The 55,855-nt window shown below is 71.8% G+C and carries 54 protein-coding genes and 1 rRNA gene (1 of these 55 cut by a window edge); 33 read left to right on the forward strand and 22 right to left on the reverse strand.

Going from position 1 to position 55,855, the window contains the following annotated elements; all coding sequences use genetic code 11:
- The first annotated feature begins 149 nt into the window (after positions 1-149).
- The 8 genes from rrf to ACH4FX_RS00040 all read left to right on the forward strand — a co-directional run bounded on the left by rrf (position 150) and on the right by ACH4FX_RS00040 (position 6,352).
- Positions 150-266: ribosomal RNA gene (gene rrf / locus ACH4FX_RS00005) — 5S ribosomal RNA — on the forward strand.
- Between the two features lie 83 nt (positions 267-349).
- Positions 350-1,003 (forward strand): HAD family hydrolase, encoded by a 654-nt coding sequence (locus ACH4FX_RS00010; protein WP_398473917.1) that lies wholly within the window; start codon positions 350-352, stop codon positions 1,001-1,003.
- A gap of 77 nt (positions 1,004-1,080) precedes the next feature.
- Positions 1,081-2,262 carry an acetoin utilization protein AcuC gene (locus ACH4FX_RS00015; RefSeq protein ID WP_398473918.1) on the forward strand — a complete coding sequence of 394 codons (1,182 nt, stop codon included), beginning with the start codon at positions 1,081-1,083 and terminating at the stop codon, positions 2,260-2,262.
- Positions 2,263-2,398: 136 nt separating this feature from the next.
- Positions 2,399-3,217, forward strand: coding sequence for a phosphatase (locus tag ACH4FX_RS00020; protein WP_398473919.1), 819 nt, complete (start codon positions 2,399-2,401; stop codon positions 3,215-3,217).
- 128 nt (positions 3,218-3,345) lie between these two features.
- A complete protein-coding gene (locus ACH4FX_RS00025; protein ID WP_014144137.1) occupies positions 3,346-3,555 on the forward strand; it encodes a helix-turn-helix domain-containing protein in 210 nt (69 codons plus the stop codon).
- Positions 3,556-3,674: 119 nt separating this feature from the next.
- Positions 3,675-3,773, forward strand: a complete 99-nt coding sequence (locus ACH4FX_RS00030; RefSeq protein WP_003948845.1) for a 30S ribosomal protein bS22 — start codon at positions 3,675-3,677, stop codon at positions 3,771-3,773.
- A gap of 501 nt (positions 3,774-4,274) precedes the next feature.
- Positions 4,275-5,333 (forward strand): NAD-dependent epimerase/dehydratase family protein, encoded by a 1,059-nt coding sequence (locus ACH4FX_RS00035; protein WP_398473920.1) that lies wholly within the window; start codon positions 4,275-4,277, stop codon positions 5,331-5,333.
- Between the two features lie 14 nt (positions 5,334-5,347).
- On the forward strand, positions 5,348-6,352 hold the full coding sequence (locus ACH4FX_RS00040; RefSeq protein ID WP_398473921.1) for a lysophospholipid acyltransferase family protein: 1,005 nt from the start codon (positions 5,348-5,350) through the stop codon (positions 6,350-6,352).
- A gap of 158 nt (positions 6,353-6,510) precedes the next feature.
- Here ACH4FX_RS00040 and ACH4FX_RS00045 read toward each other — a convergent pair whose 3' ends face one another.
- From ACH4FX_RS00045 to ACH4FX_RS00065, 5 genes are all read right to left on the reverse strand, one after another.
- Entirely contained in the window at positions 6,511-7,743 is a 1,233-nt protein-coding gene (locus ACH4FX_RS00045) for a DUF5667 domain-containing protein (RefSeq protein ID WP_398473922.1), read from the reverse strand.
- 469 nt (positions 7,744-8,212) lie between these two features.
- Positions 8,213-8,995, reverse strand: coding sequence for an ECF subfamily RNA polymerase sigma factor, BldN family (locus tag ACH4FX_RS00050; RefSeq protein WP_398473923.1), 783 nt, complete (start codon positions 8,993-8,995; stop codon positions 8,213-8,215).
- 368 nt (positions 8,996-9,363) lie between these two features.
- Positions 9,364-10,068, reverse strand: a complete 705-nt coding sequence (locus tag ACH4FX_RS00055; RefSeq protein ID WP_398473924.1) for an SMI1/KNR4 family protein — start codon at positions 10,066-10,068, stop codon at positions 9,364-9,366.
- A gap of 17 nt (positions 10,069-10,085) precedes the next feature.
- The gene (locus tag ACH4FX_RS00060; protein WP_398474558.1) at positions 10,086-10,979 is read right to left on the reverse strand and encodes an HAD family hydrolase; all 894 of its coding nucleotides are present in this window, start codon (positions 10,977-10,979) and stop codon (positions 10,086-10,088) included.
- A gap of 329 nt (positions 10,980-11,308) precedes the next feature.
- A complete protein-coding gene (locus ACH4FX_RS00065) occupies positions 11,309-11,587 on the reverse strand; it encodes a glutaredoxin family protein (protein WP_398473925.1) in 279 nt (92 codons plus the stop codon).
- 333 nt (positions 11,588-11,920) lie between these two features.
- Between ACH4FX_RS00065 and ACH4FX_RS00070 the strand changes: the two genes are divergently transcribed.
- The 5 genes from ACH4FX_RS00070 to hemB all read left to right on the forward strand — a co-directional run bounded on the left by ACH4FX_RS00070 (position 11,921) and on the right by hemB (position 17,908).
- The gene (locus tag ACH4FX_RS00070) at positions 11,921-12,757 is read left to right on the forward strand and encodes a redox-sensing transcriptional repressor Rex (RefSeq protein ID WP_398473926.1); all 837 of its coding nucleotides are present in this window, start codon (positions 11,921-11,923) and stop codon (positions 12,755-12,757) included.
- A 100-nt stretch (positions 12,758-12,857) separates the two neighbouring features.
- Positions 12,858-14,300 (forward strand): glutamyl-tRNA reductase, encoded by a 1,443-nt coding sequence (locus ACH4FX_RS00075; RefSeq protein WP_398473927.1) that lies wholly within the window; start codon positions 12,858-12,860, stop codon positions 14,298-14,300.
- Positions 14,293-15,270, forward strand: coding sequence for a hydroxymethylbilane synthase (gene hemC, locus ACH4FX_RS00080; RefSeq protein WP_398473928.1), 978 nt, complete (start codon positions 14,293-14,295; stop codon positions 15,268-15,270). The genes ACH4FX_RS00075 and hemC overlap by 8 nt, the downstream gene beginning before the upstream one ends.
- Entirely contained in the window at positions 15,267-16,916 is a 1,650-nt protein-coding gene (locus tag ACH4FX_RS00085; protein ID WP_398473929.1) for a uroporphyrinogen-III synthase, read from the forward strand. Before hemC ends, ACH4FX_RS00085 begins: the two co-directional genes overlap by 4 nt.
- Entirely contained in the window at positions 16,913-17,908 is a 996-nt protein-coding gene (hemB, locus tag ACH4FX_RS00090; protein ID WP_398473930.1) for a porphobilinogen synthase, read from the forward strand. The genes ACH4FX_RS00085 and hemB overlap by 4 nt, the downstream gene beginning before the upstream one ends.
- 133 nt (positions 17,909-18,041) lie before the next feature.
- Here hemB and ACH4FX_RS00095 read toward each other — a convergent pair whose 3' ends face one another.
- A complete protein-coding gene (locus tag ACH4FX_RS00095) occupies positions 18,042-18,533 on the reverse strand; it encodes a hypothetical protein (protein WP_398473931.1) in 492 nt (163 codons plus the stop codon).
- A 597-nt stretch (positions 18,534-19,130) separates the two neighbouring features.
- On the opposite strand from ACH4FX_RS00095, the gene ACH4FX_RS00100 reads away from it, so the two are divergent.
- The gene (locus ACH4FX_RS00100; protein WP_398473932.1) at positions 19,131-19,937 is read left to right on the forward strand and encodes a serine protease; all 807 of its coding nucleotides are present in this window, start codon (positions 19,131-19,133) and stop codon (positions 19,935-19,937) included.
- A gap of 379 nt (positions 19,938-20,316) precedes the next feature.
- On the forward strand, positions 20,317-21,075 hold the full coding sequence (locus ACH4FX_RS00105; protein ID WP_398473933.1) for a S1 family peptidase: 759 nt from the start codon (positions 20,317-20,319) through the stop codon (positions 21,073-21,075).
- 180 nt (positions 21,076-21,255) lie between these two features.
- On the opposite strand, the gene ACH4FX_RS00110 is transcribed toward ACH4FX_RS00105, so the two are convergent.
- Positions 21,256-21,450, reverse strand: coding sequence for a DUF397 domain-containing protein (locus ACH4FX_RS00110; protein ID WP_398473934.1), 195 nt, complete (start codon positions 21,448-21,450; stop codon positions 21,256-21,258).
- A gap of 10 nt (positions 21,451-21,460) precedes the next feature.
- Positions 21,461-22,312, reverse strand: coding sequence for a helix-turn-helix domain-containing protein (locus ACH4FX_RS00115; protein ID WP_398473935.1), 852 nt, complete (start codon positions 22,310-22,312; stop codon positions 21,461-21,463).
- A 164-nt stretch (positions 22,313-22,476) separates the two neighbouring features.
- On the opposite strand from ACH4FX_RS00115, the gene ACH4FX_RS00120 reads away from it, so the two are divergent.
- Entirely contained in the window at positions 22,477-22,926 is a 450-nt protein-coding gene (locus ACH4FX_RS00120) for an ATP-binding protein (RefSeq protein WP_398473936.1), read from the forward strand.
- Between the two features lie 57 nt (positions 22,927-22,983).
- Here ACH4FX_RS00120 and ACH4FX_RS00125 read toward each other — a convergent pair whose 3' ends face one another.
- The 3 genes from ACH4FX_RS00125 to ACH4FX_RS00135 form a co-directional block, all read right to left on the reverse strand.
- Positions 22,984-23,712 (reverse strand): DUF4328 domain-containing protein, encoded by a 729-nt coding sequence (locus tag ACH4FX_RS00125; protein WP_398473937.1) that lies wholly within the window; start codon positions 23,710-23,712, stop codon positions 22,984-22,986.
- Positions 23,713-23,897: 185 nt separating this feature from the next.
- Entirely contained in the window at positions 23,898-24,827 is a 930-nt protein-coding gene (gene bla / locus ACH4FX_RS00130) for a class A beta-lactamase (RefSeq protein ID WP_398473938.1), read from the reverse strand.
- Between the two features lie 130 nt (positions 24,828-24,957).
- Positions 24,958-25,689 carry a DUF4232 domain-containing protein gene (locus tag ACH4FX_RS00135; RefSeq protein WP_398473939.1) on the reverse strand — a complete coding sequence of 244 codons (732 nt, stop codon included), beginning with the start codon at positions 25,687-25,689 and terminating at the stop codon, positions 24,958-24,960.
- Positions 25,690-26,071: 382 nt separating this feature from the next.
- Here ACH4FX_RS00135 and ACH4FX_RS00140 point away from each other — a divergent pair, with 382 nt between their 5' ends.
- Positions 26,072-27,541 carry a helix-turn-helix domain-containing protein gene (locus ACH4FX_RS00140; RefSeq protein WP_398473940.1) on the forward strand — a complete coding sequence of 490 codons (1,470 nt, stop codon included), beginning with the start codon at positions 26,072-26,074 and terminating at the stop codon, positions 27,539-27,541.
- 75 nt (positions 27,542-27,616) lie between these two features.
- Here ACH4FX_RS00140 and argS read toward each other — a convergent pair whose 3' ends face one another.
- Entirely contained in the window at positions 27,617-29,398 is a 1,782-nt protein-coding gene (argS, locus tag ACH4FX_RS00145) for an arginine--tRNA ligase (protein WP_398473941.1), read from the reverse strand.
- A gap of 155 nt (positions 29,399-29,553) precedes the next feature.
- Here argS and lysS point away from each other — a divergent pair, with 155 nt between their 5' ends.
- From lysS to ACH4FX_RS00165, 4 genes are all read left to right on the forward strand, one after another.
- Positions 29,554-31,302, forward strand: coding sequence for a lysine--tRNA ligase (gene lysS / locus ACH4FX_RS00150; protein ID WP_398473942.1), 1,749 nt, complete (start codon positions 29,554-29,556; stop codon positions 31,300-31,302).
- A 129-nt stretch (positions 31,303-31,431) separates the two neighbouring features.
- Positions 31,432-31,653 carry a hypothetical protein gene (locus ACH4FX_RS00155; RefSeq protein ID WP_398473943.1) on the forward strand — a complete coding sequence of 74 codons (222 nt, stop codon included), beginning with the start codon at positions 31,432-31,434 and terminating at the stop codon, positions 31,651-31,653.
- A 100-nt stretch (positions 31,654-31,753) separates the two neighbouring features.
- On the forward strand, positions 31,754-32,515 hold the full coding sequence (locus tag ACH4FX_RS00160) for an HAD family hydrolase (protein WP_398473944.1): 762 nt from the start codon (positions 31,754-31,756) through the stop codon (positions 32,513-32,515).
- Positions 32,512-34,857 (forward strand): glycoside hydrolase family 65 protein, encoded by a 2,346-nt coding sequence (locus ACH4FX_RS00165; protein WP_398473945.1) that lies wholly within the window; start codon positions 32,512-32,514, stop codon positions 34,855-34,857. The genes ACH4FX_RS00160 and ACH4FX_RS00165 overlap by 4 nt, the downstream gene beginning before the upstream one ends.
- Positions 34,858-35,009: 152 nt before the next feature.
- On the opposite strand, the gene ACH4FX_RS00170 is transcribed toward ACH4FX_RS00165, so the two are convergent.
- Complete coding sequence (locus ACH4FX_RS00170; protein WP_398473946.1) at positions 35,010-35,729, reverse strand: DUF3558 domain-containing protein; 720 nt, start codon at positions 35,727-35,729, stop codon at positions 35,010-35,012.
- A 199-nt stretch (positions 35,730-35,928) separates the two neighbouring features.
- Complete coding sequence (locus ACH4FX_RS00175; protein ID WP_398473947.1) at positions 35,929-36,822, reverse strand: hypothetical protein; 894 nt, start codon at positions 36,820-36,822, stop codon at positions 35,929-35,931.
- 161 nt (positions 36,823-36,983) lie between these two features.
- Here ACH4FX_RS00175 and ACH4FX_RS00180 point away from each other — a divergent pair, with 161 nt between their 5' ends.
- Positions 36,984-38,177, forward strand: coding sequence for an RtcB family protein (locus ACH4FX_RS00180; protein ID WP_398473948.1), 1,194 nt, complete (start codon positions 36,984-36,986; stop codon positions 38,175-38,177).
- A gap of 126 nt (positions 38,178-38,303) precedes the next feature.
- Here ACH4FX_RS00180 and ACH4FX_RS00185 read toward each other — a convergent pair whose 3' ends face one another.
- The 5 genes from ACH4FX_RS00185 to ACH4FX_RS00205 form a co-directional block, all read right to left on the reverse strand.
- The gene (locus ACH4FX_RS00185) at positions 38,304-38,720 is read right to left on the reverse strand and encodes an RNHCP domain-containing protein (RefSeq protein ID WP_398473949.1); all 417 of its coding nucleotides are present in this window, start codon (positions 38,718-38,720) and stop codon (positions 38,304-38,306) included.
- Between the two features lie 16 nt (positions 38,721-38,736).
- Positions 38,737-39,117, reverse strand: coding sequence for an RNHCP domain-containing protein (locus ACH4FX_RS00190; protein WP_398474559.1), 381 nt, complete (start codon positions 39,115-39,117; stop codon positions 38,737-38,739).
- Positions 39,118-39,502: 385 nt separating this feature from the next.
- The gene (locus tag ACH4FX_RS00195) at positions 39,503-40,285 is read right to left on the reverse strand and encodes an SDR family NAD(P)-dependent oxidoreductase (protein ID WP_398473950.1); all 783 of its coding nucleotides are present in this window, start codon (positions 40,283-40,285) and stop codon (positions 39,503-39,505) included.
- A 61-nt stretch (positions 40,286-40,346) separates the two neighbouring features.
- Positions 40,347-40,682, reverse strand: coding sequence for a YnfA family protein (locus tag ACH4FX_RS00200; protein WP_398473951.1), 336 nt, complete (start codon positions 40,680-40,682; stop codon positions 40,347-40,349).
- Between the two features lie 938 nt (positions 40,683-41,620).
- A complete protein-coding gene (locus ACH4FX_RS00205; RefSeq protein WP_398473952.1) occupies positions 41,621-43,150 on the reverse strand; it encodes an FAD-dependent monooxygenase in 1,530 nt (509 codons plus the stop codon).
- A 100-nt stretch (positions 43,151-43,250) separates the two neighbouring features.
- Between ACH4FX_RS00205 and ACH4FX_RS00210 the strand changes: the two genes are divergently transcribed.
- The 3 genes from ACH4FX_RS00210 (at position 43,251) to ACH4FX_RS00220 (ending at position 45,307) form a co-directional block, all read left to right on the forward strand.
- Positions 43,251-43,889, forward strand: a complete 639-nt coding sequence (locus ACH4FX_RS00210) for a TetR family transcriptional regulator (RefSeq protein ID WP_398473953.1) — start codon at positions 43,251-43,253, stop codon at positions 43,887-43,889.
- A 132-nt stretch (positions 43,890-44,021) separates the two neighbouring features.
- Positions 44,022-44,528, forward strand: a complete 507-nt coding sequence (locus tag ACH4FX_RS00215; protein ID WP_398473954.1) for a cupin domain-containing protein — start codon at positions 44,022-44,024, stop codon at positions 44,526-44,528.
- A complete protein-coding gene (locus ACH4FX_RS00220) occupies positions 44,525-45,307 on the forward strand; it encodes an SDR family NAD(P)-dependent oxidoreductase (RefSeq protein WP_398473955.1) in 783 nt (260 codons plus the stop codon). The genes ACH4FX_RS00215 and ACH4FX_RS00220 overlap by 4 nt, the downstream gene beginning before the upstream one ends.
- A gap of 73 nt (positions 45,308-45,380) precedes the next feature.
- Here the strand turns inward: ACH4FX_RS00220 and ACH4FX_RS00225 are convergent, their stop codons facing one another.
- The 3 genes from ACH4FX_RS00225 to ACH4FX_RS00235 all read right to left on the reverse strand — a co-directional run bounded on the left by ACH4FX_RS00225 (position 45,381) and on the right by ACH4FX_RS00235 (position 47,073).
- The gene (locus tag ACH4FX_RS00225; protein ID WP_398473956.1) at positions 45,381-45,608 is read right to left on the reverse strand and encodes a hypothetical protein; all 228 of its coding nucleotides are present in this window, start codon (positions 45,606-45,608) and stop codon (positions 45,381-45,383) included.
- 54 nt (positions 45,609-45,662) lie between these two features.
- Entirely contained in the window at positions 45,663-46,175 is a 513-nt protein-coding gene (locus tag ACH4FX_RS00230) for an STAS domain-containing protein (RefSeq protein ID WP_398473957.1), read from the reverse strand.
- Between the two features lie 346 nt (positions 46,176-46,521).
- Complete coding sequence (locus ACH4FX_RS00235) at positions 46,522-47,073, reverse strand: hypothetical protein (protein ID WP_398473958.1); 552 nt, start codon at positions 47,071-47,073, stop codon at positions 46,522-46,524.
- Positions 47,074-47,343: 270 nt separating this feature from the next.
- Here ACH4FX_RS00235 and hemL point away from each other — a divergent pair, with 270 nt between their 5' ends.
- The 8 genes from hemL to ACH4FX_RS00275 all read left to right on the forward strand — a co-directional run.
- Positions 47,344-48,651 (forward strand): glutamate-1-semialdehyde 2,1-aminomutase, encoded by a 1,308-nt coding sequence (gene hemL / locus ACH4FX_RS00240; RefSeq protein WP_398473959.1) that lies wholly within the window; start codon positions 47,344-47,346, stop codon positions 48,649-48,651.
- A gap of 38 nt (positions 48,652-48,689) precedes the next feature.
- Positions 48,690-49,370 (forward strand): histidine phosphatase family protein, encoded by a 681-nt coding sequence (locus ACH4FX_RS00245; RefSeq protein WP_398473960.1) that lies wholly within the window; start codon positions 48,690-48,692, stop codon positions 49,368-49,370.
- Positions 49,371-49,556: 186 nt separating this feature from the next.
- Positions 49,557-50,774 (forward strand): hypothetical protein, encoded by a 1,218-nt coding sequence (locus tag ACH4FX_RS00250; RefSeq protein ID WP_398473961.1) that lies wholly within the window; start codon positions 49,557-49,559, stop codon positions 50,772-50,774.
- Positions 50,775-50,913: 139 nt separating this feature from the next.
- A complete protein-coding gene (locus ACH4FX_RS00255) occupies positions 50,914-51,528 on the forward strand; it encodes a TlpA family protein disulfide reductase (RefSeq protein WP_398473962.1) in 615 nt (204 codons plus the stop codon).
- A gap of 4 nt (positions 51,529-51,532) precedes the next feature.
- Positions 51,533-52,297, forward strand: coding sequence for a cytochrome c biogenesis CcdA family protein (locus ACH4FX_RS00260; RefSeq protein WP_398473963.1), 765 nt, complete (start codon positions 51,533-51,535; stop codon positions 52,295-52,297).
- Positions 52,298-52,300: 3 nt separating this feature from the next.
- On the forward strand, positions 52,301-54,115 hold the full coding sequence (locus tag ACH4FX_RS00265) for a cytochrome c biogenesis protein ResB (protein WP_398473964.1): 1,815 nt from the start codon (positions 52,301-52,303) through the stop codon (positions 54,113-54,115).
- On the forward strand, positions 54,112-55,206 hold the full coding sequence (ccsB, locus tag ACH4FX_RS00270; protein ID WP_398473965.1) for a c-type cytochrome biogenesis protein CcsB: 1,095 nt from the start codon (positions 54,112-54,114) through the stop codon (positions 55,204-55,206). The genes ACH4FX_RS00265 and ccsB overlap by 4 nt, the downstream gene beginning before the upstream one ends.
- A 49-nt stretch (positions 55,207-55,255) precedes the next feature.
- Positions 55,256-55,855, forward strand: partial view of a phosphotransferase enzyme family protein gene (locus ACH4FX_RS00275; protein ID WP_398473966.1) — the 5' portion only. Its footprint extends 321 nt past the window's final position; only the first 600 of its 921 coding nucleotides appear in the window; the start codon lies at positions 55,256-55,258; its stop codon lies off the right edge, out of view.

The following is a 55,855-nucleotide window of genomic DNA, read 5'->3' on the forward strand; positions in this document are numbered from 1 at the left end:
GGTTGATAGGCCAGATATGGAAGACCGGTAACGGTTGGAGTTGACTGGTACTAATAGGCCGAGGGCTTGTCCTCAGTTGCTCGCGTCCACTGTGTTAGTTCTGAAGTAACGAACTCGCCTGTTCCGGCTGGAGTTCAACTTTATAGTGTTTCGGTGGTCATAGCGTTAGGGAAACGCCCGGTTACATTCCGAACCCGGAAGCTAAGCCTTTCAGCGCCGATGGTACTGCAGGGGGGACCCTGTGGGAGAGTAGGACGCCGCCGAACTATTTGTGAATGTGGGAAGCCCCGCACCGTATGGTGCGGGGCTTCCTGCATTTCGGGGCCCGGTCGGCGTTTACGCTCGAAGGATGCGTTATGACCTCATCATCTTCGACAACGACGGCGTACTCGTCGACAGCGAGCCGATCTCCAATACGATCCTCGCCGCCTATCTCACCGAACTCGGCCATCCCACCACCTACGAGGAATCGCTCCACGACTACATGGGCGCCGCGGTGCACCGCGTGCACGACCTGGTCAAGGAGCGGACGGGGCAGCTCCTCCCCGAAGCCTTCGAGGCCACACTGCACGCGCGGGTCTTCGAAGCCTTCGAGCGGGAGCTGGAGCCGGTCGCCGGCGTGTCCGAGGTGCTGGGGAAGCTGACGGCCGACGGGACCCCGTACTGCGTGGCCTCCTCCGGCAGCCATGAACGCATCCGGGTCGGACACCGCACGACCGGCCTCGACGAGTGGTTCGAGGAGGAGTGGATCTTCAGCTCGCAGGACGTGGGCCAGGGCAAGCCGGCCCCCGACCTCTTCCTCCACGCGGCGCGTGCGATGGGCGTGCCGCCGGAGCGGTGCGCCGTCATCGAGGACAGCCCGCTCGGCGTCCAGGCCGCGGTCGCCGCCGGGATGGACGTATACGGCTTCACCGCCATGACGCCGGCCGCGAAGCTCACCGCGGCGGGCCGGGTGACCGGGCTCTTCGCGCGCATGGAAGAGCTGCCGGCACTGCTCGCCTAGGCCCTGCCCGGACAGCCGGCCGCCCCCGGTCGTACGCCCCACGGTGCCCGTACGGCCCTACCGATACGGTGACGGGCATGAGCGGCCGTGCACAGCTGATGTGGGACGAGGCAGTTACGGGCTACGACTTCGGGCCCGGCCATCCGATGGATCCGGTCCGGCTCGCGCTGACCATGCGGTTGGTGGAGGCGTACGGGCTCGACCGGGGGCCCGATGCGGTGGAAGTGGTCGCCGCCAAGGCCGCCGGGACCTCCACGCTGCGGCTCGTGCACCGCGAGGACTACATCGACGCCGTACGGAAGGCGTCGGCCGATCCGAAGGCGGCCGACCCGGTCTACGGGATCGGCACCGAGGACGATCCGGCGTTCGCCGGGATGCACGAGGCGTCGGCCCTGATCGCGGGGCAATCAGTGGGCGCCGCGGAGGCGGTGTGGCGCGGCGACGCTCTGCACGCGGTGAACTTCGCGGGCGGCCTGCACCACGCGATGCCGGGCGGTGCCGCGGGCTTCTGCATCTACAACGACGCGGCGCTGGCCGTCGCGCGCCTGTTGGAGCTGGGTGCCGAGCGCGTCGCCTATGTGGATGTGGACGTGCACCACGGGGACGGCGTACAAGCCGCGTTCTGGGACGACCCGCGCGTCCTGACAATCTCCCTGCACGAGCACCCCAGGACGCTCTTCCCGCAGACCGGCTGGCCCGAGGAGACCGGCGGCGCGGGGGCCGAGGGCAGCGCGGTGAACGTCGCGCTGCCGGCCGGCACCGGCGACGAGGGCTGGCTGCGGGCCTTCCACGCGGTGGTGCCCGAGCTGCTGACCGCGTTCCGGCCCGACGTACTGGTGACGCAGCACGGCGCGGACACGCACTTCGAGGACCCGCTCGCGCACCTGGCGGTCAGCCTGGACGCGCAGCGGGCGGTGGCGGCGGCCTGCCACGACCTCGCGCACGAAACCGCCGGCGGGCGCTGGGTCGCGCTGGGCGGCGGCGGTTACGCGGTGGTGGACGTTGTACCGCGCAGCTGGACGCACCTGGTGGCGATCGCGGCGGGCCGCCCGATCGACCCCGCGGCGCCGGTGCCGGAGGAGTGGCGGCACGAGGTCTACCGGCGTACGCGCCAGGGCGGGCCGCTGCGGATGACGGACGGGCGCGGGACCGGGTGGCGCGACTTCCACGGCGAGGGGTACGACCCGGCCGACCGCCTGGACCAGGCGGTGCTGGCGACGCGCCGCGCGGTGTTCCCCGCGCATGGGTTGCTGCCATAGCGCCGGGTTCGTCCCGAAGGGGCGTCACTTCGGCCGGATGCGCCCGGATGTGTGACTACTGGGCGGTTTCGGGCCCGGGGCGGCTGCCGGGGCGTCAGCATGGGGTCTCGTGTGGGGCTCCGGTACGGATGCGGACGTGGCGGCGGAGGCCGCCGCGCTGAAGGCGTATCTGGTCAGGGTGCGGCTCGCGGGCACGATCGCGACATCCCGGGAGAAGAGCCTGACGCGCTACCGGCTCTTCGCGGCCGGCGACCCGCGCGCACTGATCGGACTGGAGCCCGCGAATGACTGGTCCGTGGGTGAAGTGCTTCGAGTGATGGCTGAGCAGTGTGGAGTTTCGGCCGATCCCGGGCACACTTCCGGCCCCGATTCGATCGATCCGGACCGGACGCTCGCCGGGCTCGATGCGTTCGCGGACCGGCTCGGCGCGGCGGCCGCCCGGCACGCTGCGGTACTGATCGGCACCGGGCACCCGCACCGGCTGCTGGGCTTCTACGGCGGCCTGGCAGACGCCCTGTCGGCGGCGGGGTGCACCGTCCTCACCCCGGCGTATGGCCGCTGTGTCGACATAGCGACCCGATTCGGGGTACGCACGTACAACCTTGACTACGTACGGGGAGTCGCGCTGATGCGCGAACCCGGCGTGCGGCGCGCCCCCGGTGAGCCGGGCGTACACACCCACTCCCCCCTCCCGGTTCGTACCGCCCTCGACGCCGCGGCAGACGCCGGAGGGCCGCTTCCCGAGCTGGTGATCGGTGACCACGGCTGGGTCTGCGGAGCAGGTCAGCTGGGCTTTGAGGCCATCGGACTGGCGGATACGGACGATCCGGCGCTGTTCGTCGGGCAGGCGGAGGGGCGGGTGTCCGCCGTAGTTCCGCTTGATGACGCTGTGCGGTCTGATTACTACCGACCGCTTACTCGCTATGTACTCAATCGAGCGTGTCTGTCACAGTAGGCGGCCGATCGCTGCTCCTCTTCCCCACTCGCATCACCCGCCCCTAACCTGGGGAGTGAGCGCACAGCGACGGGGAGTCACCGGAGGGGAAGCCGGTGCCCGTCATGTGCGGAAGGTTCAGGTGTGTCATGGCTGCAGACCAAAGGCCTCTCAATGAGGTCGTGTTCCTGACCGTGGCGGAAGTCGCCACGGTGATGCGAGTGTCGAAGATGACCGTGTACCGCTTGGTGCACAGCGGTCATCTGCCCGCGATCCGAGTGGGGAGGTCGTTCCGGGTCCCGGAGCAAGCGGTCCACGACTACCTCCGTGAGTCCTATGTGGGGGTGGAATCGGCCTGAGGGGCCCGAGAAGACCCTCGGATTACGCCGTAGGCTCGGTGCCAGGTAGGCTGGCCCGATGTAGGTAGTGTGGGCTCGGACGCCCCGCACCGAGTGATACGAAGTGAGCGAGGGTAGTCGTGGGCTCTGTTATCAAGAAGCGGCGCAAGCGGATGGCCAAGAAGAAGCACCGCAAGCTGCTCAAGCGCACCCGTGTTCAGCGTCGCAACAAGAAGTAAGCGACGCTGATCGCGATATCGCAGCCCCCCACCGCACCATGCGGTGGGGGGCTGCGGTGCGTTTCGGGGGCGGCTTTGCGGCGCACTCGGTGGGCGCGGCCGCAGTGACGGCGGGGCGAGCGGTGGAATTCGGGGGTACGCGCGGCGGGGCGGCCGGGTGAACGGCGCGCGGGGGTATCTGCTGGAACTCCGGCCGTACGGGCGCTGCCGGCCGCGTGCGGGGCGGCGCCCGAATTACCGGCCGTCGTACGGACAGGGAGGCGGCGTCGGCGGAAGCGGTGTGCGGTGGCTCACGCGCGGCTCCGGACAAAGCGCGGGGCGTATGAGGACAAGGGCCCGGCGGGGCAGGAAAACCGGCCGACGGGACGGGCAAAGCTCGGGCCAAGGCTTGAAATGTCGCTCCGGGCATCCCGTGGTCGTCACAGCACAACGACGACCCGATAGCGTGGCGTCACAGCTCGGCTCACGCGAGGGACAAAGGGTGGGAAGGAAGGGCTGATCTTGGGAAAGGTCGTGCTCGTCACTGGAGTCGCACGGCAACTGGGGGGCCGGTTCGTACGACGCATTCAGCGCGACCCCGACGTCGACCGGGTGATCGGAGTCGACGCGGTGGCGCCCGAGCACCATTTGGGCGGGGCCGATTTCCTCAAGGCCGACATCAGGCATCCGGCCATTGCCAAAGTGCTGGCCGAGACCGGTGTGGACACGGTGGTCCACATGGACATCAACGGCACGCCGCTCGGCGGGCGGGGCGGCCGGGGCAGCCGGACGACGGTCAAGGAGACCAACGTCATCGGCACCATGCAGCTGCTCGGCGCCTGCCAGAAGGCACCGCACGTCAAACGGCTGGTGGTGAAGTCCAGCACCAGCGTGTACGGGTCCGCGCCCCGCGACCCGGCCGTCTTCACCGAGACCACGCCGCCGAAGTCGCTGCCCAGCGGCGGCTTCGCGAAGGACGCGGTCGAGGTGGAGGGCTACGTACGCGGCTTCGCCCGGCGCCGCCCCGACGTCGCGGTGTGCGTGCTGCGCTTCGCCAACATCCTCGGGGCGTGCGCCGACTCGCCGCTCGCCGAGTACTTCTCGCTGCCGGTGCTCCCCACCGTCCTGGGATACGACCCGCGATTGCAGTTCGTCCACGAGGACGACGCGATCGAGGCGCTGTGCATGGCCTCCGGCAAGCCCCGGCGCGGCACCCTCAACAGCGGCACGTTCAACGTCGCGGGGGACGGCGCGCTGCTGCTCTCCCAGTGCTCCCGGCGGCTGGGCCGGCCCACGCTGCCGCTGTTCCTGCCGACCGTCACCTGGGCCGGCACCGCGCTGCGCTCCCTCGGCATCACCGACTTCTCGCCGGAGCAGATCCGGATGCTCACGCACGGCCGGGTCGTCCAGACGACCCAGATGCGCGAGACACTGGGGTTCCACCCGAAATACACGACGGCGGAGACCTTCGCGGAGTTCGCCCGCAGTCGTGGACGCGGGCTGCTGCCGCCCGAGGTCCTCGCCCGTACCGTCGACCGGCTCGCCGCCGTGCTGCCCGCACGCAGCGGCCCGACCCTGTGAGGAGTTCACCCACGATGGCGGACGCCAAGGTCATTCCCTTCGGCGAGGAGCCCCGGTCGCGCAGGAAGACCAAGCGGCCGGGCCGTGGAGGCCGCCGTACGGCCCTGTCGCCCGTACCGGAGCCGCGGCGGCAGGACGGGCGGGAACAGGCGGCGGAAGGGCCGCAGGGGGCTCCGGGGGTTTCCCTGGAGCAGCGGATCGCCGGCGGTCTGCGCTTCCTGCGCCGACGGCTCACCGGCGAGTACGAGGTCGACGACTTCGGGTACGACGAGGAGCTGACCGACCAGGTCCTGATGTCGCTGCTGCGCCCGCTGTACGAGAAGTACTTCCGGGTCGAGGTCAAGGGGATCGAGAACATCCCAGCCGACGGCGGCGCGCTGATCGTCGCCAACCACTCCGGGACGCTGCCGCTGGACGGGCTGATGCTCCAGGTCGCGGTGCACGACCACCATCCGGCCGACCGGCACCTGCGGCTGCTCGCGGCCGACCTGGTCTTCGTCCTGCCGGTGATCAACGAACTGGCGCGCAAGGCCGGGCACACGCTCGCCTGCGCGGAGGACGCGCAGCGGCTGCTGGAGCGCGGCGAGGTCGTCGGGGTGATGCCGGAGGGCTTCAAGGGCATCGGCAAGCCGTTCGCGGACCGCTACAAGCTCCAGCGGTTCGGGCGCGGCGGGTTCGTGTCCACCGCGCTGCGGGCCGGGGTGCCGATCGTGCCGTGCTCGATCGTGGGCGCCGAGGAGATCTACCCGAAGATCGGCGACGCCAAGACGCTGGCGCGGGTGCTGGGCTTCCCGTACTTCCCGCTGACGCCGACCTTCCCGTGGTTCGGGCCGCTGGGGCTGGTGCCGCTGCCGACGAAGTGGACGATCCAGTTCGGGGAGCCGATCCCGACGGACGGGTATCCGGCGGAGGCGGCGGACGACCCGATGCTGATGTTCAACCTGACGGACCAGGTGCGGGAGACGATCCAGCACACGCTCTACAAGCTGCTGGTGCAGCGGCGTTCGGTGTTCTTCTGAGGGGCCGGCGGGCTTCTGAGGGAGCGGTGGGCTTCTGAGGAAACGGTGTTCTTCTGGAGGGCCAGCAGGCCGGGAACGGCCCGCGCCCGGCCCGCGCGACGCCCCGGCGCCGTGTGGTGGCACCGGGGCGTCGCGCGGCGGGCCGCCGCGGGGTGGGGTCAGCCCAGCGGGTTCTTGCCGTCCAGGCCGATGTCGGGCAGCAGGCCGGGGAGCAGCGGCGGGATCGTGACGTCGGGCTCGTGCGGTGTCTCCTTGCCCTTGCCCGGCCCCTTGCCGTCCGGGGCGGGGGTGGCGGCGTCGGCGGGCGGGTCGAGCAGGCCGCCCGTGCTGCCGCCGAGCAGCCCGTCGTCCTGCTGGGCCGGGGAGGTGGCCGACGGGTGGTGCCGCGGTGCCTGGGAGCCGTCGGTCCGCTCGGACGAGGAGGCGCTTTCGCCGGACGGGGACGGGTGGTCCGTACGGCCCTGGGAGGCGCCCGGCGCGGGGGCCTCGGGGGCGCTCTCGTGGTGGCTCTCGCCGCCCGGGGGCTTGGGCAGCAGCGAGCGCAGCGGGCCGACCTCTTCGTCTATGGCGTCGAAGACCGAGCTGACCTCGTCGCGCACGTCCGTCAGCTGGGCCGGCAGGCGGTCGCGCAGCCGGCTCCAGCTGTCGCGGTGCGACTTGGTGAAGGAGTTGAGCGTCTGGATGGGGCCGAGGGAGCCGTCGCGCTCGTACGCCTCGTGGAGCAGGCGGTGGCCCTCGCCGGCGTCCTGCTTGACGCCGGACAGCGCCTTGCGGACCTCGCTGAGCGCTTCGTGGTCGAGGTCGCCGACCCGGCCGCGCTCCATGAGGCGGTGCGCCTCGAACATGCGGGTGGACGCCTGGTCGAGGAAGAGCCGGCCGCGCTCGGACACGTCGTCGGCCATGCCCAGCTTCAGGTCCTCCATGCCGCGCTTGAGGCCGTAGAGGGAGTCGCCGGGGAGCGCGTCGGAGCTGGCGGCGGCGACACCGCTGAAGGCGCCGGCGGCGACGCCCACCGTCAGGCCGCCCGCCGCGAGGCCCTTGGACAGCCGGGACCTCGGGCGCAGCCGCCCCAGGGACTTGGCGGCGCGGTGCGCGCCGCGGGTGCCGCGCTGCTGCGGCACCCGGCCGTCGTCGGACGTGGCGCCGCCTTCGGCGAAGGCCGCCTCCATCGCCGCGATGAGCTGGGCCCGGTGGACGGTCTTGACCTCGGGGTCCAACTCCGGCCCGGGGAGTTCACCGAGGGCGCCGGCTACCGCCAACAGCCGTGATTCTCCGCACGCTTCCGCCGGTGTGCCGGCCTCGTCCTCGGCCGCCGCGCCCGGGAGGACCTGCTCCTCCAGGGCTTGGGCGAAGGCGTTAGCCCGCCGGTGCACCGATACGTTCGCGATCACGGGCGGCACCTCCTCTCGTCATCCCGCTCGACTCCCCGGACTGGCTTGACTATCCAGACTGGCCGGAAGGTTGCACGCCTGGCTCACGTCCACTCGATCGAGTGAGAGGGCGCGGGCCGGGCGCGACCGCGGGGAGTCTGCAATCCGCACAACGAGCGCCGCGGCACTTGGGTTACGCACGCACGATGATCTGACCGAACGGTCACGAACGATCACCGACAGTCAAAAGTCGCGGTGGCCGGCGCCGGGCGTGTCCGGCGGGCGCGGCCGGCCTGGGGAAAGCTCCGCCCGTCAATGCGGATCCAGGAGATTCAGGCGATCGGGGCGGTGCTCCAGGCGTTAGTCCTGGCGGTGGGACGGAGCGGACGGGCCGGGGCGACGGGACAGGCGGACACGCAGGTGGGAGCGGGGAGGGGGAAGCGGGGCCGGTGTGCGGCACGGTGGACGGTCCGGGAGGACGGGGCGGCGGTCAGCGGGCGTCGTCCGGGAGCAGCCGCGCCAGGGTCCGTACGGCCCGGTACTGGAGCGTCTTGATCGCGCCCTCGTTCTTCCCCATGACGCGGGCGGTCTCGGCGACCGACAGGCCCTGGAGGAAGCGCAGCGTCACGCACTCCTGCTGCTGCGGGTTGAGCTTGCGGACCGCCTCCAGCAGCGCGGCGTTGGACAGGGATTCCAGGACCGAGTCCTCGGGGCTGCGCTCGACCTCGTTGGCGTCGAGCATCTCGCCGGTGGTCACCTCCAGGCGGAAGCGCGAGGACTTGAAGTGGTCGGCGACCAGGTTGCGGGCGATCGTGACCAGCCAGGCGCCGAAGTCGCGGCCCTGCCAGGTGAAGGTGCCGATGCGGCGCAGGGCCCGCAGGAACGTCTCGCTGGTCAGGTCCTCGGCCGTGGCCCGGCCGCCCACCCGGTAGTAGATGTAGCGGTAGACCGTGTCGGCGTACTGGTCGTAGAGCCGGCCGAACGCCTCCGCCTCGCCGGCCTGGGCGCGCTCGACGAGGTCCATCATGCGGCGGCTGTCGCTGTCGGCGGGGCGCCGGGCGGTGGGCGTGCCCGCGCCGCGGCGGGTTCTCCCGCCGGTCTTGCTGACCGTGGTGGTGCTGCCGTCGGCCAGGGCGTAGCACGGTCCGGCGGGGGCGGCGGTGGCGAATGCGGGGACGGCGATCGCGGTGGGGACAAAACTGCGCAGGTGGTCGACGAGTGTCGTACGCAGCGTAGCCAGGCCCGAGGCGTCAACCCCGACGTGTGGGTACACGGGACTCCCAGAGGCAGAGCTTCCATCACGTGCAGTGCGGGACCGTTCACCCGTCGTAGGGACGCGTGGGTACCGGTTTGCGTCTGAGGAGAATAACGCTTCGTACAGGCAGCGCTACACCCAGTTGCTCAAATCATCGATTACTTCTGGTCCGTTACGAGTTCATGCCCGTTCAAGTATCGATTCCTGAGCAGATATTGATCAGAAAGGAACGTGATCTGCCTGGTTGCAGGGCGTGTTGTGGCGAACCGTTCGCAACGGGACTGCGGGGGACGGGGCGGGGGTATGCACCACGGATTGGCCGGGCGGGCGGGACGGGCGCCCGGCGGACACGCCCTGTGAACGGCCGCCGCCCGGCGCGACGGCGCTCAGCCGCGCCCCGGCGCGTCCGTCAGCCACGCTGCGTACCAGGCCCCGAAATCCGGGCCGGGCGTGAGACTGGGCCAGACCTCCAGGTCGGCGAACCAGACCCGGCCGCGCTGCTCGCCGGTGACGACGAGGCGTACGAATTCCCCGCAGCCCGCCTCGGCCACGGCCAGTGTCCCGGCCACCAGCGCGTCCGGGTCGAACCGCTCGCCGGGCCGGGGGCGCCACGCCTCGGTGAGCCGGAAGGGCGTCGCGAGCGCCCCGGGCCTGCGGTCGTGCTCGCGGACGTCCTCCGCCGCCCAGTCGTCCGGCGGCCCCGGATAGGCGCTGGGGCCCGTCAGGGGGAACAGGCCGTGCTGTGGACCGGCGCCGCCGTTGGCGACGCGCAGGAGGAAATCGCGGTACGGCCCCGGCAGCTCGATGCCGTGCAGCGACTCGAACGCGTGGAGTTCGGCGGCGGGCAGCGGCGGCGCGAGCCGGTAGCGGTGCTGGTCGGCGCCGAAGCGGGTGCAGCCGGGGTCCCGGCGCGCCAGTTCGGCCACACGGGACCGGACCGCGGCCGGATCCCAGGGCGACCAGGACTCCCAGGACGCCGTGCCACCGGAATCCGCGAAGCCGCCGGTGTTCGCATCGCCGTCCGCATCCGACGTACCGCCGGTGTCCGTCGTGCCACCGGAATCCGCCGTCCCACCGGAACTCGCTGCCACCGGCCGGAAGAACCGGTTCAGCGGCGGCGGCGCTGGAGGGCCACCGCCGCGGCGGCGCCGCCCGCGAGGGCGCCCACGCCGGCCGCCGCCGGGATGCCGATCTTGACCGCCTTGCGGCCGGTCCGGTAGTCCCGCAGCCGCCAGCCCTGCTCGCGGGCGTGCTTGCGCAGCCGCCCGTCGGGGTTGACCGCGTACGGGTGGCCGACCAGGGACAACATCGGGATGTCGTTGGCGGAGTCGCTGTAGGCGGCGCAGCGCTCCAGGTCCAGGCCCTCGGCTGCGGCCAGGGCGCGGACGGCCTCGGCCTTGGCGGGGCCGTGCAGCGGCTCGCCGACCAGCTTGCCCGTGTAGACGCCGCCGACGGACTCGGCGACGGTGCCGAGCGCGCCGGTCAGGCCGAGCCGGCGGGCGATGATCGTGGCGGTTTCGACCGGGGCCGCGGTCACCAGCCACACCTTCTGGCCCGCGTCCAGGTGGGCCTGGGCGAGGGCGCGGGTGCCGGGCCAGATCCGCTCGGCCATGTACTCGTCGTAGATCTCCTCGCCGATGGTCATCAGCTCGGAGACGCGGTGGCCCTGCACGATGGACAGCGCGCTGTTGCGGGCGTCCGCCATGTGCTCGGGGTTCTCCGAGCCGATGAAGCGGAAGTAGATCTGCTGCCAGACGAAGCGGGCCAGGTCGCGTTTGTGGAAGAAGCGGCGCTTGTACAGGCCGCGCCCGAAGTGGAAGAGCGACGCGCCCTGCATGACGGTGTTGTCGAGGTCGAAGAAGGCGGCGGCGGAGGTGTCCCCGACGACCGGGAACTCCGGCTCCTCCGCGCCCTTCGCCTGGGCGGCCGCCTCCTGCGCCTCGGCCTCCAGCTCCAGCGACGACTTGCGCGCGGCCTCGGCCGCGGCCTCGCCGGCGAGCACGCTGCGCGCGGTGGCGGGGCGCCTACGGCGGGTGAACCACCCCGTGGGGAGGTGCGCGCCGTAGGAGTTCCTACGGGGACGGCGGGCGGGCGACGGGTGGGCCATGTAGCTAGCGTAGCCAGGTTGTTCGGTGCGGCCGGTTACGGGCGGATGTCCGGTGGCCGTGGTCCGGCGGACGGTTGCGTTACGGCCATCCCGGTGAGGGCGCCGGACCGCCGGGCCGCGCCGCCGCCGCGGGGGCGTACGCCGGGCGGTCCCGGTGCCGTACGCGGCGGGGCGGGCCGGGCGTAGGCGGTCTCGTACCGGCGCCGGGCCGGGGGCTCGTGCCGTCAGGCGCCCAGGGCCTTGCGCAGCCGCTGGGGGTCGACCCGCCAGAAATCGTGCTGCGCGCCGTCCACGAGGACGACCGGAATCTGTTCCCAGTACTTGCGGTACAGCTCCTCGTCCTGGGTGATGTCCTTCTTCTCCCAGGAGGCGCCGGTCTCGGCGCACACTTTTTCGATCACTTCCTGTGCGACATCACACAGATGGCAGCCGGGCTTGCCGATGAGCGTGACCGTGCTGTCCGCCGGATTCCTGCGGTTGTTGCGGCTGAAGAGGGAGGCCATACCCGTCATTGTGCCTCCGGCGCGCGGCGGGGAAAGTCGCCTCGGTCGACTACCATCGATGGGCGATTTGTAGGTTTCCGGGGCGATAACGATGAGGAGTGAGGGCGCGTGCTGCCGTCGGCACTCCGTTGTTACCGGTGCGAAACGTGTGAACGGTGCGCTGGGGGAGTTGGTTCCGCGAAGGGCCGTAAAAGCCGCGTGACCCCGGTCACTTTGGCCGGACAAAGCGGACACCATCTTTGTGCACGCGTTCACAAAGACATAGCCTGCTGTCGACGGGGCGGTCGGGACATCTACGGCCGTCCACAGCCCCGCTCTACCCGCAGGAGCACCGTGGCAACTGGCCGAACTCACCGACCGGCGACCCGAAGCCGAGGGATTCCCGAGGCCACCGTCGCCCGGCTACCGCTGTATCTGCGCGCGTTGACCGCGCTCTCCGAGCGCTCGGTCCCCACGGTCTCCTCCGAGGAACTCGCCGCCGCGGCGGGGGTCAACTCCGCGAAGCTGCGCAAGGACTTCTCCTACCTCGGCTCGTACGGCACCCGGGGCGTCGGGTACGACGTGGAGTACCTCGTCTACCAGATCTCCCGTGAGCTGGGCCTGACGCAGGACTGGCCGGTCGTGATCGTCGGTATCGGCAACCTCGGCGCCGCCCTGGCCAACTACGGCGGCTTCGCCTCCCGCGGGTTCCGCGTCGCCGCGCTCATAGACGCCGACCCGGCGATGGCGGGCAAGCCGGTGGCGGGCATCGCGGTGCAGCACACCGACGAGCTGGAAAAGATCATCAAGGACAACGGCGTCTCGATCGGCGTGATCGCGACTCCGGCGGGCGCCGCCCAGCAGGTCTGCGACCGGCTCGTCGCGGCCGGCGTCACGTCCATCCTGAACTTCGCGCCGACCGTGCTGACCGTTCCGGACGGCGTGGACGTGCGCAAGGTCGACCTGTCGATAGAACTGCAGATCCTGGCGTTCCACGAGCAGCGCAAGGCCGGCGAGGACGCGGGGCACGACGACGAGTCCGACGATGCCCGCGCCGTCGCCGCGCGTGAGGCTCGCCGGGCCGTGCGCGAGGTGCGCGAGGCCGCGGCGAAGGCGGCCCCGGCCGCGGACGCCCCCGCCTCCGGCCGCAAGGGACCCGACGGGGACGTGCCCGCCGTGATGCCGGCATGAGCGAGCGCAGCATGGGGGTCCCCCCGGTCGGAGACTGGGGGAGAACCATCGAAAGGTGCGCCACAGGCGAAGACTGTGCCTCGCGAAGCGAGGTGCAAGCATGAGCCTCCTCGTTGTCGGGCTCAGTCATCGCAGCGCCCCCGTGAGCGTGCTGGAGCACGCCGCCATCGCCCCCGAGGCGCGCGGCAAGCTGCTCCAGGACACGGTGTCGGCCGAGCCGGCCGCCGAGGCAGCGGTGCTCTCCACCTGCAACCGCATCGAGCTGTACGCCGACGTGGACAAGTTCCACGCGGGTGTCGCCGAGCTGTCCACGCTGCTGGCCCGGCACAGCGGCGCGGGCCTGGACGAGCTGACCCCCTATTTGTACGTGCACTACGAGGACCGGGCCGTCCACCACCTCTTCTCGGTGGCCTGCGGCCTGGACTCGATGGTGGTGGGCGAGGGCCAGATCCTCGGCCAGATCAAGGACGCGCTCGCGGTGGCGCAGGAGCAGCACACCGCGGGCCGGCTGCTGAACGACCTCTTCCAGCAGGCGCTGCGGGTCGGCAAGCGCGCCCACAGCGAGACCGGCATCGACAAGGCGGGCCAGTCGCTGGTCACCTTCGGGCTGGAGCAGCTGGCCGGCGCCACCGACGTGGCCGAGTGGGCCCGGGGCAAGCGCGCCCTGGTCATCGGCGCCGGTTCGATGTCCTCGCTGGCCGCGACCACGCTCGTACGGGCCGGGGTGAGCGAGCTGGCGGTGGCCAACCGGACGGTGGAGCGGGCCGAGCGGCTGACGCGGATCCTCACCGAGCCGGGCTCGGCGGGCGCGCTGAACGGGCTGACCGCCCGCGCCGTCGCGATGGCCGCCGTCCAGTCCGAGCTGGCCCTGGCCGACGTCGTGGTCTCCTGCACGGGCGCCACCGGCCTGGTGCTGACCGGCGACGCGATCGAGACCGCCGCCGAGACCCGCGCCGCCCGTATCGCGGCCGGTGACGGGTACGCCGGGACCGCGGGCGGCGCCGGCAGCGCCGTCGCGCCGGCCCCCGAGCTGGCGCTGCTCGACCTCGCCATGCCGCGGGACATCGACGCCGCCGCCCACCGGACCGAGGGCGTGCGCCTCGTCGACATCGAGTCGCTGGCCGACGCGTCCGCGGACGCGCCGATGGCGGCCGACGTGGACCGGGTGCGCGGCATCGTCTCCGACGAGGTGGCCGCGTTCGGCGCGGCGCAGCGGGCCGCGCACATCACGCCGACGGTGGTCGCGCTGCGCACCATGGCGGCGGACGTCGTGGCGAGCGAGATCGCCCGGCTGGACGGCCGCCTCCCCGACCTGGACGACAAGCAGCGCGCGGAGATCACCCAGACCGTGCGCCGGGTCGTCGACAAACTCCTGCACGCGCCCACCGTGCGGGTCAAGCAGCTGGCCAGCGAACCCGGCGGCGCCGGTTACGCGGACGCACTGCGCGAACTCTTCGACCTCGACCCGCAGACGGTGGCCGCCGTCAGCCGGGCCGACACGCGGGCCACCGCCCGCACACAGCACGGGAGCGGGCATGACTGACAGCAATCCACGGGCACTGCGGCTGGGCACGCGGCGCAGCAGGCTCGCCATGGCCCAGTCCGGGATGGTGGCCGAGGCGGTGCGCGAGGCGACCGGGCGTCCCGTAGAGCTGGTGGAGATCACCACCTACGGCGACACCTCCCGCGAGCACCTGGCGCAGATCGGCGGCACCGGTGTGTTCGTCTCCGCGCTGCGCGACGCGCTGCTCGACGGGACGATCGACTTCGCCGTGCACTCGCTGAAGGACCTGCCCACCGCGCAGCCCGCGGAGCTGGCGCTGGCGGCCGTGCCGCGGCGCGAGGACCCGCGCGACGTGCTGGTGGCCCGGGACGGTCTGACCTTCGAGGAGCTGCCGGACGGTGCCCGGGTGGGTACGGGGTCGCCGCGCCGCATGGCGCAGCTGAACGCCTGGGCGCGTTCGCTGGGCCGGCGGGTGGAGACCGTACCGATCCGCGGGAACATCGACACCCGTATCGGCTACGTCGAGAAGGGCGAGCTGGACGCGGTCGTGCTGGCCGCGGCCGGGCTCACCCGGATCGGCCGGATCGACGAGGCGACCGAGCACCTGTCGCCCGACCTGGTTTTGCCCGCCCCCGGCCAGGGGGCCCTGGCGGTGGAGTGCGCCGCGCACAACGCGCAGCTCGCCGCCCAGCTCGCCGAGCTCGACGACCCGTTCACCCGGGCCGCCGTGACGGCCGAGCGTTCCCTGCTCGCCGCCCTGGAGGCCGGCTGCTCCGCACCTGTGGGTGCGCTGGCCGACCTGCAGGCCGACGGGCAGGCTGTCACCGAATTGCGCCTGCGTGGCGTCGTCGGCACGACCGACGGCTCGACGCTGGTGCAGCTGTCCACCACCGGACACGTACCCGCCTCTCTCGGCGACGCGGCGGCCCCCGTGAACATGGGGCGCGAACTCGCCGCCGAGATGCTCGCGAAGGGTGCGGCCGGTCTTATGGGGGAGCGAGCACTTTGAACCCCACCGCCCCGAACCACCCTGCCGCCGGCCAGGTCACCTTCATCGGCGCCGGTCCCGGAGACCCGGGACTGCTGACGCTGCGTGCCGTCGAGGCACTGGCGCGCGCCGATGTGCTGATCGCCGATCCGCAGGTGCTCGACGTCGTCCGCGCGCATGCGCGGGCGAATGTGGACACGCCGCAGCAGCCGACGGCTGACGAGGCGTCAACCACCGCCGGTGTCCCCGCGCTTAGGGACACCACCAATCTTGTCATGTCGGCTGTGCGCACCGGCAAGCGGGTGGTGCGTGCGGTGTCCGGCGACCCCGGCCTGGACGCCCATGTGGCCGAGGAGATGCTGGCCTGCGCCGCCGAGGGGGTCGTCTTCGAGGTCGTGCCGGGCATCGCCGCCGCGGTCGGCGTGCCCGCGTACGCCGGTGTGCCGCTGCGCGACGCGGACGGTACGGACGTGCGCTTCATCGACGCCCGTACCGCCGACGAGCGCTGCTGGTCGGAGGTGGGCTCCAGCGACGCCACCACCGTGGTGTCCACCTCGCTGGACTCGGTGGTCGCCGCGGCCGGCGAGCTGGTCTCGGCGGGCCGCAAGCCGGACACGCCGATGACGGTCACCGTCGCCGGTACGACCACGCGCCAGCGCACCTGGAACGCGACGCTCGGTTCGGTCGCCCAGGTGCTGAAGGCCGCCAAGGTGCTGCCGTCGGCGGACGGCGGGCAGCCGGTCATAGCCGTGGTCGGTGAGCGTGGTGCCGCGGCCCGGCGCGACCAGCTGTCGTGGTTCGAGAACAAGCCGCTGTTCGGCTGGCGCGTCCTCGTCCCGCGGACCAAGGAGCAGGCCGCCTCGCTCTCCGACCAGCTCGTCGAGTACGGCGCGGTGCCGCACGAGGTGCCGACCATCGCCGTGGAGCCGCCGCGCACCCCGCAGCAGATGGAGCGCGCGGTCAAGGGCCTGGTCACCGGCCGCTACGAGTGGATCGCCTTCACCTCGGTCAACGCCGTCAAGGCGGTCCGGGAGAAGTTCGAGGAGTACGGGCTGGACGCCCGCGCGTTCGCCGGGATCAAGGTCGCCGCGGTGGGCGAGCAGACCGCCAAGGCGCTGATCGCCTTCGGCGTGAAGCCGGACCTCGTCCCGTCCGGCGAGCAGTCGGCGGCCGGGCTGCTGGAGGACTGGCCGCCGTACGACCCGGTCTTCGACCCGATCGACCGGGTGTTCCTGCCGCGCGCCGACATCGCGACCGAGACGCTGGTGGCGGGCCTGATCGAGCTGGGCTGGGAGGTCGACGACGTCACGGCCTACCGGACCGTACGGGCCTCGCCGCCGCCGCAGGAGACCCGCGAGGCGATCAAGGGCGGCGGTTTCGACGCCGTGCTGTTCACCTCGTCCTCCACGGTGCGCAACCTGGTCGGCATCGCCGGCAAGCCGCACAACGTGACCGTGATCGCCTGTATCGGCCCGGCCACCGCCAAGACCGCCGAGGAGCACGGGCTGCGCGTGGACGTCATGTCGCCCGAGCCGTCGGTACACAAGCTGGCCGAAGCGCTCGCGCAGTTCGGCGCGGCGCGGCGGGACGCCGCGCTGGAGGCCGGTGACCCGGTCACCCGCCCGAGCGAGCGCCGGCCCGGATCGCGTAGGAGGGCTCGCAGTTGAGCAGCAGTACGTACGGCAACTTCCCCGGTGGGCGGCCGCGCCGACTGCGCACCACGCCGGCCATGCGCCGGATGGTCGCCGAACACCGCCTGCACCCGGCGGACCTGATCCTGCCCGCGTTCGTGCGGGAGGGGGTCTCCGAGCCGGTGCCGATCGGCGCCATGCCGGGCGTCGTGCAGCACACCCGTGACACGTTGCGGAAGGCCGCCGTCGAGGCGGTCGAGGCGGGCGTCGCCGGGATCATGCTGTTCGGGGTGCCCGAGGACGCGAAGAAGGACGGGCTCGGTACGGCCGGTACGGACCCGGACGGCATCCTCCAGCAGGGCATCCGCGATGTGCGCGCCGAGGTCGGCGACGACCTGGTGATCATGTCGGACCTGTGCCTGGACGAGTACACCGACCACGGCCACTGCGGCGTCCTGGACGCCGAGGGCCGGGTGGACAACGACGCGACGCTGGAGCGCTACGCCGAGATGGCGCAGGTCCAGGCGGACGCGGGCGTCCATGTGGTGGGCCCGAGCGGCATGATGGACGGCCAGGTCGGCGTCATCCGCGACGCGCTGGACCAGACCGGCCACGAGGACGTGGCGGTCCTCGCGTACACCGCGAAGTACGCCTCCGCGTTCTACGGCCCGTTCCGCGAGGCCGTCGGCTCCTCCCTCAGGGGCGACCGCAAGACCTACCAGCAGGACTACGGCAACTCCCGCGAGTCGCTGCGCGAGCTGGCGCTCGACCTCCAGGAGGGCGCCGACATGGTGATGGTCAAGCCCGGCATGCCGTACCTGGACGTGCTGGCGAAGATCGCGGACTCGGTGGACGTACCGGTCGCCGCGTACCAGATCTCCGGTGAGTACGCGATGGTCGAGGCCGCCGCCGAGAAGGGCTGGATCGACCGCGACGCGGCGATCCTGGAGTCCCTGACCGGGTTCAAGCGGGCGGGCGCCGACATGATCCTGACCTACTGGGCCACGGAGGTCGCGCGCAAGCTCTAGGGCCCTGTCCGTATCGCCTGAAGAGACGGCGGCGCTCCGTAGGGGGCGCCGCCGTCGCGTTGTGTACGGGGGTGGGGCCCGGCGGGGCGGCGGACGGGCCGCCCCTCCCGGACGGGACGGCCCGTGGGCCGCGTCAGCGCAGATCGAAGCTGACCGAGCTGGCCTTGTCGTTCATGGCGTCGCCGATGTACGGGACGTACCCGTGGTACGTCTGCTTGGCGCCGCGGAAGTCGGCGTGCTCCCAGAGCGTGATCGGGCAGGTCACGCCCTCGACGGAGCTGATGTTGTCGTTGAAGTCCCACTTGCTGAGGGCGTTGAACTCGGGATAGCGCCAGCCGCAGCCGACGCTGCCGCGCAGTGCCAGCTCACGGCCGCCGGAGTTGGCGTCGGTCCACATCTTGCCGAGGACCTTGTAGTCGGCGCGGGTGCCGCCGAAGCGGGCGGCCTGGGCCCTGGTGTCGAAGCACCCGCCCTGGCCGGTGTCGACGATGTAGGTGCAGTACTTGCCCTGCGTGGCGGTGGTGTGCTGTGGGGCGGCGGCGGCGGTGGCGGGGGCGACGGCCGTGGCGGTGGCGGCGAGGGCGAGGGCCGCGACGGCCAGCGCGGGTCTGAGGACGGGCTTCATGGCTCTCCTTGGAGCTCGGGACAGGGGTGGCGCATGTCGGTTGTGTCGTACCTGTCGGGTGTGTCGTACATGCGAGGTGTAGCCAATCAGGACCGGCGGGTGGTCCGGCAGGGCCAAAACCGCTCAACGTCAACGGGTCCGGCGGGGTGCCGGGTTGGCCGGTACCGCCCTTTGCCGGGGCTGCCGGCGGGGCCGTCCGAGGCTTCCGGCCGGTGCGGCGGCCCGGCGGCAGGGCATCGGCCAGTGCGCATGCGGGTGCGCGGCTTCGGTGCCGGGGGAGGGGGCCGGAATGGCGGTGACCGGCGCGGGTGGAATCCGGGCGGCTGGTTCCGTGCTGTGAGAGCGCTCCCGGCCAGTGTGGCGCCCGATTGCGCCACGCCTCTCAACTGGCGCCCCACCGAAGGCGGTTGGCCGGTTCAGTGACTTGTGCACCCTTCGTGGCGTCCGCATAATCGCAACGCTCTGCCGCGTCGTGGTGCCCCTTTCCCCACGTACTTCCCGTTCCGGTGGGCACTGCGGCGGTGTGCTTGGCATGAGCCGGTCAATCGCTGTCCGGCGGTGGCCGCCGGCGTACCACCCCCTCGGAGAGGAAGTCCGTTGACCCGTTCCGTGAGATTCCTGAAGAGATCCGTTGCCCTCGGGGCGGTCGCCCTGGCGGCCCTGTCGCTCCAGCCCGGCGCGGCGAGCGCGGCCACCGAGCCGGCGCCCTCGGGCAGCACACCCGGTACGAAGGTCGTCGGCGGCGTGCCCGCCGCGCAGGGCGAGTTCCCGTTCATGGTGCGGCTGTCCATGGGCTGCGGCGGCGCGCTCTACCGCCAGGACGTCGTGCTCACCGCCGCGCACTGCGTGGACGGCAGCGGCAACAACACCTCCATCACCGCCACCGCGGGCGTCGTGGACCTGCAGAGCTCCAGCGCGATCAAGGTGCGGTCCACCAAGGTGCTCCAGGCGCCCGGCTACAACGGCTCGGGCAAGGACTGGGCGCTGATCAAGCTCGCCCGGCCGATCAACCTGCCCACCCTGCGCACCACCACGGACGGCCGCTACGACCAGGGCGACTTCGTCGTGGCCGGGTGGGGCGCCACCCGGGAGGGCGGCGCCCAGCAGCGGTACCTGCGCAAGGCGACGGTGCCGTTCGTCGACACCGCGACCTGCCGCCAGGCGTACGGCAGCGCGTACATACCCGGCGAGGAGATCTGCGCCGGGATCATGCGGACTGGCGGGGTGGACACCTGCCAGGGCGACTCCGGCGGCCCGATGTTCCGCAAGGACGACGCGGGCGCGTGGGTCCAGGTCGGCATCACCAGCTGGGGCGAGGGCTGCGCGCGGCCGGGCAAGCCGGGCGTCTACACACGGGTGAGCGCCTTCTCGCAGGCCATCGCGAAGGCGGCGGACCAGCTGTGACGCGCTGAGGCCGGTCGCGGGGCGCCGGTCGGAGGAAGGCGAACCGAGGACGGCGGGCGGGTCCGGGCGGGCAGGCGGGGTACGGGTGGTCGGAAGGTTTACCGCCCACCCGCCCGTACCGGCCCGACCCGCCCAGATACGGATACGTCGCCGTACTCGGGAAGTTGGCCTGTTTCAGAACCTTGTGCGTCTTTGGTGCGCGTCCACATAATCACAACGCTCCAGCACGTCGTGGCACTTCCGGCGCGGTTCCGCGCTGCGGTGGTGTCCCGGTGTGCTGTGCGTACGTGCTGGACACCGATGTGCCTCCGACGCGAGAGGGAAGTCCTTGAAGCGCTCCGCGAGATGTATCAAGCGATCCATAGCCGTTGGCGCCGCCGTGGCGGCGGCGGTTGCACTCCAGTCGGCCGACGGCGCCCAGGCCGCCCCGAACCCGTCGCCGCCCCCCGGCCAGTCGATCATCGGCGGGCCGCCCGCCAAGCAGGGCGAGTTCCCGTTCATGGTGCGGCTGTCCATGGGCTGCGGCGGCTCCCTCATCCGTGAGGACGTCGTGCTCACCGCCGCGCACTGCGTGGACGGCAGCGGCCCCAACACGTCCATCACCGTCACCGCGGGCGTCGTGGACCTCCAGAACCCCAAGGCCATCAAGGTGAAGTCCACCGAGGTCGCCCAGGCCCCCGGCTACAACGGCAAGGGCAAGGACTGGGCCCTGATCAAGCTGGCCGCGCCGATCAAGAACCAGGAGACGCTGCATCTCGCCGAGGACGACACGTTCGACCGCGGCACGTTCACGATCGCGGGCTGGGGCGCCAGCAGCGAGGGCGGCGCCCAGCAGCGCTACCTGCGCAAGGCCAGGGTGCCGTTCGTGAACACCGCCACCTGCAAGCAGGCGTACGGGGACGAGCTGACCCCGGGCGAGGAGATCTGCGCCGGCTTCATGGCGGAGGGCGGGGTGGACACCTGCCAGGGCGACTCCGGCGGCCCGATGTTCCGCCGTGACGAGGACGGCGACTGGGTCCAGGTCGGCATCACCAGCTGGGGCGAGGGCTGCGCGCGGCCGGGCAAGCCCGGCGTCTACACGAAGGTGAGCGCCTTCTCCGCGCAGATCGAAAAGGCCGCCGACAAGCTGATGAGCTGAGCGGACGCGTACCCGGGCCACGCGTGTGGGTGGCCCGGGTCGCGCATGCGCGCCCTTCGGCCGGGAGGACGCGGCGGGGGCGCTGCGGGACTGCGCGTTCTTCTACAAGGAGTTGGGGGCTCGCACCGCTCCTGCGGAGAGTCCGTGCGGGACGTGACCGTGTGGCGGGTGCGGCAGGGGTCAGGCGTCCGGGGTGAGGGTGTCGCGCTTGATGGCACCTATGAGGAAGCCGAGGTGGGTCTGGCTGGTGGTGAGTACGGTGTGGGGGGTCTCGCTCTCCCGGATACGTATGGTGTGGTCGGGGGATGCGGCGACGTTCAGGCAGTTGTTTCCTTCTGCGCAGTACGAGGATTTCTGCCAGTTGGGCGCGGACACGGGCTGCCTTTCAGAGGTCTCGGGCGATGGCGTGAATAAAATTCTGTGACGCCTCTGGGCTGAGCGACAATGCATGAAGACGGTCGAGGACCGTGCGGTACTTGGCGAGTTGGGCCTCGGTGTCGAGCAGTGTGGGGCCGTGCGATTGGTCGAGTTGCACGGTGTCGAGCTGCGGCACGGGGCCGTGTGCGTACAGCACAGTCTGTCCCGAACCTGGGTGGGCGCCCGCCGTGAAAGGGATGACGGCGATCGTGACGTTGTCCCGTTCACTCACTTCGAGCAGGTGCTTGAGCTGAGCCTTGGTGATGGCCGCGCCTCCGAACTGCATACGAAGGGCCGCTTCGTGAATGATGGCGGTGTACGGCACGGGGTCCTGCCGGTAAAGAACCGTCTGGCGTTTGATGCGCAGGGAGATGCGGTGCTCGATCTCCGGAGGGGGCAGTGCGGGAACGCCCTGTTGGAAGACGACGCGGGCGTGGTCGACGGTCTGGAGCAGTCCCGGCAGGCTTGAGGTTTGTGCTGTGCGCAGTTCGACGGCGTAGTGTTCGAGTTCGGCCAAGTCGAGCATGCCGGGTGGCAGGACGCCTCGATACTCCTCCCACCAGTGGCGGGTGCGGCCGCCGGTCATCGAGGCCAGGGCGTCGATGAGGGCTTCGTCCGCGCAGTCGTAGTTGCAGGCGAGTGTGCGCACGCGGTCCGCGCTGATGGGCACGCGGCCGGTCTCGATGTTGCTTATGCGGGCCTGGTTGCCCCCGAGCAGTGCGCCCGCCACGGTCGCGGTCATGCCGGACTTCTCGCGCAGCTTCCGGAGTTCCGCCCCGAGGCGTCGCTGCCGCGCCGTCGGGTGTGTCCTCGCGGCCATGTGCCCCTCTCTTCGCCCGCGATCAGTCTGCCGTGGGCAACGCCATCACACCAGGACGATGGATTCTAGTGATTCGGTGGAATCTATCCATCCGTAGACGCTATGGTGTGTGTCGCGTCACTCACACAGTGGCGCCAACTGCGCATCCGCAACGGAGGCGTCGTATGTCCGGTGGCTGGGAGTACGCGTTCGAGATGTCCGACCACCCCCGTGCTCCGCGCGTCGCGCGGCGGGTGGTGCGGCTGGTGCTGGAAGAGCACGGGGAGACGGAACTGGCCGACGGGGCGGAGCTGCTGGCGTCGGAGCTGATCGCCAACTCGCACCGGTACGCGCAGGGGCCCGCCAACGTGCGGGTGAAGCGGATCGGGGCGCGCCTGCGCGTCAGCGTGTGGGACGGGAATCCGGAGCTGCCGATCTTCGGGGCGGCGGCGGTGGCCGGACCGGCGGCCGAGGCCGGGCGGGGGCTGGGGCTGGTCAGGCTGTGTGCCGAGAGCTTCGGCGGATTCGCCTACGGGTCGGGGGCGTTGGGGTCGGGGGGAGGCAAGGTGATGTGGTTCGAGTTGGGGGAGGAGGGGCCGCTGTGGAGCGGCGGAGGCGGGTGCGCGCTCGGGTGAGGGAGGCGGTCGCCGTACCGGTGAGGAGGGGCCGGCCCTGGGGGAGGGCCGGCAAGGTCAGACGGGGGTGGACGGGGCGGGGCCCGTCGGCGTGAATGCGTACGGGGCGGCGGGAAGCTGCTGCATACGCGTCAGCTTGCGGACGAAAAGGATGGCGAGGACGGCGGCGGCGATGTCCAGGAGGTCGGACAGGGCGACGACCGTCACGGCCTGGCGGATGGCGTCCGGCAGTTCGGCCCTCTTGTAGAGGGTGTTGCCGGTCCGGCCGACGATCAGCGACACGACCCACAGCGTCCACCAGGCCCGTACCGGCGCGGCCGAGACCGTACGCCGGGAACCGTCGGGCGCCGACTGGGCGCTCGCCTGCCAGGTCTCCTTGGCGACGCGGAACGGCAGCCACAGGTTGCCGATCGGTACGAACCAGGAGCCGATGGCCCACCCGCGGCCCAGGGTGCACACATCCCGGGTGTAGTGCTCGGCGTTCACCCGCGAGCGGTGGAACCAGATGATGAACACGACGGCGGTGGCGAGGAGGGCGGTGCCCTGAAGGACGGCGGCGAGCCCGTACAGCGCGTCGGCCCGTTCGGCCTTCTGCTCGGTCGCGGTCGCCAGATCACCGAGCAGCGCCCGGATGTTGAGGTCGGCGCCGACGGCGAGGAGGTCGGTGGCGATGACCACGTACAGCAGCGTGGTGACGGCGGTGGCGAGGCCCTTGGTGGGGCGGAGTGCCGGACCGCCGGTGGGCGGGAAACCGTCGTACGGAGGGCCGACGGGTATGTGAGACATGGCTGAGTAACTCTCCTGAACAGGGAAATGCCCGCCCTCAGGCGGAAGGAGAGGAATTTACGGGATGGCGTGTGCCCCGGCAAATGGTTTCGGGATGCGGCCCCGGCGAGCGGCCTTTTGACCGACTGCCCCGGCCGAAGGTGACGGCCGGGGCAGCGGGCGGCTGGTGGGGAGGGCGGAGCGGTTCAGGCCCGGCCGACCGCCTCGGCCATCACGGTGGCGGTTTCGATGACCAGGGGGGTGTCGCCCGAGGCGTTGGGGAGCGTCGGCTTGTGGGTGAAGAGGGCGAGGACGATCGGGGTGCCGCCCGGGGTCCAGGCGATGCCCACGTCGTTGCTCGTCCCGTACGTGCTGCCGCCGCCGGACTTGTCCGCCACCTTCCAGTCCTTCGGCAGGCCCTTGCGGAAGCGCTCGACGCTGGTGGTGTTGCGCAGCAGCCAGTCCGTCAGCAGCGCGCGGTCGGGGCCGTCCAGGGCGTCGCCGAGGACGAGCCGCCGGTAGGTGCGGGCGATGGCGTACGGCGTGGTGGTGTCCGTACGGCGGCCGGGCTCGGCGGAGTTCAGCTCCGGCTCCCAGCGGTCGAGCCGGGTGACCGGGTCACCGACGGAGCGGCAGAAGCGGGTGACGGCGGTCGGACCGCCGAGCTCGTGCAGGAGCAGGTTGGCGGCGCAGTTGTCGCTGAAGCGGATCGTCGCGTCGCACAGCTCCCGTATGGTCATGCCCGTGCCGATGTGGTCCTTCGTGATGGGCACGTGCCCGGCCTTCTGCACGTCGTCCGCGGTGTAGTGGATGCGGCGGGACAGCTCGGTGCCGTCCTGGTCGAGGTCGCGCAGGACGGCCGCCACGGCGAGCGTCTTGAAGACGGAGCAGATCGGGAACCGCTCGTGCGCGCGGTGGAGCAGGGACGCGCCGGTGGCGAGGTTGAGGGCGAAGACGCCGACTCTGGCCTCGTGTTCCCGCTCCAGCTCCCGCAGGCGGCGGGTGGCGGCGGGGGCCGCGGAGGTGCCGGCCGGGGCCGCGCTCGCCGTCGTGGTGCCGAGGGCGAGCGCGCCGCCGAGGCCGAGGCCGGCACCGAGCAGCGTCCGCCGGGTGAGCGGTGACGTGGACTTGCGCATGGTGTGTCCTTTCCGCGGTTCCCCGGGGCTCCGGTTTCCCGGTTCCCCGGGTGGCTGTTGCTGGTGGGGACGTTGGGGACAGAGGGGCGGTTGCGCAAGCCGTGTGGTGGCGTGGGGCGTGGGGTGACGCTCAGAGGGCGTCGTTCAGTTCGCTCTGCCAGTACGTCACCTCGGCGGAGTCGTCGATGTACGTGCCCTTCGGGAGTACGGGCCGGGCCGGGCGGTCGCCGTAACCGCCGTCCCGGTTCGCGAAGAAGACCTGGAGGCGGTGCACCGTCTTTCCGCCGTCGGCCTCCCCGGTGGCGTCGGAGGTGCGTACGGCCGCGTACGCGGACTCGCCCGGCTCGACGGACACCACGGCCTGCGGCCGGCTGTTCTGATCGACCGCGGTGGGCGCCTGGGCGTCGTCGAAGCGGAGGGCCGGGTAGTGGTACGCGTCGCAGCGGGCCGAGCCGGTGTTGGTGAGGGTGAGCAGCAGGTGGTTGATGGGGCGGCTGAGCTTGGAGACGGTCACCTTGGTGTTGGCCGCGGTGCAGGTGGTGGACTTTCCGCCCGGCGCGGTGTCGTGCTTGCCCGCGGCGCCGGACTTGGCCGGGGTGGCGTGCGAGCCCTGGCCGCCCTGCGCGCCCGACCCCGAGGGGGACTTCCCCGACGGGCCCGTACCGCCCGGGCTGTCCGCACCGCCCTGGGAGGCGGACCCGGCCGAGGCGTCCGGCCCGGCCGAGGCCGCGGGCCGCTCGGCGCCGGCGGCCTTCTTGCCGTCCTCGCCACCGCCGCACGCGGTCAGCGAGAGGGCGGCGGCGACGGCCGCGGCGGAGGCGGCGACACGGGCGGTACGGGTGGTGAAGAGACGTGAACGCATGGGTGGTGCTCCCAGGGTGGTGGTGACGGATGAACGGTGGGTCAGGCGGGACAGGACTAGGCAGGAGAGTCAGGCGGGTCAGGTGAGACGGGTGCGGTCAGGTGGCGTGGAGGACGGCCGTGATGACGGCGACACAGACGGCGAGTACGCCCAGTGCCGCGAGATCGGCCGGTTCGAGAGGACAGCGGAAACGGGTCCGCACGGTTGCTCCCCGGTAAGGCCCTGGTCAGGGCGTCGTCGGTGGTCACAGCCTGGGTGACGGTCCGTCCCGGGCACAACGGCCGTCCGGACATCCGGGACGCTGGAACGAATACGCGTACGCTGACCTGGGGAAACGGGGGTCCCTGGAACGCGGTTCCGGGACGAGGTCAGGAGGGGAACGGTGGGCACGGCTCCCGGCACGGAGGGTTTCGCGGCGCTGCTGCGCACGCTGAAGACGAGATCAGGGCTGAGTTACGGCGCCCTGGCCAAACGCCTGCACATGAGCACGTCCACGCTGCACCGCTACTGCAACGGTGACGCGGTGCCGACGGATTACGCGCCCGTGGAGCGGCTGGCCCGGGTGTGCGGCGCGCAGTCGGAGGAACTGGTCGAGCTGCACCGCCGGTGGATCCTGGCGGACGCGGCACGGGGGCGGCGGGGAGCGGAGGAGCCCGGTACGGCGGGGGCCGCTACGGCGGCGGCTGCTTCGAAGGAGCCCGCGCCGGACAATCCCGTACCGGAGAAGGCCGTACCGGTGGAGCCCGCCCCGGAGAAGGCAGTACCAGAGGAGGCCGTACCGGTCGAGCCCACGCCGGAGCCCGTACCCGGCGCCGAGACAGCGACGGACGCTCCTTCCGGGGCCGCACCCGCACCCGAGTCCGCCCCCGAGTCCGCCCCCGCCCCAACCCCGGTGGCCACCCCCGCCCACCCCACTCGCCCCAAACTGCGCCTCGCCCTCGCCGCTGCCGCCGTCGTCGCGCTGGCCGTGCCCGTCGTCGTCCTCGGCACCACGTCCTCCTCCGGGCCGGACCGTACGAGACCGGCCGATGCCCAGGTGGCCGACCGTGCGGCCGGTGGGCGCGGGCCGGTCCCGGACGGCGGTGCCTCCGCAATGCCGTCCGCGTCCGCCTCCGGAGCGACCGGCACGCCGGCGCCGGACCGCACGCCGGCCGCCCCGGCCCCGTCCGGTGACGCCAAGCCCTCCGGCGAGGGCAAGGGCGAGGCGGGCGGCAGCAGCGGCCGGACCAGCGGCACCCCGCTGACCGTCGATGTCCGTACGAACAACTGGGACGATCCCTGCGACCGCTGGTACATGCTCGACAAGCCGCCCACCGAGGTACCGCCGCCGCCTTCGGGGCCGGACGCGCGCGGCTGGGCGAACGCGCTGGGCGCGGTCCCCGGCGGGCACCTCAGGGTTTCGCTGGCCGTGCAGGGCACCGGCGACGAGGCCGTCGTCCTGCACTCGCTGACCGTACGCACCACCGCGCGCACGGCGTCGGCGGCCGGATCGGCGTACTCCATGGGCAACGGCTGCGGCGGCGGGCTCACCCCGGCCTCGTTCGACGTCGGCCTGGACGCGGCGCAGCCGCGGACGCGGCCGGTGGCCGGGGAGCAGGGGGACCGGAAGATCCCGGCGACCGACTTCCCGTTCAAGGTCTCGGCGTCCGACCCGCAGATGCTGTACGTCGACGCGCACGCGGCGGCGAACGACGTCAGCTGGTACCTGGAGCTGGAGTGGAGCAGCGGCGGCCGGCGCGGCACGCTGCGCCTCGACGATCACGGCAGACCGTTCCGCACCAGCGCGATGAAGGGCCGCCCGGCCTACCTCTACCGGTACGACCAGAACGTCTGGGAGCCCACCGGGAACTGACGGCGGGCAACGGGAAGGCCCCGCCGGAGCCGCGGAGCTCCGGCGGGGCCTTCTGACGTCCGGGCCGGGCGGGCGTCAGAGCCGCTCGGGCGTCCGGATGCCCAGCAGCGCCATGCCGCGGTGCAGTGTGCGCGCCGTCAGGTCGCACAGGAACAGGCGGTTCTCGACCTGCTCGCTGCCGCCCTCGGCCTTCAGGACCGGGCACTGGTCGTAGAAGGTCGTGTAGAGAGAGGCGAGCTGGTAGAGGTACGCGGCGAGCTTGTGCGGCTCGTGGCCGGCCGCCGCCTCGTGCACGGTCTCCGCGAACTGGTCCAGGTGCAGGCCCAGCGCGCGCTCGGGCCCGGCCAGCGCCAGCTCCGGGTGGGCCTTGGGGGCGGCCGTGTCCCCGGCCTTGCGCAGGATGGACTGGATACGGGCGTACGCGTACTGGAGGTACACGCTGGTGTCGCCGTTGAGCGAGACCATCTGGTCCAGGTCGAACTTGTAGTCGCGGGCGGCCGAGGTGGACAGGTCCGCGTACTTCACGGCGCCGATGCCGACGTGGGCGCCGTTCTCGACGATCTCCGCCTCGGACAGGCCGATCTTCTCGCTCTTCTCGCGGACCACGGCGGTCGCCCGCTCCACCGCCTCGTCGAGCAGGTCCACCAGCCGCACCGTCTCGCCCTCACGGGTCTTGAACGGCTTGCCGTCCTTGCCGAGGACGGTGCCGAAGGCGAGCTGTACGGCCTGCACGTCCGCGCCCAGCCAGCCGGCCCGGCGGGCGGTCTCGAAGACCATCTTGAAGTGCAGCGACTGGCGGGCGTCGACCACGTACAGCAGGGTGGTCGCGCCGAGGTTGCCGACCCGGTCGCGGATGGCGGACAGGTCGGTGGCCGCGTAGCCGTAGCCGCCGTCGGACTTCTTGACGATCAGCGGGGTCGGGTTGCCGTCCGGGCCCTTGACGTCGTCGAAGAAGACGCAGAGCGCGCCGTCGGAGCGGACCGCGACACCGGACTCCTCCAGCAGCCGGCAGGTCTCCTCCAGCATGGCGTTGTAGCCGGACTCGCCGACCACGTCCGCGTCCCGGATCTCCATGTCCAGCTTGTCGAAGACCGAGTAGAAGTAGACCTTCGACTCGTCGACGAAGCGCTGCCACAGGGCGAGCGTCTGCGCGTCGCCGGCCTGGAGGTCCACGACGCGGCGGCGGGCGCGGTCCTTGAACTCCTCGTCGGAGTCGAACAGGGCGCGGGACGCCTTGTAGAGGCGGTTGAGGTTGGACATGGCCTCTTCGCCGGAGACCTCGGCGGAGGTGTCATCGCTCTTGTGGTCCAGCTCGTGCGGGTGCTCGATCAGGTACTGGATGAGCATGCCGAACTGGGTGCCCCAGTCGCCGATGTGGTGGCGGCGGACCACCTTCTCGCCGGTGAACTCCAGGATCTCGACCATCGCGGCGCCGATCACGGCGGAGCGCAGGTGGCCGACGTGCATCTCCTTGGCGACGTTCGGCTGCGCGTAGTCGATCACCGTGGTGCCCGCGGTCTCGGCGTACGGCACGCCGAGGCGGTCGTCGGCGGCGCGGGCGGCCAGCGTCCGGACGATCGCCTCGTCGGAGACGGTGATGTTCAAAAAGCCGGGGCCGGAGACCTCGATCTCCTTGATCACGTCGCCGGCGGCGAGCTGCCCGACGACCTGGGAGGCCAGCTCGCGCGGGTTGCCCTTGAGCTTCTTGGCCAGCGCCAGCATGCCGTTGGCCTGGAAGTCGGCCCGGTCGCTTCGTCGCAGCAGCGGGTCGGCGGCACCGGCCTCCGGCAGGGCTGCCGAGAGGGCGTCCGCGACGCGCTGGTTGACCGTGGCTGCGAGGGAAGGGACCGAAGTCATGGAATGAAGGCCGTTCCGTTGAAGTGGAAAGGGTTTGCCGACGAGTATCCCACGGCGGTTCCATCGGTTTTCCACAGGGAAAATCCGGCCGCGGCTCCGTCTGGGAGAATGGGGCCGTCAGGCACGTCGAGTGGTGAGAAGAGGAAGGGCCGATCGTGGCTCAGCAGAGCACCGAGACCGACTGGGTCTCCAGGTTCGCGGACGAGGTCATTGCCGAGGCGGAGCGCCGCGCCCCCGGCAAACCGATCGTCTGCGCCTCGGGCCTGTCCCCTTCCGGCCCGATCCACCTCGGCAACCTCCGCGAGGTCATGACCCCGCACCTGGTCGCCGACGAGATCCGGCGCCGCGGCCATGAGTGTGTCCACATCATCTCCTGGGACGACTACGACCGGTACCGGAAGGTCCCGGCGGGCGTCGCGGGCATCGACGAGTCGTGGGCCGAGCACATCGGCAAGCCGCTGACCTCGGTCCCGGCCCCGGCCGGCTCCGCGTATCCGAACTGGGCCGAGCACTTCAAGGCCGCCATGGAGGAGGCGCTGGCCGAGCTGGGTGTGGAGTACCGCGGCATCAGCCAGACCGCGCAGTACACCTCCGGCGCGTACCGCGAGCAGATCCTGCACGCGATGAAGCACCGCGCCGAGATCGACGCCGTCCTGGACCGCTACCGCACCAAGGACAAGGCGACCGGCGAGCCGAAGAAGAAGCAGGTCCAGAAGCAGCAGAAGCCGGTCGACGAGGCCGAGCTGGCGGCGGCGGAGGGCTCCGGCGCGGCCGGCGAGGACGACGGCAGCGCGGCCGGCGGGGAGTACTTCCCGTACAAGCCGTACTGCACCGCCTGCGCCAAGGACCTGACCCAGGTCACCTCGTACGACGACGAGACCACCGAGCTGGCCTACACCTGCACCGCCTGCGGCCACGCCGAGACCGTGCTCCTGAAGGAGTTCGACCACGGCAAGCTGGTCTGGAAGGTCGACTGGCCGATGCGCTGGGCGTACGAGGGCGTGATCTTCGAGCCGTCCGGTGTGGACCACTCCTCGCCGGGGTCGTCGTTCGTGGTCGGCGGGCAGATCGTGCGCGAGGTCTTCGGCGGCGCGCAGCCCATCGGCCCGATGTACGCCTTCGTGGGCATCAGCGGCATGGCCAAGATGTCCTCCTCCAAGGGCGGCGTGCCGACCCCGGGCGACGCGCTGAAGATCATGGAGGCGCCGCTGCTGCGCTGGCTGTACGCGCGCCGCAAGCCCAACCAGGCGTTCAAGATCGCCTTCGACCAGGAGATCCAGCGGCTCTACGACGAGTGGGACAAGCTGGAGTCGAAGGTCGCCGACGGCTCGGTGCTGCCCGCCGACGCGGCCGCGCACTCCCGCGCGGTGCGCACGGCCGCCGGTGAGCTGCCCCGCACCCCGCGCCCGCTGCCGTACCGCACGCTGGCCTCGGTCGTGGACATCACCGGCGGGCACGACGAGCAGACCCTGCGCATCCTCGGCGAGCTGGACCCGGCCAACCCGGTCACGTCCCTGGACGAGACCCGCCCCCGGCTGGACCGCGCGGAGTACTGGATCAACACCCAGGTCCCGGCCGACCAGCGCACGATCGTGCGCGAGGAGCCGGACACCGAGCTGCTCGGCTCGCTGGACGAGCAGGGCCGCGAGTCGCTGCGCCTGCTGCTGGACGGGCTGGACGAGCACTGGTCGCTGGACGGTCTGACCACGCTCGTCTACGGCGTACCGAAGATCCAGGCCGGGTTGACGCCGGACGCCAAGCCGACGCCGGAGCTGAAGGTGGCGCAGCGCGCGTTCTTCGCGCTGCTCTACAACCTGCTGGTCGGGCGCGACACCGGCCCGCGGCTGCCCACGCTGCTGCTCGCGGTCGGCGCGGACCGGGTGCGCAAGCTGCTGGGGGCGTGAGCGCCGGTACGTCCGGCGGCTCGCGCGTACGGGTATGAGGCCCGGCCCGCGCGGCTGCCACTTTCGAACGAGGTCCGGTTCGGCCCCGGGGACGACGATCCCCGGGGCCGCTCGCGTGAGGCTGGAACCATGCGAGAAATCATCCAAGTCCTCGGAATCATCGTCCTGATCCAGGGGGCCATGGGCGCCCTCGGCCGGATCTTCACGGACAGCACGGGCTGGGGCATCCTGCCGCACTGGTTCGACCTGCCGACGGTCGCGTACGCCGGTATGGCCGCAGCCGGCCTGGCCCTCTGCGTATGGGGGGAGGCGGGCAAGAAGCGCAGGAAGCGGGCGGGCGCGGGCGCGTAGCCGCCTGCCGCATCCGCCGTACCGGCCCGCCCGGCCGCGTTCCGGGCGGGAAACATCCGGAACAGACATACGAAGAACATTCGGCGGGGACTCGTCTCCCATGACGGATTCGCTGACCCCACTCGGCCTGCCGGACACGGTCCGGGCCTGTCTGTTCGACCTCGACGGCGTCCTGACCAAGACGGCCGTCGTCCACACGGCCGCCTGGAAGGAGACCTTCGACGACTTCCTGCGCCACCGGGACGGCCCCGGGTTCACCCCCTTCGACCCGGTCACCGACTACGACGAGTACGTGGACGGGCGCCCGCGCGCCGACGGCGTCCGGACCTTCATGGCCTCCCGCGGCATCGAGCTGCCGGAGGGCGGCCCCGACGACCCGCCGGACCGCGAGACCGTGCACGGGCTGGGCAACCGCAAGAACAACCTGCTGCTGAAGAAGCTCCGCGAGGTGGGCGCCGAGGCGTACGAGGGCTCCCGCCGCTACGTCCACGCCGTACGGGACCGGGGCCTGGCCACCGCCGTCGTCTCCTCCAGCGCCAACTGCCGCGAGGTCCTGGAGTCGGTGCACATGGCGAACCTCTTCGACGTACGCATCGACGGGAACGTGGCCGCCGAGCGGAAACTGCCGGGCAAACCGCACCCGGACACCTTCCTGGAGGCGGCCGGGGAGCTGGGCGTCCCCGCCGCGCAGGCGGCCGTCTACGAGGACGCGCTGGCCGGCATGGACGCCGGGCGGGCCGGCCGCTTCGGGTACGTCATCGGCGTCGACCGGGTCGGCCAGGCCGAGGCGCTGCGGCGGCACGGCGCCGACATCGTCGTCCAGGACCTCGCCGAGCTGCTGAAGGAGGACGGCCAGGCATGATCACCCACCGCTCGTACTCCTGCGAACCCTGGCTGCTGCGCGAGACCGACCTCAACCTGGACGTGCTGCCGCAGAGCGAGTCCGTCTTCGCGCTGTCCAACGGGCACATCGGCTGGCGCGGCAACCTGGACGAGGGCGAGCCGCACGGCCTGCCCGGCACCTACCTCAACGGCGTCCACGAGCTGCGCCCGCTGCCGTACGCCGAGGCCGGCTACGGCTATCCGGAAGCCGGGCAGACGATCATCAACGTCACCAACGGCAAGCTGATCCGGCTGCTGGTCAACGACGAACCGTTCGATCTGCGCTACGGGCGGCTGCGCCACCACGAACGGGTGCTGGACCTGCGCGCCGGGGTGCTGCGCCGGGTCTGCGAGTGGACCTCGCCGGCCGGCTGCACGGTACGGGTGACCTCCACCCGCCTGGTCTCCTTCACCCAGCGGGCCGTCGCCGCCGTCGCCTACGAGGTCGAGCCGCTGGACTCCGAGGTCCGGGTCGTGCTGCAGTCCGAACTCGTCACCAACGAGCAACTGCCCGAGGCCGGCGGCGACCCCCGGGTCTCCTCGGCCCTGCACAACCCGCTGGAGCCCGAGGAGCACTTCGCCCGCGACGCGCGCCTGCGGCTGATCCACTGCACCCGGCGCAGCGGCCTGCGGGTCGCCACCGCCGCCGACCACACCGTCGACGGGCCCGAGGGCACCACCACCGACGGCGAGAGCGGCGACGACGTGGCCCGCTTCACGGTCACCTCGCTGCTGCGGCAGGGCCAGCGGCTGCGCCTGGAGAAGACGGTGGCGTACGGCTGGTCCGGCGCGCGGTCGCTGCCCGCCGTGCGCGACCAGGTGGACGCCGCGCTCGCCGGGGCCCGCAGCATCGGCTGGCAGGGCCTGGCCGACCAGCAGCGCGCGTACCTCGACGACTTCTGGAACCGCGCGGACGTCGAGGTCGACGGGGACGCGGAGATCCAGCAGGCGGTGCGCTTCGCCCTCTTCCACGTCCTCCAGGCGGGCGCGCGGGCCGAGCAGCGCGCCATCCCGGCGAAGGGCCTGACCGGTTCCGGGTACGACGGCCACACGTTCTGGGACAGCGAGACGTTCGTCCTGCCGATGCTCACGTACACCTCGCCCGGCGCCGTCGCCGAAGCGCTGCGCTGGCGGCAGGACACCATGCCCGCCGCCTGTGAGCGGGCCACCCAACTCGGCCTGCGCGGCACGGCGTTCCCCTGGCGGACGATCGACGGTTCGGAGTGTTCCGCGTACTGGCCGGCCGGGACCGCCGCGTTCCACGTCAACGCCGACATCGCGGACGCGGTCGTGCGCTACGTGTGCGCCACCGGCGACGAGGAGTTCGAGCGGGAGACCGCCGTTCCGATCCTGGTGGAGACCGCCCGGCTGTGGCACTCCCTCGGCCATCACGACCACCACGGCACGTTCCACATCGACGGCGTCACCGGGCCCGACGAGTACAGCGCCATCGCGGACGACAACGTCTACACCAACCTGATGGCCCAGGCGAACCTGCGGGCCGCCGCCGACGTCGTCGAACGCCACCCGCGGGAGGCCGAGGCGCTGGGTGTGGACGACGAGGAGAGCGCGGCCTGGCGGGACGCGGCCGAGGCGGTCGCCGTACCGTACAACCGCACCTTGCGGGTGCACGAGCAGTCGGCGGGCTTCACCAACCACCAGGTCTGGGATTTCGCCGGCACGCGTCGCGACCAGTACCCGCTCATGCTGCACTTCCCGTACTTCGACCTGTACCGCAAGCAGGTCATCAAGCAGGCCGACCTGGTCCTGGCCATGTACAAGCGGGGCGACTGCTTCGACGAGGACCACAAGGCGCGCAACTTCGCCTACTACGAGCCGCTGACCGTGCGCGACTCCTCCCTCTCCGCCTGCTGCCAGGCCGTCATGGCCGCCGAGGTCGGCCATCTGGCCCTGGCCTACGACTACTTGGGCGAAGCGGCGCTGATGGACCTCCAGGACCTGGAGAACAACACCCGCGACGGCCTGCACACCGCCTCGCTCGCCGGTACGTGGATCGCCCTCGTCGCCGGGTTCGGCGGTATGCGCCACACGGGCCGGACGCTGTCCTTCGCGCCGCGCCTCCCCGAGAAGCTCAGCAGGCTGGCCTTCTCGGTACAGGTGCTGGGGCGGCGGCTCCGGGTGGAGATCACCGGCGCGGTGGCCACGTACACGCTGGCCGAAGGGGCGCCGCTGGAGATAAGGCACTACGGCGAACCGCTCACCGTCTCCGACAAGAGCCCCCAGAAGCGGGACATCCCCGCCCTGGCGGCCCGCCCGGAGCCGAGCCAGCCCCCGGGCCGCCGTCCGATGAGGCGCCACTGAGGCGGCGCGGCACGGGATGCCCGGCGGGCGTGGCCGTCACGATCCCGCTCGGTGGAGACGAAAGGATCGTGTCGGCCGCGCCCGTGGCCCCCGTCGCACCCTCTCACCGGCCTGTACGTCCGGTCCGCGCACGGCCGCCCCGCGCGGTGCGGCTACTGGTTGGCCTTGGCGACCGAGGTGACGGCTTCCTGGGCGGCGGTCTCGGCGGCCTTGAGCAGGTCGCTCGGGTCGGGGGCGTCGGCGCCGGCCAGGCCCGCGCCGTTGTAGTTGACGGTGACCACGACGTTCGCGGTGCGGGCGATCACCGTCTGGTTCTTGAAGTCGTTGTCCTCCTTCTTCAGGTCGTACGTGACCCACGCCGCCGCGTCGCCGGTGCCGTCGACCGTGCCGGTCTTGACGTTCTTGGCGTCCTGGGTGGCCTTGGCCGCGTCGACCTGCTTCGTGTAGAAGTCGGTGGCGCGCTTCTCGCCGGTGCCCAGGGTCGGGTCGGAGTCGTAGCGCTGGAAGCCGACGTCCAGCCAGCGGTACTGGGTGCCGTCCACGCCCTGGGAGTCGGAGCTGTTCCAGGCGCAGTAGCCGCGGGCCATGGCGTCGGAGGACTTGCCCTGCTCGCCGTTCTCGTTCTTGGTCTTGGGCACCAGCTTCTTGATCGTGTCCTTGGACACGGCCTGGCAGGGGTTGGGCAGCTTCTTCATCTTGGCGGGCGTGACGCTGGGCGAGGCGCTGCCGGCCTTGCTGGGTGAGGCGCTCTTCGACGCGCCACCGCCCGAGTCCTTCTTGCCGGAGTCGTCGGAGGAGCAGCCGGCGACGAGCATCACCGGTACGGCTGCGCAGGCGAGGAGGCTGGCGAGTCGCTTGGCTGAACGGTGCATGGTTCCTTCGCTGTTCGTCGTCGTTCGGCGCGCCGGTGGGACGCCGTCGGGCACCGCGTACGGACCTGGCGCGGTCCGGGCGCGGTACGTCCTTCGGGGCGCGCGGCGGCGCTGCCGCGCGCGGGGCTCGGGGGCACACGGTACGCGGCGAAGGGCGGCCGGAGGGCGATTCGTGACGTTACTCGCCGGACAAACCGGACTATTCGTTGAAGCGGTCGGCCAGCTCCTGGGCCAGCGCCTGGGCCTTGTCCTGGAGGTCCTTGCTGTCGGGCAGCGCCGCCTTGTCGGCCGACCACTGGTCGTAGGCGATGGTCACGATGACGTTCGAGGAGCGGAAGACGATCGTCACATCGCGGTGCACCCCGCTGTCCGCGGTGATCAGCTTGTCGTTGAGGAACGCGGCGTCGCCGAGGCCGTCCAGGACGCGCGGGGCGGTGTCGGGGCCGGGCGTCGCGCTCGGGCCCGTGCTAGGCGGGCCGGTCGGGGAACCGGTGGGGGCGGGGGACGCCTTGCCGCCGTCGGTGACCTTGCCGGTGCCCGCGTCGTCCCCGGGCTTCTGGTCCCCGGGCTTCTGGTTCCCGGTTTCGCCCTTGCCGTCGCCGGGAGAGGGCTTCGCGGAGCCCGTCCCGGCCGGCAGCTGGGCGGCCAGCTCCTTCTTCCCGTAGACGTTCTGCGCCTTGTCGTCGTCGCTGACCGCCGGGTCGTAGGAGACCACCCGCTCGAAGTCGAGGCGGAGGTGGCGGGTGCCGTCCGGGGCCTCGCGCTTCCAGCGGCAGCCGACGCGCCGGTCCGTGTCGTACGTGATGTCGGCGGTGCCCGCGTAGACCTTCTCGGCGTCCTGCGGGCTCTCCGGGCCCGTGCTGCCGGGCGGCAGCAGCCGGCGCAGCGTGTTCTTGGAGGGCAGGCCGCAGGGCTCGGGGAGCGTCTTGTACTTGCCCGGCTCGGCGGACTGCGTGGTGGCGGCCGTGTCGCCGCTCTTGGTGTCGTCGGCGGCGCTGTCGGAGCCGGAGCCGCCGGTGCAGGAGGTGAGCGTGGCGGCCAGCGCTGCCGCGGTCGCCAGCGCGGCACCCGGTACGAACGACCTTCGCTGCACCGTAACCGGCTCCTTCCGTAGGAAATCTGGTTGCCGCGGCCAGGCGGCCGGTGGACACAATGTCTATCGCACGTTCTGCCGCGGACGCCGGTTCCCTGTCCTTGATCAGGCTTCTTGTCCGGCTTTTGCTATTTATTGTTTTTCGGGGGAATGAGGAAGTTATGGCGTACACCGAAGTGCCCGGAGCGAAGGTTCCGATCCGGATGTGGGCGGATCCGTCCACGGTCGAGGGCCAGGCCATGCAGCAGCTGCGCAACGTGGCCACCTTGCCATGGATCAAGGGCCTGGCCGTGATGCCGGACGTGCATTACGGCAAGGGTGCGACGGTCGGGTCGGTGATCGCCATGCACGGAGCGGTCTGCCCGGCGGCCGTCGGTGTCGACATCGGGTGCGGGATGAGCGCCGTGCGGACCTCGCTGACCGCGGGCGACCTCCCCGACGACCTGTCCCGGCTCCGCTCGAAGATCGAGGAGGCCATCCCGGTCGGGCGGGCCATGCACGACGACCCGGTGCACCCGGACCGGCTGCACGGCCTGGCGACCAGCGGCTGGGACGACTTCTGGAGCCGGTTCGACGGGGTCGCGGAAGCGGTCAGGTTCCGGCAGGACCGTGCCGTCAAGCAGATGGGTTCGCTCGGCGGCGGCAACCACTTCATCGAATTCTGTCTCGACGAGTCCGGCTCGGTGTGGCTCATGCTGCACTCCGGCTCCCGCAACATCGGCAAGGAGCTGGCCGACTTCCACATCGGCCAGGCGCAGAAGCTGCCGCACAACCAGGGCCTGGTCGACCGCGACCTGGCGGTCTTCATCGCGGACACCCCGCAGATGGCGGCGTACCGCAACGACCTCTTCTGGGCCCAGGAGTACGCCAAGCACAACCGCGCGATCATGATGGCGCTCTTCCAGGACGTGGTCCGCAAGGAGTTCAGGAAGGCCAAGCCGACGTTCGAGCCGGTGATCTCCTGCCACCACAACTACGTGGCGGAGGAGCGGTACGACGGCATGGACCTGCTGGTCACCCGCAAGGGCGCGATCCGGGCCGGAAACGGTGAGTACGGGATCATCCCGGGGTCGATGGGCACCGGTTCGTACATCGTCAAGGGCCTCGGGAACCCGGCGTCCTTCAACTCCGCCTCGCACGGCGCGGGCCGGAAGATGAGCCGGAACGCGGCGAAGAAGCGGTTCACCGCGCGGGACCTGGAAGAGCAGACGCGGGGTGTGGAGTGCCGCAAGGACTCCGGCGTGGTGGACGAGATCCCGGGGGCGTACAAGCCGATCGAGAAGGTGATCGAGCAGCAGCGGGACCTGGTGGAGGTCGTGGCCAAGCTCAAGCAGGTGGTGTGCGTCAAGGGCTGACGCCGCGCACGGCCGGTCCGCGGCCCCGGACGGCTTCCCGCCGGTCCGGGGCCGCGGCGTCACAGGGGGAGTACGGGCCGGAGCCCCGGGCCGGTCATCAGGTGACCGGTCCGGGGCTCCGGTGTGTCACAGGCTGATCAGCGCCCGTACGGGCCTGCTCGTGTCGGCCAGCGGACGGACCGCCAGCCGTACCAGCGCCAGGGCGTTGTCGTCGCCCGCCGGCCGGTTGGCGCTCAGGACACCGCAGGCCAGGCACTGGTGGATCAGCAGCCACTCCCCGTCCGGCCGGGTGGCCAGGCACAGGACCCGCATCCGGCCGCCGCAGTCCGCGGCCCGGTCGCCCGGGACGCGGCCGTCCACGTGCCGGCTGGCCAGGCAGTGCGGGCAGTGGTTGCGGTGGGCGGTGCCCGGGGCGGTCAGCGGGACCGCGAGGCGGCATTCGACGCAGCGGAACGCGTCCCCCGACGCGCCGCCCGGCCCGTGGAGCACGTCCTTGGGCCGCTGGGCGCGGCGCTGCTGCCGGGGTGTACGGCGGCGTGGCACGGTCTCGTCCCCCCGCTCACAGATCGCCGAACGCTTCGAGCGGGAACGGCGGCTGGGCCAGCGGCCGGACCGCCATCCGCATCAGGATCAGCTGGTTGTCGTCCGGGGAGACCGGGTTGGAGGTCAGCTCGTCACAGCGGGTGCAGCGGTGCACGACCATCCAGTCGTCGGTGCGCAGCACCGCGATGGCGATGGGCGACATCCGGCCCCGGCACGTGGACGGGCCGCCCTCGACGGCGTCGTGCACATGCTGCGAGTGGAGGCAGCTGGGGCAGTGGTTGCGGCGGTGGCCGCCGGGGTCGAGCGTGGTGACGGTCAGGCCGCACCGTACGCAGGTGAAGGTGTCGGTGCGCGGGAGCGGCTTCGAACGGTGTGGACTGTTGGGGCTGTTGGACAGCACTCGGGGACTCCTTGCCGGAACGTGTCGGGATGGCAGCGGGAGCAGGCCGAGCGGCCTCGGTCGTACGGGCAGCGGGCGGCACCGCCGGAGGCGGGTGCGGCCGGGCCGTGCCGGCGGAGCGGACGACGGCCGAAGACGGCGAAGGTCAGCGGCGGGTTTCGTCCGCGCGGTGGTGAGGCGCGCTCAGCGCCGGCCGGGGCATAGACACTGCTTTCCAGGGCGGGGCCCGAGTGAGGGGGCAGGCGCGGGACACGCGCCTGCGACGACGCGGGAAACGGTACGGGCGGGGACGGCCACGGCGCCAACGGTTTTTCGGGGCGGCGTCCGGGTGCGGAGCCGTCGCCGCCCCGGCAGGGCGCCGGGGCGGCGACGCACCCGGCGGTCAGGAGGTGCGGTGCACCTTGTGGTTGGCGGCCTGGGCGCGCGGGCGGACGACGAGGAGGTCGATGTTGACGTGGGCGGGGCGGGTGACGGCCCAGCCGATGGTGTCGGCGACGTCCTCGGCGGTCAGCGGCTCGGCGACGCCCTCGTAGACCTTGGCGGCCTTGGCGGTGTCGCCGCGGAAGCGGGTGGTGGCGAACTCGTCCGTCCTGACCATGCCGGGGGCGATCTCGATGACGCGTACGGGCTCGCCGCACAGCTCCAGCCGGAGCGTTTCGGCGATGACGTGCGCGCCGTGCTTGGCGGCGACGTAGCCACCGCCGCCCTCATAGGTGCCGTGGCCCGCCGTCGAGGAGACGACGACCACCGTGCCGTCGCCGGAGGCGGTCAGGGCGGGCAGCAGGGCCTGCGTGGCGTGCAGCACGCCGAGGACGTTGACCTCGTACATCGTGCGCCAGTCGGCCGGGTCGCCGGTGGCGACGGGGTCCGCGCCCAGGGCCCCGCCGGCGTTGTTGACCAGCACGTCCACCGAGTCGTAGCGCTCCTGGAGGTGGGCGGCGAAGGCGTCCACCGCGGCGCGGTCGGTGACGTCGAGCCGGTACGCCTCGGCGTCGGGCAGTTCGGCGGCCAGCGCCTCGATGCGGTCCGCGCGGCGGGCGGCGAGGACGACGCGGTAGCCGTCCGCGGCCAGCCGGCGGGCGGTCGCGGCGCCGATGCCGCTGCTGGCTCCGGTGACCACGGCGGTACGGGTACGGGCGGCGGGCGCGTCGGGTACGGCGGTCATGCGGCGGCTCCTCGGGCACTGCGGGCGTCGGGCGGGGTGCGTACGCAGGATATGCGCGCGGTCAGCGGCTCCTGGGCGCGTACATGATCACGGCCATTCCGGCCAGGCAGATCAGCGCGCCGGCCACGTCCCAGCGATCGGGCCGGTAGCCGTCCGCGACCATGCCCCAGGCCAGCGACCCGGCGACGAAGACGCCCCCGTACGCGGCGAGGATGCGGCCGAAGTCGGCGTCCGGCTGGAGCGTGGCCACGAAGCCGTACGCGCCGAGCGCGAGCACGCCCGCGCCGATCCACAGCCAGCCGCGGTGCTCGCGCACGCCCTGCCAGACGAGCCAGGCGCCGCCGATCTCGAACAGGGCGGCGAGGACGAACAGGGCGACGGAGCGGGTGATCAGCATGGGCAACAGGGTAGGGAGGGCGGGTCCCGCGGGGGCGGTGCGGCCGGTGGTGGTCGCCGGGGCGCGGGGCCGTTGTCAGTGGTGTGTGAGAGCTTCGGGACATGCTCGTCGAACGCGCGTACGCGGACCGCTCCGAGGGGGCGGCGGGGGAGACCGGGGAGGACCGGCCCTGGACGGTTGTGCGCGGGTGCCGGTTGGTCGCGGACGGGCTGATATCCGGCGCGCCGGTCCCCTTCCCCGTGGGTGGGGGCGGGTCGGTGCATCGACGCTGGCAGGGGCCTTGAAGGAGGGTTCCGGCCGCGATGCGCACTGCGGCCCGACCGGTTATGGGTACGCCGGTCCGCGTACGCCGTCCACCCCGCGCGAGCCATGTCTTTCGCCCCGGAGCGGCGGTCCCGCTGCACGGTTCACGCACCCGCCGGGAAAAGGGCCGGAAGCGGGCGTTGACGGAAAAGGAAAACGCTCCGGAGACGGCCGCTGCATGAAGCGCGAACCACTGGCCAAAAACCGTACGGTGCGTCACATCCCCTGGCCGGGCCCCTTGTCATGAGACATGCGCCTCCTTAGATTCCCCTTTTACCGGGGGACGTAACACTGATCGGCGGACGGCGGAGCAGCGGGAAAACGCAGCTTTTCGTTGATCGGTGCATAACTGGTGGCCCACCCCGAATTCCGCGGCGTTACCGGAGTACCCGGCGTATCCCGTGGTGTCCCGGGGAGCGGTTCCACCTCCCATCACGTGACGACCGCACCGGACTTCGGTGGCGGGCGGCGCGGCCGGGCAGCTGCGGGATCCGGTCCGGCGCCGCCGGGCCCGGCAAGCGTCCGGCCGCCCGGCCCGGGGACGGCCGGACGGCCGGACGGCGCGGGCCCGGCCCCCGTTCATGGCCGGGGGCCGGGCCCGCGCGGGCCGCGCCGGGTGCGCGAGGGCGTGGTGGTCACGGCCGGGCGGCGGTGCGGGTCGCGGCCCGGCCGGCCCCGGTCCAGCGGGCCAGCGCGCCGCGCAGCGACTCGGCGCGCACGTCCGGGTCGGCGGCGTCGGTGGCCCAGGCGATGTAGCCGTCGGGACGGACGAGCAGCGCGGTGCGCCGGGCGCTCTCCCAGGAGGCCCGGACGAGGTGGGGGCCGGCCGCCGGAACCTGCTCGTCCGCCGGAGTGACCAGGACGAACGTGCCGCCCCGCAGCGCCTCGTACAGCCGGGTGCCGCCCGCCAGCCGCAGGTCGGGGGCGCGCTTGCCCACGAGCGGGTGGGCGCCGCGCTCCGCCCCGTACGAGATGGAGATGCCGCTGATCATCCCTATCGCGCGGTCGGCCAGCGGCGGCGCGCTGTTGAGCACCTGGGCGGCCAGTGCGCGCAGCGCCCGCTGCGGTGCGGTGCGCAGCTGCGCCATCCGGATGATCGCGCCGCTGCTGCGCAGCACCATCCGGCCCACCGGGTGGCGTTCGCCGTGGTAGCTGTCCAGCAGGCTGTCGGGCGCGTCGCCGCGCAGCACGGCGGCCAGCTTCCAGCTGAGGTTGGCGGCGTCCTGGAGCCCGGTGTTCATGCCCTGGCCGCCGGCCGGGGAGTGGACGTGCGCGGCGTCGCCGGCGACGAAGGCGCGGCCGACGCGGTACCGGGGCACCTGGCGCTCGTCGCTGTGGAAGCGGGAGGACCACCGCACGTCGTGCATCCCGTAGTCGCTGCCGAGGGCGAGGCGCATGTACGTGCGGATCTCGTCGGGTTCGACGGGGGTGTCCTCGGGGATCTGCCGGTGCCGGTCCCAGCCGATGACGCGGTACCAGCCGTCGCCGAAGTTGCCGATGAGCGCGAAGGCGTCGGCGGTGGCGTTGGCGACCAGCGGGACGGCGGGCCGCTCGTCGAGCCGTACGTCGGCGAGCACGACGGAGCGGACCACGGACCGGCCGGGGAACGGCAGGCCGAGGGCCTCGCGCACGGTGCTGCGCACACCGTCCGTGCCCACGAGGTAGGACGCGCGGTACGTGGTGGCGCCGTCCTCCTCCTGTACGTGGACGTCCACACCGTCGGCGTCCTGGTCCAGCCCGGTCACACGGGCCCCGTACCGGAAGGTGACACCGGCCTTCTGCGCGCGCCGCTCCAGCAGCCGCTCCACCTCGAACTGCGGGGTGATCAGCACGAACGGGAAGCGGGTGGGCAGCCGCGCCGGTTCCAGGACCGCGCCGGCCAGGAGCTGGATGCTGGGCAGCGGGTGGCCGCCCGCGACGAGTTCGTCGGCGAGGCCGCGGGCGTCGAGCTGTTCGAGGCTGCGGGCGTGCACGGCCAGCGAGCGGGTGAGGTTGCTGATGCCGGGGGCGCGGCGCTCCAGCAGCGTGACGCGCAGGCCGGCGACGGCGAGGTCCCCGGCGAGCAGCAGTCCGGTGGGGCCGGCGCCGACGACGATGACGTCGGCGGCATCCCCGGCGCGGGCGGGGGAGTGGTGGTCGGTGGTTCCGGGCTTGCGGTGCTGCATGGCCGCCTCCAAATGCCAACAAGTGTTGGTCAACGCTTGTTGGCAACGATAGAACCGTCGTTGCTGGCGGGTCAACACCTGTTGGCCTACAGTCGTGGGCATGGCCGATACCGTCCCCTCCCAGCCGTCCTCCGAGCCGTCCGGCGCCCCCTCCGCCCCGCCGGCCTCCACGCCCGCGGCGGACCGCCCCCGCCGCTCCGACGCCACCCGCGCCGCGATCCTGGCCGCCGCCCGCGACCGCTTCGCCGCCGACGGTTACGAACGCGCCACCATCCGCGCCATCGCCAAGGACGCGGGCATCGACCCGTCGATGGTGATGCGCTACTACGGCAACAAGGCGGGCCTGTTCGCGGCGGCCTCCGAGATCGACCTGCGGCTGCCGGACCTGACGGCCGTACCGCGCGAGGAACTCGGCGCCCGGCTCGTGCGGCACTTCCTCGACCGCTGGGAGAACGACGAGACGCTGACCGGGATGGTGCGCGTCGCGGTCACCAACGAGGCGGGCGCCGAGCGGCTGCGCGGTGTCTTCACGGAGCAGATCAGACCGATGCTCGCGACCGTCTGCCCGCTCCCGGAGGAGGTTTCGGCCCGAGCGGCCCTGATCGGCTCCCAGCTGGTGGGCATCGGCATGCTGCGCTACGTGCTGTTCCTGCCGCCCGCGGTCCACCTCGCCCGCGAGGAGATCGTCGCCTGGCTGGCCCCCACCCTCCAGCGCTATCTGACCGCCGAGCACCCGTAGGGCGTGGCGTCGGACCCCGTCCGCCGCCCCGGCTTCCGTGATCTCCGGACGCGGCGCCGCCGCCGTGCCTACGGTGGTGGCCGTACCAGCCGTACGCACCGCCGTTCCCGCAGTGGACCGGGAAGGAGACGCATGGCCCGCCACACCCCCGTGTCACCGCCGTCACCCCAGGCGCTCGCCGAGTTCTACGGAATGGTGCCGCTGCCCAGGGAAGGCGGGCGCTACCGGCGCACCTGGGCGGGCCCTGAACGCCCCGACGGGCGGCCCGAGGGCTCCGCGATCGTCGTGCTGCTCACCGCGGAACCGGACGACTACAGCGCTCTGCACCGGCTGCCCACCGACGAGATCTGGCACTTCTACCTCGGCGACCCGCTCACGCTGCTCCTCCTGGAGCCGTCCGGCGACAGCCGTACGGTCGTCCTCGGCCCGGATGTCCTGGGCGGTCAGCACGTCCAGTTCACGGTGCCCGCCGGCACGTGGATGGCCGCCGAGGTCGCCGACGGCGGTGCCTGGTCGCTCTTCGGCTGCACCATGGCGCCGGGCTTCACCTTCGACGACTACGAGCACGGGGACGCCGCCGAACTGGCCGCGCGCTATCCCCAGGAGGCGGCGCGGATCACCGCGCTGTGCCGCCCGTGAGCGCGCCCGACGGCAGCGCACTGCCGTCCCTCGCGGGTCAGGTGGCCCTGGTGACCGGCGCGGGCGGCTGCCTCGGCACCGGCATCGCACTGCGCTTCGCCGCCGCGGGCGCCGCGGTCGTCGCCCACTACCGTACGAACGCCACCGCCGCCGAAGCGCTCGTCGCCCGCATCGAGGAGCAGGGCGGCAGCGCGCTTGCCGTACAGGCCGATCTGTCGGCGGAGGAGGAGTGCCACCGCCTGGTGCGTACGGCGGCGGACTGGCGCGGCCGGCTCACCGCCCTGGTCAACAACGCGGGCGTACAGCCCGACCAGGATCTGGCGGCGATGACCGTCGCCGACTGGCGCGCGGTCAACGACACCAACGTCCTGAGCACCTTCGCCTGCACCCAGGCGGCGGCCGCGGTGATGCGGGACGGCGGCGGGGGGTCGGTCACCCACATCGCCTCCATCCAGGCGCACCAGCCCGCGGCCGGGCACGCCCACTACTGCGCGTCCAAGGCGGCCGTCGTGATGCACGCCCGCTCGGCCGCGCTGGAGTACGGGCCCGACGGCATCCGCGTCAACAGCGTCTCGCCGGGCCTGATCGACCGCGACGGGCTGGCGGAGGCCTGGCCCGAGGGCGTGACCCGCTACCGGCGGGCGGCCCCGGCCGGACGGCTGGGCCGCCCCGAGGACATCGGCGACGCGTGCGTCTTCCTCGCCTCGCCGATGGCCGCGTGGGTGACCGGCCACGACCTGGTGGTGGACGGCGGGGTGTCGGCCCGGCCGGCCTGGTGACCGCGCCCGCCGCGGGACCGTACCCGTCGGGTGACCGCCCGTCGGGTGACCGCGGTCATCCGGCGCCCGCGGCCTACTTGCCCTTCGCGGCGCCGCCGCGTTCCGCGCGGTAGCGCCGGTCCCAGCGGTCCTGGCGGATGCGGCGTTCCCGGTAGGCGCGGTACTCCGCGTCGTAGCCCAGGTAGCCCTGGCGGTAGCGCACGGCGAGGTAGACCAGGACGGCGGTGGCCACCCACCACACGGGATCGGCGAAACCGGCGGCGATCGTGATCAGCGACGAGACGAGAAGGAGCGGAAACACCGCGCACCTCCACAGGCGGCTCGGTGGTCGGAAGCGCTCCGCCCGGAACGCTTCCTAGGCCACGGCCCCCGCGGGCGGGCGGGGCGGGCCGACGGCGGTGGTCCCGGTCGCGGTGTCCAGGCCGGGGAAGACCGGAAGCAGCCGGTTCAGCCCACTGGTCTGCAACGCCGTGCGGGCGGCGGGACTCGGCAGGACCAGACGCAGGTCACCGCCCTGGGCGCGGGCCCGCCTGGCCGCGGCGACGAGCGGTCCGAGGGCGAGCGGGCAGCAGACGGTGACCTCGGACAGGTCGACGATCAACAGGCTGCCCGGGCCGCGGGGCAGGCGGCACAGGCGTTCGCGCAGGGTGGGCAGGGTGGCCAGGTCCATCTTCCCGCGCACGATGAGGACCGCGAAGTCCGGGTCCGCACCGCTGTTCGCGGGGGCCGGGTCCGGCGGGTGTGCCGGCTGTCCGTCCGGTACGGACGTCCGTTGTGCCGCGGACCGGGCACGGTGGCGGGGCGGTGGCATCCGCGAACCCACCGCGCCGACGCGGGGGAAGTCGAGGGATGTTCCGGGGTCTGCCATCACCCACGCGCCTCCTCGGTGCGGACGGGACTGCCACGCTGCCGGGGACTCGGGCTGCTCTTCCAGAGTAGTCCGGGGCGGGTGGCTCGAACAGCATGCGTGACCGATCCGAGCGGCATATGTGACCGACGGAGCGCGTACAGAATCGGAGTGACAGGGCGTCAGCCGCTACGGCGGCGCGCCGACGCGGGTGACACGCCGTCACCCCGCCGCCCGGTGTCGAGGCGTGGGTGCCGCCGTTGTGCCGTACCAGCGGGCCGTCCCGATGCCAGGTCGTAAGGCCGCGGGCGTCCCGTCCGCGGCCGGGACCCGCGGCCCCGGCCGCCCCGTCAGTGCGCCCCGCGCCTCACGGCCACACCAGGCAGTACGCCTGATGCCCCGCCTCGTGGAGACGGTGGGAGAAGTCCTGCCACTCGTGGAGCAGCTGGTAGACGGTGAAGGCGTCGCGGGGGCCGCCGCGGTCGGGGACCGTGGACCAGATGAAGGCCGCGGCGCCGACCGACTCCTCGCCGACGCCGCGCAGCGGGTCGACGACCGTCATGGGGAGCTTGACGACGGCGTAGTCGGGATGGAGGACGACCAGTTCGAGCGGGGGGACCTTGTGCAGCGGTATGCCTTCTATGCCGGTGAGGACCATCGCGGCCATCGTCTCCGGCTTGATCTTCGTGAACATGCCGCCCATGCCGAGCTCGTCGCCGCCCAGCTCCTCGGGCCGCATCGAGATCGGCACGCGCGCCGCCGTGGCACCGTTCGGCGCGCCGAAGTACTTGTACGTCACCCCCATGCGGCCGCCCCTGTTTCCCCCGCCCTTGGTCTCCTCGCGCCGGTGACGGCCCCGCTGGGCGCGCTCAGGTCCCCGGTCATCGGTGCCCTCGCCCAGTTCGCCACCGCGATGCATATCTCCACCCGACCACTCGCAGCCCCAGCCGCGCAACCCGATCATCGTCTCAGAGACCTCCCCCGTCACCGGCGCGCGAAACGCCCGGCCGCGCGCCCCCGTGCGCCTCTGAGACCATTGCTTGCGTGACTTACTCGTACGTTGCCCCAGTTTTGCAGACTCGCGGGGTCTGACACCTGGTCGAGAGCGAGCCGATTCCCGCTTCGCCGTCCGCCCGGGTGCCGCCGCCGGCCGTCGCCCCTTCCTACGTTTGTGCAGGTCAGGATCACAGTGCCTTTTCCCTATGAAGCCCCAGTTTCGCAGACGCTCTTCGACCGCGCGGCCGTTGTGACGCCGGGCGGGGTGAACTCCCCCGTGCGCGCGTTCCGCGCCGTGGGCGGTTCGCCCCGGTTCATGGTGTCCGGTACCGGTCCGTACCTCACCGACGCCGACGGACGCGAGTACGTCGACCTCGTGTGCTCGTGGGGCCCGATGATCCTCGGGCACGCGCACCCCGAGGTGATCGCCGCCGTCCAGGAGGCCGTCGCCCGCGGCACCTCCTTCGGCACGCCCGGCGAGGGCGAGGTCGAGCTCGCCGAGCAGATCGTGGAGCGGATCGACCCGGTCGAGCAGGTGCGCCTGGTCTCCTCCGGCACCGAGGCCACGATGTCCGCCATCCGGCTGGCGCGCGGCTTCACCGGCCGGGCCAAGGTCGTGAAGTTCGCCGGCTGCTACCACGGGCACGTGGACGCGCTGCTGGCCTCGGCCGGCTCCGGCGTCGCGACCTTCGGGCTGCCGGACACGCCCGGTGTCACGGGCGCGCAGGCCGGGGACACGATCGTGCTGCCGTACAACGACATCGAGGCCGTACGGGCCGCCTTCGCCGCGCACCCCGGCGAGATCGCCTGCGTGATCACCGAGGCGTCGCCCGGCAACATGGGCGTGGTCCCGCCGCTGCCCGGCTTCAACCAGGGCCTGAAGGACCTGTGCGCCGAGAACGGCGCGCTGTACATCTCCGACGAGGTCATGACCGGCTTCCGGGTCAGCCGCACCGGCTGGTACGGCATCGACGGCGTCCGGCCCGACCTGATGACCTTCGGCAAGGTCATGGGCGGCGGTTTCCCGGCCGCGGCGTTCGGCGGGCGCGCCGACGTGATGGCCCACCTCGCCCCGGCCGGCCCGGTCTACCAGGCGGGCACCCTGTCCGGTAACCCCGTCGCCACGGCCGCCGGCGTCGCCCAGCTCAAGCTGCTGGACCAGGCGGCGTACGACAAGGTGGACGCGGTCTCGGCCGAGGTGCGTGCGCTGGTCACCGGCGCCCTGACCGAGGCGGGCGTGGCGCACCGCCTCCAGGTCGCGGGCAACATGTTCTCGGTGTTCTTCACCGACCAGGACGTGACGGACTACGACGGGGCCAAGTCGCAGGAGTCCTTCCGCTTCACCGCCTTCTTCCACGCGATGCTCTCCCAGGGCGTGTACCTGCCGCCGTCCGCGTTCGAGTCCTGGTTCGTCTCGACCGCGCACGACGCGCGGGCGGTCGAGCGCATCGCCGCCGCCCTGCCGTCGGCCGCGCGCGCCGCCGCCGAAGCGGTCGCGTGAGCGGGGCGGGCGGCCCGGCGGACCGGAAGATGGGTGACATGAGCAGCGAAGACATCACCGTCGTCCACCTGATGCGGCACGGCGAGGTGCACAACCCCGAGGGCGTGCTGTACGGGCGGCGGCCCGGCTACCACCTCTCCGAGCTGGGCCGGAGCATGGCCGACCGGGTCGCCGAGCATCTGGCGGGCCGGGACGTCACGCATGTCGTGGCGTCCCCGCTGGAGCGGGCGCAGGAGACCGCGACGCCGATCGCCAAGGCGCACGGCCTCGACCTGGCCACCGACGAACGGCTGATAGAGGCGGCCAACGTCTTCGAGGGCAAGACCTTCGGGGTCGGCGACGGCGCGCTGAAGAAGCCCGGCAACTGGAAGTACCTGACCAACCCGTTCCGGCCGTCGTGGGGCGAGCCGTACCTGGAGCAGGTCGTACGGATGATGGCGGCGCTCGGCGCGGCGCGCGACGCGGCGCGGGGGCACGAGGCGGTGGCGGTCAGCCACCAGCTGCCGATCTGGGTGGTGCGCAGCTTCGCGGAGCGGCGGCGGCTGTGGCACGACCCGCGCAAGCGGCAGTGCACGCTCGCCTCGCTGACCTCGTTCACCTTCCGCGGGGACAAGATCATTTCGGTGGGGTACAGCGAGCCGGCACTCGATCTGGTGCCGGTGCACCTGCGGGCGGGCGCCAAGCCGCAGGCGGGCAAATCGAAGGCGTTCGGGGCGTGACGTCGGACCGGCTTTTCGCATCTTGTGATGTGAGGGACGCGAGAGGCCGGTGTGACGTGAGGTCACTGACGAGCAAAATAATTATTTTGAACCAATAGCCCGGAACCTCCGTGTTCGACAGAACCTCTTACTCCATGTCCGTTTATACGGATATTGAGTGTGACGAGTACGGATGGGGACGACGGTATGCGCGCGATCAGTCGGCGGAACCTGCTGGGCATGGGAGTGGGTGCGGCCGCGGCGCTCGGCGTCGCGGGCTGCTCCTCCGGCTCCGGTTCCGAGCCCGGCGGGGGCAAGAACACCGTGCAGGCCAAGGCCAAGCCGATCGGCGACGGGTCGACGGCGGACGCCGGGCCGCAGCCCAACCAGCCGGACAAGCCGCGCCGGCTGGAGCCGGGGGAGACCCCGCCGCAGTTCGTGATCTTCTCGTGGGACGGCGCGGGAGAGGTCGGCAACGGCCTCTTCCCGCGCTTCCGCAAGCTGGCCAAGGACCACAACGCGGCGATGACCTTCTTCCTCTCCGGGCTGTACTGCCTCCCGGAGTCGAAGAAGCACCTCTACCGTCCGCCGAACAACAAGGTCGGCGCCTCCGACATCGGCTACCTCTCCGACGAGCACATCAAGGCGACCCTGAAGAACGTGCGGGAGGCGTGGCTGGAGGGCCACGAGATCGGCACCCACTTCAACGGGCACTTCTGCGGCGAGGCCCGCACCTCGGTCAAGCACTGGACCCCGGCCCAGTGGCAGTCCGAGATCGACCAGGCCATGGACTTCGTCACCAAGTGGCGCACCAACACCGGCTTCACCGATCTGGAGCCGCTGCCCTTCGACTACAAGAAGGAGCTGGTCGGCGGCCGTACGCCGTGCCTGCTCGGCCAGGACAACCTGCTGCCCACCGCCAAGAAGCTGGGCTGGCGCTACGACGCCAGCTCGCCGGGCGGCGTACAGCGCTGGCCGAAGAAGAAGATGGGCCTGTGGGACTTCCCGCTCCAGCAGATACCGTTCCCCGGGCACCGCTTCGAGGTCCTCTCGATGGACTACAACATCCTCGCCAACCAGTCGAAGAACTCCACCAAGGGCCCGCCCGCCAACTACCCGGGCTGGCGCAAGGAGGCCACCGGCGCCTACATCAAGGGCTTCGAGCGGGCCTACGAGACCAACCGCGCGCCGCTGTTCGTCGGCAACCACTTCGAGCAGTGGAACGGCGGGATCTACATGGACGCCGTCGAGGAAGCGCTCAAGCACATCGCCGACGAGAAGCGCAAGGACGTGCGGCTGGTCTCCTTCCGCCAGTTCACCGACTGGCTGGACGCGCAGGACCCCAAGGTCGTGGCCAAGCTCCAGGGCCTGGGCGTGGGCCAGAAGCCGGCCGGCGGCTGGAAGGCGTTCCTCACGGGCGCCTGAGGGGTACGGGCCGGGGCGGCGCGCTCCGGCCCGTACGGCTCGCCCGGCACGGGCCGTCTGACGTGCCCGGACGTGCCCGGTACGGACCCGGCGAGGGGGGTGCGGAAGATCCGCAACCGCCCCATGCGAAACTTTTCACATGAGTGCCTGCCGCGTCCCCCGCCGACTCGCCAGTCGTCGCCGCACCGCCCTGCTCGCAGCAGGGGCCGCGCTCGCCGCGCTGTCGCTGAGCGCCTGTGGCGAAGGCACCTCGGGCGGTTCCGAACAGACCCAGTTCGTCGAGGGCAAGGACGGCGTCGCCACGGTCGCGAAGAAGGACCGCAAGCCCGTTCCCGACATCTCCGGCGAAACCACCCGCGGCGAGAAGCTGGACATCGCCGACTACAAGGGCAAGGTCGTCGTCCTCAACGTCTGGGGATCGTGGTGCGGCCCGTGCATCGCCGAAGCCGCCAACTTCGCCAAGGTCGCGAACGAGACCAAGGCCAAGGGCGTCCAGTTCATCGGCATCAACACCCGCGACTCGCAGAAGTCCCAGGCGGTCAGCTTCGAGGAACAGCACAAGATGCCGTACCCGAGCCTGTTCGACCCGACCGGCAAGCTGATGCTGCGCTTCCCCAAGGGCAGCCTCAACCCGCAGTCCATCCCCTCCACCATCGCCGTGGACCGCGAGGGGAAGATCGCGGCGCGGTCCATCGGCCCGCTCGGCGAGGACGAGCTGCGCAAGATGCTCCAGCCGCTGATCGACGAGAAGTGATCACGTGATCACCCTCGCCGCCGCCTCCGGGCCCGCCGCCACCATCACCTCGGGCGCGCTGCTGCTCGCCGTGCCCGTCGCCCTCCTCGGCGGTCTGGTCTCCTTCTTCTCGCCCTGTGTGCTGCCGCTCGTACCCGGCTACATGTCCTACGTCACCGGCGTGACCGGTACGGACCTCGCCGACGCCAAGCGCGGCCGGATGCTGGCCGGCGCCTCCCTCTTCGTCCTCGGCTTCACCGCCGTGTTCGTCTCCGGCGGTGCGCTCTTCGGCTTCTTCGGCAGCAAGCTCCAGGAACACCAGGACCTGCTCAGCAAGGTCCTCGGCGTCCTGATGATCCTGCTCGGCCTGGCCTTCGCCGGCGTCCTGAAAAACTTCGGCCAGCGCGAGCTGCGCTTCCACAAGAAGCCCGCCATGGGCCTGGCCGGCGCGCCGGTGCTCGGCGTGCTGTTCGGCGTCGGCTGGACGCCGTGCCTGGGCCCCACGCTCACCGCGGTCAGCTCCCTCGCCATCAACCAGGCCAATGCCGGGCGCGGCGCGCTCCTGACGGTGGCCTACTGTCTGGGACTGGGCCTGCCCTTCATCGCCGTCGCACTCGCCTTCCGCAAGGTGCTCGGCGCCTTCGGCTGGGTCAAGCGCCACTACGTGTGGGTGATGCGGCTCGGCGGCGGCATGATGGTCGCGCTGGGCGTCCTGCTCCTCACCGGCGTATGGGCCGACATGATGTCCGGCCTGCAGAGCTGGACCAGCAGCTTCACCCCAGGGATCTGATTGATGTCCAAGACCGACACCCCCCGCGACACCGACGACGCCGAGGTCGGCGCGGCGGGCTCGCAGCTGTCCACCGCGCCCCAGGAGGAGGTCTCCTTCCCCTCCCTCGGGCCGATCGGCTGGGCCCGGTGGTTCTGGCGGCAGCTGACGTCGATGCGGGTCGCGCTGATCCTGCTGTTCCTGCTCTCGCTGGGCGCCATCCCCGGCTCGCTGGTCCCGCAGACCAGCATCGACCCGACCAAGGTCGAGCAGTTCCGCACCGACCACCCGACGCTGGCGCCGCTCTACGACAAGCTGGGCCTGTTCCACGTCTACAGCTCGGTGTGGTTCTCCGCGATCTACCTGCTGCTGTTCATCTCGCTGATCGGCTGCATCGTGCCGCGCTCGTGGCAGTTCGTCGGCCAGCTGCGCAGCCGCCCGCCGCGCGCCCCGCGCCGGCTGACCCGGCTGCCCGCGTACACGACGTGGCGTACGGACCGGGCGCCCGACGAGGTGCTCGGCGCCGCGCAGCGCCTGCTGAAGAAGCGCCGCTTCCGGGCCCACACCGTCGACGACGCGGTCGCCGCCGAGAAGGGCTACCTCCGCGAGGCCGGCAACCTGGTCTTCCACGTCTCGCTGATCGTGATCCTGGTGGCGGTCGCCGTCGGCAGCCTGTGGAAGGCCGAGGGCGGCAAGCTGGTCGTCGAGGGCGACGGCTTCGCCAACAGCCTCACCCAGTACGACAACTTCAAGTCGGGCGCCTTCTACGACGCCGACGACCTCGAACCGTTCGGCTTCTCGCTCAAGAGCTTCGACGCGTCCTACGAGCGCACCGGCCCCCAGAAGGGCACCCCGCGCGAGTTCCGCGCGAACATCTCGTACTTCCAGGGCGCGGACGGCACGGAGCACCAGGGCAAGATCGAGGTCAACCACCCGCTGGAGATCGCGGACTCCAAGGTCTTCCTCCTGTCGCACGGCTACGCGCCCGTCGTCGAGGTCACCGACGGCCGCGGCAAGAAGGTCTACAGCGGCGCGGTGCCGTTCCTGCCGCAGGACATGCAGAACTACACCTCCACCGGTGTGGTCAAGGTGCCCAACGCGCAGACCGCGGACGGCAAGCGCAACCAGCTCGGCTTCTCGGGCTTCTTCGTGCCGACGTACGGCGGCAAGGGCTCGGGCTCGATGTTCTCCACGTTCCCCGCGCTGGACAATCCGCGGCTGACCCTGACCGCCTACCACGGCGACCTCGGCGTGGACTCCGGACTGCCGCAGAGCGTGTACCAGCTGGAGAAGAAGAACCTCAAGCAGTACAAGCAGGACGGCCGTGCCGTCGCCCAGATGATGCAGCCCGGCGAGACGATGAAGCTGCCCGGCGGTGACGGCAGCATCAAGTTCGTCGGCGTCAAGCAGTGGGCCACCTTCCAGGTCTCCCACCAGCCCGGCAACGGTCTCGCCCTGATCGGCGCCATCGCCGTACTGCTGGGCCTGGCCGGGTCGCTGTTCATCCAGCGCCGCCGGGTGTGGGTACGGGCCGTCCGGGGCGCCGACGGCGTGACCGTCGTCGAGATGGCCGGCCTCGGCCGCAGCGAGTCCGCCCGTCTGCCGGAGGAACTGGCCGACCTGGCGGCGGCCCTCGCACCGGACGCGCCGCAGGCCGCGGAGGCGGAAGCGGGTACGGATTCCGGCCCTGCCCCAGCTGCCGATGCGCAGGCGGGTACGGACACCGGCCCTGCCCCGGCCGCCGACGCGAAGAAACCCACCCCCACCGGCTCCGAAGACCCGGCGAAGCCCTCCGACTCCGCCGATCCTGCTGATCCCTCCGAAGGAGCGCGCGCGTGAACACCGCTGCCGCAGCCACCAACGAGAACCTGGCCAGTATCAGCAACGTGCTGATCTACTCGGCCATGGCCGTCTACACCCTCGCCTTCCTCGCGCACCTCGCCGAGTGGGCCTTCGGCAGCCGCAGCAAGGTCGGCCGTACGGCCGCGGCCCTGACCGCCACCGTGCCCGCCCCCGCCCGGGCCGCGGCGGCCAGCACGGCCGAGCAGGGCGGCGGCACCGCCGTACTGGAGCGCCCCAAGGTCGTCACCCGCGCGACGAACGGCACCCGGGACGTCCCGGACGGCCCGGGCGCCCACGGCGGCACCGAGAAGGGCGACCTCTACGGCCGGATCGCCATCTCGCTGACCACCCTCGCCTTCCTGATCCACCTCGGCGGCGTCCTCACCCGCGGCCTGTCCGTGCAGCGTGCCCCCTGGGGCAACATGTACGAGTTCTCCACGACCTTCGGCATGGTCGCGGTGGCCGCGTACCTCATCCTGCTGGCCCTGAAGAAGAACGTCCGCTGGATCGGCCTGCTGCTGACCGCCACCGTCCTGCTGGACCTCGGCGTGGCCGTCACCTGGCTCTACACCGACAGCTCCCAGCTGGTCCCGGCCCTGCACTCGTACTGGCTGTGGATCCACGTCAGCTGCGCGATCATCTCCGGCGCGTTCCTCTACCTCGGCGCCGTCTCCACGCTGCTGTACCTCTTCCGCGACCGCTACGAGACCAAGCTGGCCGACCCGTCCGGCAAGCAGCCCGGCGCCTTCGCCACCTCCGTGATGGAGCGGCTGCCCGCGGCGGCCTCCCTGGACAAGTTCTCCTACCGCGTGAACGCCACGATCTTCCCCCTGTGGACCTTCACGATCATCGCGGGCGCCGTCTGGGCCGGCGAGGCCTGGGGCCGCTACTGGGGCTGGGACTCCAAGGAGATCTGGTCCTTCGTCACCTGGGTCGCCTACGCCGCCTACCTCCATGCCCGCGCCACCGTCGGCTGGAAGGGCCGCAAGGCCGCCTACCTGGGCCTGTTCGCCTTCCTGACGTACATCTTCAACTACTACGTCGTGAACTACTTCTTCTCGGGGCTGCACTCCTACTCCGGGATCTGAGCCGGCCGGCATGGCCGCCGGCCCCGGCGCTGAAGGAGCGGACACGGGCATGCCGTCCGACGCGGAGCGGAGCACAAGGCACGTATTCACGTCGGGCGTCGCCGCCCGAGTGCTGGGCGGGGCCTGCCGACGAGCAGGCCTCGACAGTGACGGAGCACGCCTGATCCGCTTCGGGGAGAACGCGCTGTTCCGGCTGGCGGCACACCCTGTGGTGGTCCGTATCGCCCGCTCGCGGGAGTATTTGGATGCGGTCCAAGGGGAGGTGCGGGTGTCCCGCTGGCTGTCGCGTACGGGATTCCCCGTTACGCGCGTGGTCGACGACCTGGAACAGCCCGTGGTGGTGGACGGCCATCCCGTCACGTTCTGGCATGTGATCGAGGAAGGTCCCCGCAAGCCGACGTACGGAGAACTGGGCGCGGTCCTCCGGGACCTGCACTCGCTCACCGTCCCGGAAACGCTGGCCTTACCGCCGTACCCGGCCCTGGGCCGGACCGACCGGCGCATCGCAGCAGCAGCCGGCATACCGGAGGACGACCGCGCCTTCCTGCGCAAGCGCGCCCGGGAACTCCGGGAACGTGTTGCGGGCCTGCGCTTCGAATCCCGGAAATGCGCCGTGCACGGGGACGCACACGTGCAGAACCTGATGGTG

The sequence above is a fragment of the Streptomyces sp. NPDC018019 genome (genome assembly GCF_044327805.1).
Classification (GTDB): Bacteria; Actinomycetota; Actinomycetes; order Streptomycetales; family Streptomycetaceae; genus Streptomyces.

Excerpts from the sequence above, each read along its gene's own strand:
- ACH4FX_RS00075 (WP_398473927.1), top strand. The coding sequence starts at position 12,858 with ATGAGCCTCCTCGTTGTCGGGCTCAGTCATCGCAGCGCCCCCGTGAGC.
- ACH4FX_RS00095 (WP_398473931.1), bottom strand. The coding sequence starts at position 18,533 with ATGAAGCCCGTCCTCAGACCCGCGCTGGCCGTCGCGGCCCTCGCCCTC.
- hemC (WP_398473928.1), top strand. The coding sequence starts at position 14,293 with ATGACTGACAGCAATCCACGGGCACTGCGGCTGGGCACGCGGCGCAGC.
- ACH4FX_RS00135 (WP_398473939.1), bottom strand. The coding sequence starts at position 25,689 with ATGCGTTCACGTCTCTTCACCACCCGTACCGCCCGTGTCGCCGCCTCC.
- ACH4FX_RS00250 (WP_398473961.1), top strand. The coding sequence starts at position 49,557 with ATGCGCGCGATCAGTCGGCGGAACCTGCTGGGCATGGGAGTGGGTGCG.
- ACH4FX_RS00195 (WP_398473950.1), bottom strand. The coding sequence starts at position 40,285 with ATGACCGCCGTACCCGACGCGCCCGCCGCCCGTACCCGTACCGCCGTG.
- ACH4FX_RS00160 (WP_398473944.1), top strand. The coding sequence starts at position 31,754 with ATGACGGATTCGCTGACCCCACTCGGCCTGCCGGACACGGTCCGGGCC.
- ACH4FX_RS00115 (WP_398473935.1), bottom strand. The coding sequence starts at position 22,312 with ATGGCCGCGAGGACACACCCGACGGCGCGGCAGCGACGCCTCGGGGCG.
- ACH4FX_RS00165 (WP_398473945.1), top strand. The coding sequence starts at position 32,512 with ATGATCACCCACCGCTCGTACTCCTGCGAACCCTGGCTGCTGCGCGAG.
- ACH4FX_RS00215 (WP_398473954.1), top strand. The coding sequence starts at position 44,022 with ATGGCCCGCCACACCCCCGTGTCACCGCCGTCACCCCAGGCGCTCGCC.
- ACH4FX_RS00245 (WP_398473960.1), top strand. The coding sequence starts at position 48,690 with ATGAGCAGCGAAGACATCACCGTCGTCCACCTGATGCGGCACGGCGAG.
- ACH4FX_RS00230 (WP_398473957.1), bottom strand. The coding sequence starts at position 46,175 with ATGGCAGACCCCGGAACATCCCTCGACTTCCCCCGCGTCGGCGCGGTG.
- ACH4FX_RS00125 (WP_398473937.1), bottom strand. The coding sequence starts at position 23,712 with ATGTCTCACATACCCGTCGGCCCTCCGTACGACGGTTTCCCGCCCACC.
- ACH4FX_RS00120 (WP_398473936.1), top strand. The coding sequence starts at position 22,477 with ATGTCCGGTGGCTGGGAGTACGCGTTCGAGATGTCCGACCACCCCCGT.
- ACH4FX_RS00155 (WP_398473943.1), top strand. The coding sequence starts at position 31,432 with ATGCGAGAAATCATCCAAGTCCTCGGAATCATCGTCCTGATCCAGGGG.
- ACH4FX_RS00180 (WP_398473948.1), top strand. The coding sequence starts at position 36,984 with ATGGCGTACACCGAAGTGCCCGGAGCGAAGGTTCCGATCCGGATGTGG.
- ACH4FX_RS00015 (WP_398473918.1), top strand. The coding sequence starts at position 1,081 with ATGAGCGGCCGTGCACAGCTGATGTGGGACGAGGCAGTTACGGGCTAC.
- ACH4FX_RS00025 (WP_014144137.1), top strand. The coding sequence starts at position 3,346 with ATGGCTGCAGACCAAAGGCCTCTCAATGAGGTCGTGTTCCTGACCGTG.
- ACH4FX_RS00040 (WP_398473921.1), top strand. The coding sequence starts at position 5,348 with ATGGCGGACGCCAAGGTCATTCCCTTCGGCGAGGAGCCCCGGTCGCGC.
- ACH4FX_RS00205 (WP_398473952.1), bottom strand. The coding sequence starts at position 43,150 with ATGCAGCACCGCAAGCCCGGAACCACCGACCACCACTCCCCCGCCCGC.
- ACH4FX_RS00010 (WP_398473917.1), top strand. The coding sequence starts at position 350 with ATGCGTTATGACCTCATCATCTTCGACAACGACGGCGTACTCGTCGAC.
- ACH4FX_RS00200 (WP_398473951.1), bottom strand. The coding sequence starts at position 40,682 with ATGCTGATCACCCGCTCCGTCGCCCTGTTCGTCCTCGCCGCCCTGTTC.
- bla (WP_398473938.1), bottom strand. The coding sequence starts at position 24,827 with ATGCGCAAGTCCACGTCACCGCTCACCCGGCGGACGCTGCTCGGTGCC.
- ACH4FX_RS00235 (WP_398473958.1), bottom strand. The coding sequence starts at position 47,073 with ATGCATCGCGGTGGCGAACTGGGCGAGGGCACCGATGACCGGGGACCT.
- argS (WP_398473941.1), bottom strand. The coding sequence starts at position 29,398 with ATGACTTCGGTCCCTTCCCTCGCAGCCACGGTCAACCAGCGCGTCGCG.
- ACH4FX_RS00170 (WP_398473946.1), bottom strand. The coding sequence starts at position 35,729 with ATGCACCGTTCAGCCAAGCGACTCGCCAGCCTCCTCGCCTGCGCAGCC.
- ACH4FX_RS00065 (WP_398473925.1), bottom strand. The coding sequence starts at position 11,587 with ATGGCCTCCCTCTTCAGCCGCAACAACCGCAGGAATCCGGCGGACAGC.
- ACH4FX_RS00255 (WP_398473962.1), top strand. The coding sequence starts at position 50,914 with ATGAGTGCCTGCCGCGTCCCCCGCCGACTCGCCAGTCGTCGCCGCACC.
- ACH4FX_RS00265 (WP_398473964.1), top strand. The coding sequence starts at position 52,301 with ATGTCCAAGACCGACACCCCCCGCGACACCGACGACGCCGAGGTCGGC.
- ACH4FX_RS00210 (WP_398473953.1), top strand. The coding sequence starts at position 43,251 with ATGGCCGATACCGTCCCCTCCCAGCCGTCCTCCGAGCCGTCCGGCGCC.